Genomic DNA, 57,322 nt, shown 5'->3' with positions numbered 1-57,322 from the left:
GCTGATGGAAATGCGTGAGCGGGCAGATGACTCACTGGAGTTCATCGAGCACGTGAAGGTGGACCTGTTCCCGGACGAGATTTACGTGTTTACGCCCAAGGGCCGGATTCTGGAGCTGCCCAGCGGCGCCACCCCCGTCGATTTTGCCTACGCTATCCACACGGACATCGGCAATGCCTCGGTGGCCTGCCGCATCAACCGGAAACTGGGCTCACTGAGCCAGCCGCTGCAGAGTGGGCAGACGGTGGAGATCATCACCGCCCCGGGGGCCCGCCCGAACCCCGCCTGGCTCAGCTTTGTCGTCACCGGCAAGGCCCGCAGCAGTATCCGACACGTGCTCAAGACCCAGAAGCGGGTGGAGTCCCTGGAGCTGGGGCAGAGTCTGCTCAAGCGGTCCCTCAAGGGCTTTGGTGTGAAACTCTCGGAAGTCAGCGATGCCCAGAAGCAGGCGGTGGTCAGCCACAACCAGGTGAACACCTTTGACGATCTGGTCAGCGATATTGGCCTTGGCAACCGCATGGCCTACCTGGTGGCCAGACAACTGGTGGCAGGCGCGGACAGCGAACCGCTGGCGGAGACCCGCAGCGCCGAGCGTGCACCGGTGACCATTCGCGGCACCGAAGGTCTGCTGGTTCGCTTCGCGAGTTGCTGCAAGCCGATTCCGGGCGACCCGGTGGTGGGGGTGATGGACTCCGGCAACGGGCTGGTGATTCATTCCGACACCTGTTCCCGCCTGCCCGACGACGATGAGGGCCGTGCCCGGCTGACCCACCTGAAATGGGCCAAGGACATCACCGATGAGTTTTCGGTGGAGCTGAGGGTCGAACTGGAGCGCCAGCGCGGCGTGATTGCCGAGGTGGCGAACGCGGTGGCCATGGCCGACGGCAACATCGAGCGAATCAACGTCGAGGACCAGAACGCCCGTTTCGGACTAGTCAGCCTGGTGGTGCACGTGCACGGACGCAAGCACCTGGCACGGGTGATGCGCCGCATCCGCAACATCCGGGCGGTCAATCACATCAGCCGGGTGCGCCACTGAGGCGACCAAACAGCGGTTGACACTGCCGGCGTGCAGGGGCGAGCATTGGCGTTTTGGAAGAGAGGAACTCTGCAATCATGACCAACAAGTCTGTCATCCAGACCGAAAACGCTCCCCAGGCCATCGGTACCTACTCCCAGGCCGTGAAGGCGGGCGACACGGTGTACCTGTCCGGCCAGATCCCCCTGGTTCCGGAGACCATGGAAGTGGTGGCTGGCGACTTCGCGGCCAAGACGCGTCAGGTGTTTGAAAACCTCAAGGCCGTGTGCGAGGCCGCCGGAGGCGAGCTCAAGGACATCGTCAAGCTGAACATCTACATGACCGATCTGGCCAACTTCGCCACGGTCAACGAGATCATGGCCACCTACTTTCAGGAGCCATACCCGGCGCGGGCCGCCGTGGGTGTGGCGGCCCTGCCCAAGGGCGTTCCCATCGAAATGGAAGCGGTGATGGTGCTCAGCTGAGTGCTGAGATCATTTCCCGATAGCCGGCCCGGAAATTCGGGTAATTAAATACGAACCCGGTATCCCGCAGGCGCTGATTGCTGCAGCGCTTGCTGCCGGCCCGGCCGCCGGTATGGGCATCCTCAGCCGGCGGCGCACACGGCACTTCCCCCCGAACCCAGTCCACCACCACATCCAGGCGAACCGGCTCGTTGTCGCTGGCCACGTACACCGGTGCCAGCGTCTGGCCGCCGAGTGCCAGCGTGGCCAGATGCTCAACCACCCGGGCCGCGTCCACCTCATGAATCCGATTGCTGTAGGGGGCGGGCGCGGTGGGCGCGAGTCGCCCCGCCATCACTTCCTCAAGGAACCGGCCGCGGGTTGGCCCATAGATGCCGCTGAAACGCACCACTGTTGCCGGATGTCCGCTGCCCAGTGCCAGCCGTTCTCCCTCCAGCACGCAGCGACCACTAAAGCGGCGGGGCTCTGTGGGGCTGTCTTCGTTAACCTCGCTGTCGTCATCCTGGGCGTAGACGCTGGTGCTACTGATGAAGAACAGCCGGTGTAGGGGCCCGTTTCCCGAGTGTTTGAGGGCGCTCAACAGGTTGGCCAGCCCGTCCACGTAGGCCGCGCGATAGCCGGCGTCGTCGTATCTGGACGGCGTGAGGCAGTAGATAACCACGTCCAGATGCGACGGCAGCGCGCCAGCGAGGGTGTCCTGCCGGGTCAGATCGGCGCCGATGCCGGTGACACCGTCGGGCACCTGGCCGGGATTGCGGCGCAGGCCAAACACATCGGCTCGGCTCAGCAGTCGGGTGGCGATGGCGCCGCCCAGCTTGCCGCAGCCGGCCACGAGGATGCGTGGTCGAGGGGATGAGTCGGTGATTGCCATAGACAAATTCAATCCTTATGCTTTAACTCATAAACAGATGATCGCCCGATCCGCTCAGATACCGGAGCCGTACCATGACGCTAACCGAGCTACGCTACGTCGTCACCCTTGCCCGAGAGCGGCACTTCGGCCGCGCGGCGGAGCGATGTCACGTGAGCCAGCCGACCCTGAGTGTGGCAGTTAAAAAGCTGGAAGATGAGCTGGGTATTCCGCTGTTCGAGCGCTCCAAGAGCAGCATTCGAGTCACCGAAGTGGGCCAGCGCATCATCGAGCAGGCCCAGCGGGTGCTGGATCAGGTCAACGTCATCAAGGACATGGCCCTCGACGGCAAGAACCAGCTCAACTCACCGCTAAAAGTGGGTGCCATCTACACCATCGGCCCCTACCTGTTTCCGCATCTGCTGCCGGAACTGCGCCGGGCGGCGCCCGAGATGCCACTGTACATTGAGGAAAACTACACCGCCAGCCTGCGTCAGAAGCTGCGTCATTCCGAGCTCGACGCCATCATCATTGCCCTGCCGTTCGAGGAGCCCGAGGTGCTGACGCTGCCCCTTTACGACGAGCCGTTCGTGGTGTTGCTGCCCGGGGATCATCCACTTGCCGCTGAAAAGCAACTCACCGCCGAGCAACTGGCCAAGGAGCAACTGCTTCTGCTCGGCCCTGGGCACTGCTTCCGGGACCAGGTGCTGGAATCCTGCCCGCCACTGGTGGAGGCGGTCACCCGACGCGTTGATACCGGCTCCCCGGCGCTGGTGACGGAAGGCAGTTCCCTTGAAACCATCCGGCACATGGTCGCCTCAGGGCTTGGTATCACCGTGCTGCCGTTGTCGGCGGCTACGGCCATGCAGTATCAGGAGGGCATCCTGGCGGTGCGGCCCTTTGCGCCGCCGGTGCCGTTCCGGACGGTGGCGCTGGCCTGGCGGGTGACCTTCCCCCGGCCGAAGGCGATTGACGTGTTGTCGCTGGCGGCCAGCCAGTGCCGTGTGATCGAAAAGGCCAAAACCGAGTCTCCGGCCGCCGTTGACGGCTGAGCACGCCATGGTCGCCCTCGACGATATTCCGGTCACCCGCCTGAAGGGCGTGGGCGACGCCCTGGCCGGTCGCCTGGCGAAACTCGGAATTGAATCCCTCCAGGATCTGTTGTTCCACCTGCCGCACCGGTATGAGGACCGGACCCGGATCATCCCCATGGGGCGGTTGCGCATCGGCGATGTGGCTGTCGCCGAGGGCGAGGTGGTCAAGGCCGACCTGGTCATGGGGCGGCGCCGCAGCCTGCAGGTGACGCTTCGGGATGCCAGCGGCTTTCTGGTGCTGCGGTTTTTTCACTTCAACGCCGCCCAGAAAAATCAGTTAGCCGAAGGCCGGCGGGTGCGTTGCTTCGGCGAGGTCCGCCCGGGCCGCGCCGGTTTCGAGTTCTACCACCCTGAATATCAGGTGGACCCGCCCCCCATGCCGTCCGGGGAGCAGGCCACCCTCACGCCCATCTACCCCCTGACCGAAGGCATCCAGCAGCCCCGGGTGCGCAGCCTGTGCCAGCAGGCCCTGGGGTATCTTGACCGATACCCGATTCACGACTGGTTGCCGCCTGAGCTGTTGGCGGATTACCAACTGCCGGGCATTACCGAAGCGGTCCGGCTCGTGCACTTGCCCCCCGCCGACGCGCCGGTGCACCTGTTGATGGAAGGCAGGCATCCGGCCCAACAGCGCCTGGTGATGGAAGAACTGCTGGCCCACCAGCTGAGCCTGCTGGAGGTGCGGGAGCGCATTCAGTCACGGGCCGCGCTGCCCCTGTTGCCGGGTGGCGACCTGGCCGAGCGGTTTCTCGATGGCCTGCCTTTCGCCCTGACCGGTGCCCAGAAACACGTGCTGGCGGACATTCGGCAGGATTTGAGTCAGCCCCTGCCGATGCTCCGGTTGGTTCAGGGTGACGTCGGCTCCGGTAAGACCGTGGTGGCGGCCCTGGCGGCGCTGCAGGCCATCAACGCCGGTGCCCAGGTGGCCTTGATGGCGCCCACGGAAATCCTGGCGGAGCAGCATTATGAAAATTTCAGGGGCTGGCTGGAGCCCCTGGGCATACGGCTTGCGTGGTTGTCTGGCAAGATTAAGGGCAAAGCGCGCCAGGAAGCGCTGGCGGCCATTGGCGAGGGCGCCGCGTCGGTGGTCATCGGTACCCATGCGCTGTTCCAGGACGACGTGCGTTTTGATCGCCTGGCGCTGGTGATCGTGGACGAACAGCACCGGTTTGGTGTGCACCAACGCCTGGCCCTTCGCGAAAAAGGCGTGGACGGTGCGCTTGCCCCCCATCAGTTGATCATGACCGCAACGCCGATTCCCCGGACCCTGGCCATGAGCGCCTACGCGGATTTGGATACCTCGGTGATCGACGAGTTGCCACCCGGTCGTAAACCCATCGAGACCATCGTGATTCCCGACAGCCGCCGGGACGACGTGATCGATCGGGTTCGGCAGGCTTGCTCGGCCGGCCGTCAGGCCTATTGGGTGTGTACGCTCATCGAGGAATCCGAAGCGTTGCAGTGCCAGGCGGCGGAGGTGACGGCAGCCGAGCTGGCAGAGCGACTGCCAGGCCTGAGCGTGGGGCTGGTGCACGGGCGCCTGAAGCCCCGGGAAAAAGCGGAGATCATGGCGCGCTTCAAGGCCGGTGAGCTGGACCTGCTGGTGGCGACCACGGTGATCGAAGTGGGGGTAGACGTGCCCAATGCCTCGCTGATTATCATTGAAAACCCGGAGCGATTGGGTCTGGCCCAGCTGCATCAGCTTCGGGGTCGGGTTGGACGGGGGGAGCAGGCCAGCTACTGCGTGCTGATGTACCATCCGCCGCTGTCCGCCAACGGCAAGGCACGATTGCAGGCGCTGCGGGACAGCCAGGACGGTTTTGTGATCGCCGAAAAAGATCTGGAGATCCGCGGCCCGGGTGAGGTGCTCGGCACGCGTCAGACCGGTATGATGCAGTTTCGACTGGCGGATTTTGAGCGGGACAAGGGCTGGATAGAGCCGGTCCGGGAAATGGCCCCCACACTGATGGGCGACAGCCGCCGGGTCCGCGGGCTAATCATCCGCTGGCTGGGCGAAAACATTCGTTACGGTGACGTTTGAACGGAGAGTCCTATGGAATTACCAGTCTCGGTCCAGCAGGCACTCGGCGCTTCCGCGTCGGACGTGTCACTGCGGCGGGTCAGCCAGGCCGATCCGGACACAGTGGTCCGGATGGTGCTGCTGAACGATGAACAGGGGCCGGTGCAGGCGGTCGTCCGTCAGGGTGATCTGATCGACCTGGAACGGCTGAACAAGGCCCTGGGACGAGACCTGCGGCTCATGAAACGCCGGGAGCAGGTGAAGGTCCGGGAACGGGCCGGTCTGGCGGAACTGCCGGCGCTGCCCTCCCTGACCGGCTGGCCTACGGTGGTGGACCAGGCGGTGATCGGCCTGCCGTCGGTCTCTCTGGCGCTGGCGGACCAGGACGTTGCCCTGGTCATGCCGGCCTCCGATTTTCAGGGCCTCACCGCCAATGCCCAGCGGCTGGCCTTCACCACGGCCACGGCCAGCATCCGGGTGAACCTGGACGATGCGGGTAAGGACCGGGATCAACTGCATGTGGCCATCCAGAAATTTACCGGGCTGCGCATCCAGCAGCGCCTTGAGGACACCCTGGAGCTGCCGCCGCTGCCGGAGACCGCCCAGCGCATCATCCACCTGCGGGTGAACCCGAATGCGGTCATGGGGGATCTGGTGGACATCGTCGAGAGCGATCCGAGCCTGGCGGCCCAGGTGGTGAGTTGGGCGTCGTCGTCCTTTTACGCGGCGGCAGGGCAGGTGCGCTCGGTGCACGATGCCGTGTCCCGGGTGCTTGGCTTTGATCTGGTGATGAACCTGGCCATGGGCCTGGCCCTCGGTCGTGCCCTCAAGCAGCCTCAGGATCACCCCGACGGGTACGTGGATTACTGGCAGCAAGCCATCTGGCAAGCCCAGTCCGCAGGCATTCTGGCCAGCATGATGCCCCGCGGGCAGCGCCCGATGTTCGGGTTGGCGTACCTCGCTGGGTTGCTGCACAACTTCGGGTACCTGCTGCTGGCCCAGGTATTTCCGCCCCATTTCCGGCTGGTTTGCCGGTCTCTGGAAGTGAACCCGCACATCGATTCGTCCGTGATCGAGCACCACCTTCTGGGGGTGACCCGGGAGCAGATGGCCGCTCAATTGATGGACAACTGGAGTATGCCGTCGGAAGTGGTACAGGCGATCCGGTACCAAAAGAACGCGGGTTATGAGGGCCCGGAGTCGGTTTACGCCCGGCTGCTATGGCTCGGCCGCCAGTTGCTGACGGCCCGAGGTATCGCTCTTGGCGCGGGCGAGCCGGTCAGCGACGACATGTATCAGAGCCTGGGACTTGAGCGGGAGCGGGTCGAGGCCCAGTTTGATGAGCTGGTGGAAAGCCGGGACAGCGTCATGGCCATGGCGGGCATGATGAATCAGTGACCCTCCGGCTGACTCTGCGCGGGCCGGAGCGCAAAAAAGCCGGCCTCAAGAGGCCGGCAGTGTCACCCGCATAGCGCAGAGTCGTCCAAACGTATCAGGAGAAACAACGGGGAAGCGCGGCGCAGACATCGCGTTTCCCTATCGATAAAGTTAGACCAGCCGGGGGAAAAGGAAAGGCCGTTAACAAAACGTTACAAATATACGGTCTGACCACCCATCCCAACCGTTGACTCTGCGACGATGCCCCCGACCGCGCACGGGCGGTGCCGTCATCCTCCAGCGGGCGCCCGGACATCCTCTGGCTCAAACTGATAATGGCGAATGGCCGTCGCCGCCCGGCGTATTTCGTCTGCGTGCGTTTTTTCGACGTCAAACCGTTCCTCATCCAGCTTTTCAATAAACCGTCGCTCGGTGGCCTGCCGGGCCTCGTGTGTCGGCATGTGGGCGAGTTTGTCGTGGACGGTCTGAAAGATCCGGAATGGCGTCTGGTCCAGCAGGTGCGGGGCCACGTGATCCAGCAGCCCTTTTATGCGCAGGCAGGCCTCCGAGTACTCAATCTGGTCTTCTTCCACCGCCAGGGCCAGCACCCGGATGCTGTCAATCATCCCTTGCCGCCGCTGGCTGCGGAATGCAGCGGCTTTGAGGTCCCGTCGACGGCCCTCCCCAATCACAACCAGCTGTTTACGAATAAATATCGCCAGACAGGCGATGGTTGCCAGCCCGGTGATAATCAGAACCCACTGTAGCCACGGCGGCATGGGTGGTCTCCTCGCAGTTTTGCGTTTGCCGGGCCTACGCGGCACCGGCTTTGATGGGGCGAACGGTGACCCACTGCCCGTTCAGCACCGAGGTACCGGACACGGCATCCGTCTGGTCGTCCGCCAGTACGTCGTTGATGGACGCCCCAGGGTGTGCCTGCGCCACCGATTGGCCGATGCCGCTTCGGTTGTGTCCCCAGCCGTGGGGCACCGACACCACGCCGGGCATCACAGTGTCGGAAATTTCCACCGGAAGCACAATGCGCCCGCTGCCCCCTTCGATCTCCGCCGGCTCGCCAGCGCTGAGTTTCAGTCGCCCGGCGTCGTTCGGGTGGACCAGTAGGGTGCAGCGATCCTTGCCCTTCACCAGCCGGTGGCTGTTGTGCATCCAGGAGTTGTTGCTGCGCACGTGGCGCCGTCCGATCAGTTGCAGCGCATCCGGCTGATTCGCGTCGAGGCGAGCCTGTAGCCGGCCGAGGTCTTGCAGGAACCGCCGGGGTGCCATCTGGATACGACCGTCCCGGGTAAACAGACGGTTCGGCAGGGTGGGGGCCAGCGGCCCCAGGTCGACGCCGTGGGGGTGGTCCTTCAGGGCTTTCAGCGACAGCCCTTTGGGCAGATCGTTCCACGCCCGGTTGACCGGGCTGAGCCCCGCCAGGCCTCGCAGCGGGTGGCGTTTGGGCAACAGGTCCAGAATCAGATCCACCGCCGGTTGCAGCACCGCTCGGGCCGGGCCGGTGTCGGCGCCGTAGGGGCCGGTGCGCAGCAGCAGGTCCAGGATCGGGTCCGGGCCGGCTTGTTTGAACGCGCGCCAGCCAAGCTCCGCCCGCAGGGGCAGGCGGCCACCGGTTTTTAGCTTCTCCAGGCGGTGGGCCAGTTCCAGCAGGATCTGCCAGTCGTGCCGGGCGCCCGGGTCTTTCGGGAACAAGGGTTCGCAGTATCGGGCGACGTTGCGCACGGCAAACAGGCTGAAGATCAGATCGTAATGGCTGCGTTCCAGTGCTGCGGTGGGTGGCAGGATCACGTCTGCGTGGCGGGTGGTCTCGTTGAGGTAATAGTCCACCGACACCATGAAATCCAAGCCGTCCAGGGCCTGGTCGAGGCGCTGGCCGTTGGGGCTGGACAGCACCGGGTTACCGGCCACCGTCACAAAGGCCCGGATCTGCCCCTCGCCCGGCGTCAGCATCTCATCCGCCATGGTGCTGGCGGGGTATTCGCCGGCGAATTCCGGCAGGTCCCGGACCCGGCTGCGGCGTTTGTCAAAGTGACCGCTCTGGCCGGACAGGGCGCCAATCGCCACCAGATCGATGGCCGGCTGGGTAAACAGCACGCCGCCGACGGTATCGAGTTTCCCGGTCAGGATGTTCAGGCAGTACGCCAGCCAGGTGGCCAGGGTACCGAACGCCTGGGTGCTGGTGCCCATGCGGGAATACACCGCCGCCCGTTTGGTGCGGGCGAGAGTGCGAGCCAGTTCGCGGATGTCCTCGGCGGCGATGCCCGTGGTCTCGCTAACCCGCTCCGGTGAGTAGGGCAGGGCCGCGACCTGCAGCAGGTCCACATCCTTGAGCAGACGCTGGGCGGGACCGGCGTCCACCAGCTGCTCGGCAAACAGGGTGTGCACCATCGCCATCAGCAGCAGGGCGTCGGTACCGGGGCGGATAAAATGGAACTCGTCCGCCACCTGGCCGGTCTCGGTGCGCCGCGGATCAATCACCACCAGGCGGCCGCCGCGTTGTTTCATGGCCTTCAGCCGGCCGCGCACGTCCGGCACGGTCATCAGGCTGCCGTTGGAGGCCATCGGGTTGGCGCCGATGCACAGCAGCAGGTCGGTGTGGTCGATGTCCGGGATCGGAAACAGGATCTGGTGCCCGAACATTTCCAGGCTGGTGAGCATGTGGGGCAACTGATCGTTGGAGGTGGCCGAAAACCGGTTCTGGCTGCCAATCGCGCGAAGGAACGGCATGGTGGCTACCAGCGAGCCGTGGTTGTGCACGTTGGGGTTGCCCAGATACACGCCAATGCTGTTGCGACCGTGTTCCGAGCGCACCTGATGCAGCTTCCGGCTGACCAGCTCGAACGCCTCATCCCAGTCCATCTCCTGCCAGCCGTCGGCGGTTTTGCGCATGGGCCGCTTCAGCCGCTCCGGGTCTTCGTGCAGGTCCTGCAGGGCCGTCGCTTTCGGGCAGATGTGGCCCTGGCTCAGCGGGTCGTCCTCATCGCCCCGGATGGACGCAATGCGCCCGTTCTCGACGGTGATGGCGACGCCGCACATGGCCTCGCAGAGGTGGCAGGTTCGAAAATGGGTGCCGTTATCCATGGGATCTCCCGGGCAGACAGACAGGGGTGAACAGGTTATTGGGTTGCATTGTGCAACCAGATTATCAGCTTGGGGGCGGGAAGGGAAAACCGGTGGGTGACGTGGCCCGCAAAAACACGGGCCAGCCCGAAGGCTGGCCCGAAAGGTGCCGCTTACTGCTCGGCGGGGAGTTCCTTGATGGGGTTAGAGATGAAGTTGAGGTACAGGCCCTGCTCGGGAATGATCAGGGGGATGAAGACCGCGCCGTCTTCGCCAGAAGATGGCGGATCGACCAGCGCGGCACAGGCGTCTGTGTTGCCGCCGAGCAGACCGAGGAAGCAGAGCCCGATGTCCACCGCCGTCGATGTCACATCGTTCTGCGTCGTGACGAGCACGTTGATCTCCGGGTCTGGATGGGCCGGATCATCACTCGGCAGGTTCCGCTGCTCAATCTGCATGCGCCCGTCATCGAAGAACACAATCGGTCCCTGCAGGTTCAGCTGGAACGGGTAACTGTAGAGGTTGTGCCGCAGCGTACCGCCCAGCGGCAGTGCGAGATTCGGCGCATCCAGCATCAGCTCTGCGGTTGTCTTGAAGATGGGCTTGCCGTCGTCACCCTCGATAATGATGCCGGGGATCAGCCCACTGCGGGCGCAGTTGCTGGTGCAGCTGGGATCGTCCTTGGCGTAACGCATGCGCAGGATCTGTGGGCCCGTGGTTTGAGGGTCGCCCGGCGGCAAAAGGGCGTCTGTGGCGGCGTTGTTGTCGTCCACATAGACATCAATGGACGTCGTCGCCAGCAGCGTCGGGTACAGCAGCACTCGCACGCCGGTCTTGCCGGTTTCCGGATCGGTGGCGGGTCCGACGACCTCGGTGTTCAGGCCGTAGGTCTGGTAGATGAATTTCTTCTCCGGACAATCCTGCCCGATGTCGCAGCCAACCTGAGCAGAGCTGGTGGAGCTGTTACCCAGAATGTTGGGATGACGGTTCGGGTTAATGGCCAGCTTGGCCGCGTTGGCGGTTGGTTTGAAACCGCCCATGCCGTCTGCGTCGTGTTTGAACGGTTCCAGGCAGTCGGTTGCCCCCGCACTCGAGCAATCGATGACGTAGTTGGCATTCGTGTCCCGAATCGGCAGGTTCCGCAGCGGGGTGAACACCGAGGTATCTGCGGGCGCACCGTTGAAGTAGATGGTCAGGTCCGGCCCGCCCACGTCTTCCGGATCCACCAGGAGGTCGGTCTGCAGCGGCAGATCGTTGCTGCCGCAGATCACCGAGGGCGAGGCCGCGGCGCAGTCGCCGGTGGTCGAGGACTTCAGTGTATACCGGTAGGTCACACCGTCTTCCCACGGCTGGTCGGGGAAGAAGCGAATCCGCTCCTGGTTTTTCTGCAGGCGGCCTGCTACCGGGGTGCCGCTGCCGACCGGCACGCTCGGGTCGTTCGCTTTCTCGACCACAAAGGTGCTGCTGTTGACGGAATCCACGTTCATGGGTTGGGAGAACAACACCACGATCGGCCGGTCCGCCGGAAGTGAGGTCACGGGCAGCTGGTCGGGGCCCTGGCCATCCGGGTAGGTGCCACCGGATTCGGAGATGGCGTCGTTACAATAGCCGTGTGATCCGCCCGGGATATCCAGGTCGTGCGTCACGCACGGATAACCCGGATACGTGGTCAGCGCCAGCGGTGAGCGGGCGGGCGGGCTGTCGCTGCCGCTGGTCGGGTCCAGCTTGAACTGGAGCGTCTGGCTCGATACCCCATTCCCCGCCGGATCGGCCAGGGCGCTGGTGATGGACAGTGCGTAGTCAACGCCGTGCTTCAGGCCGCCCACCGGGTTGATCACCACGGTGGTACCGTCCACGTAAGCCTTGAGCGTGCCGCCGCCGATGGTCAGCGGGGTGCTGCCCTCGTTCAGGATCAGGCCATCCGCCAGCGTCTCCGCATCGATCGGCTCATCGAAGTTCAGGACCACCGGGTCCCCCGGGCGCTGCATGGACTGGCGGGTGCTGGGAAACGCATCGGCCGGGCCGGGCATCCAGCTCACCAGGCTGGGGCCGGTGGTGTCCAGAGGACGTTGGGCGTCGGCGTCCAGCGCGGAATCGACGTCGGTGCGGGCTTCCAGGTGGAAGGCGATGGTGGAATCGGTCACTTCCTGGCCCAGCAGGTTCGGCTCAACAATGCCAATGGCGTCGATGGTCAGGATGCCGTTTTTCACCATGGCGATGCCGTCCAGTTCCACGCCCATCAGGTTCTGGGACAGGGAGGCGTTGGGCTGCGCTTCGGCGGTATTCATGGAGACGTCCATGAACAGCTTGACGTTCCGAGGCGCGTTCAGGTCATCGGTGTACGGGTTTGGCAGCAGGTAACCGCTCGCGTCCGTCAGCAGGGTGACCTTGATGTTGCCGGTTTGCTGGATCTGCCCGGTGGCCGGATTGATCACCGGCACGCTGCCGTTGATCTTCACATCCAGGCTGCTGCTGTTGAGGATGCTGTTCTTCGGCACCCGCAGGGGCAGGGCTTCATCCGCTTTGAAGGAGGGGGCGTAGCCTAGCTCGGCGTACAGGCTGCCGCTCTGCTGGGACGGGCCGGCGGTGCCCTGGAGAACGGAATTGAGAGTGACTGCGTTGATGGTCTGGCCGTTCAGGATCGAGGTCGCACCATCGTCAATCACGTCCTGGCGAACCACCACGGTGGGCCCGGTTTCCCGCACGGTGAACGGCTGGGTCAGGGTCAGGGTCTGGTCCGGATGGGTCAGGCTGGGCAGGTTACGGATTTTGAGGGTGTAGGTCTGTCCGGCTTGAAGCTGGTCATCCTTTGATCCGCATTCCGTTGGATCCTCGGTCAGACAGGGGTCGACGCTGATTCGCCGCTGGTCGACCAGCACGGTGGCGGGCACCGGATTTCCGTTGGCGTCGGACAGCTCAATGGTGCCACCCATGTCGTGCCAGCGGGGATTGACCGGCTGGGTCAGCAGAAGGCGGAAGGTGGAGAAGTCCATTGCCTGCAGCAGCCCATCCGGCGACGGCACCATGTCCGCTACTGAGAAGGTCTCGGAGAGGTCATCGAGCCCGGCAATGCCGCTGTAGGCGCCGCGGGTGGTGAACTGAATGCCATCGTCTCCGGTGGCGTTCGGCGTGGGAATGGCGCCGGCGCCCTGAGCCCGGAGGGGCTCATTAAAGGTGACGCTGTACTCGGTGCCGGTGGCCAGAGGCTGCTGTGGATGCAGCTTCAGGCTGCGGCCGCCATCCACCAGGGTGGCGTTGAAGGCCACCGGATTACCGGCTCCGCGCACCTGAATCCGGTCTTCCAGGGTGGTTTCATCGTCGGCCACCGGCGCCGACAGCCGGATCACGATGTCGGATTTGGGGCTGACACCGGTCTGGCCGTCGGCCGGGTAGGAGTAAACCACTGAGCCTGCCGGGGTGGTTGCGTTCATGGTCTGCTTGTCGCCACCACAGGCTGCCAGCAGCAGGGCCGGCACCAGGACGAGGGGTTTGAGCTGGGTCATGACGGAGCCTCCGATCAGAACTTCAGGGTGATCGAGCCGGTGAAGACCTGGACATCGCCGTCGGCGGTGACCGGGGTTTCATTGCCGTTGTAGTCCACCAGGGTGAAGTCGCGCTCCTGCAACTGCTGATACTGGTAGCCGAGGTCCATGCGGATCGGGTAGGCCAGCAGCCGGGTACGGTTGTAAGTCGCGCTGACGCCCACGCCGACAATGATCTTGTCGGTATCGAGGTAGTTGATCTCCGGGTTCCGGGTGGACGCCAGCGGAGATTCCTCATAGGCCACGCCACCGCGGATGGCGAAGGTCTCGTTGAAGCGGTATTCAGCGCCCACGCGGGGAATCAGGATGTCATCGAACTTGATCCGATCCGAAGGCGGCACGGATTGCTGATCCTTGATGCTGTCGTTCGAGAACTGATGGGACAGCTCCGACCAGTTCTGCTGCTCGAGGCTGCCGCCGAATCGCCAGCCGTCGCCTTTGTACTGAACGCCCAGGCCATAGGTTTCCGGCTGAAAGGAATCGATGGTGGCCACCGTCAGGCTCAGGCCCGGGTCGGGAATGGTCTGGGTTACGATGATGTTGGAGTTGACGCTGGTTTTTGCCGAGGACTTGGTGCGATAGATCAGCGCGGTTTCCCAGCCGTCAAGGAAGCACCCGTCGTCCGGGCAGAAGGTCTCGCCCAGGTCTACGGTGGTGCCAAAAATGCTCTTGAGGGAAGGTTTCGCATTCACGGACAGCCGCTCACGGCTGGTTTCCCCGCCGAGGGTGGACACCGCATCCAGCTGGGCCGTCGCATCCAGCGTCACCCGGAAAGACAGGCCGGCCGAAATGCCGCGCCAGATCGGCGTTGCCCCGCCAATGTTCAGGAACAGTGGCTCCCGGCCATACTCCAGGAACTGGCCGGTGTCCGACGTCTGCGAGTTGAAGGCGAGCAGTTCCTTGCCGTATTTCTCCACGCCGGCGATAAAGCCCAGGTAAATCGGATGCTTGTAGCGGGTAATCGAGCCGAGGTTGGTCTTCATGCCGATGAGCACATGCTGGCTCGGGGAGTTGGCGACGATATCGCCGTCGGCATTGGGGTTGGCGCTGCGCAGTTCCTGCTCGGCGTGCAGAACGCCTGTGGTCAGTTCGCCGCGGCTGTCCTTGGTCAGGGAGGCCGGGTTGTAGTAGGTGGCGGAGACCTGGTCGTTAAACATGGAGAGGGATTGCGCCGTGGCGACGTCCACGGGCATCACGCCGTAGGTCGTGCCGATGTTGCCCATGCTGGCGAGGGCGGGCAGTGCGGTGCCGGTGGAAAGGGCTGCAATGGTCAGGGACATCGCCCGTACTGAAAACCGGGAGGTGGTTGCCATGGGAACACTCCGTTCTGTCATTGTTGTTGTGCCAGGCGCCCTCCGAAAATCGAGCTGGCGCCAGTCATTTCACGGCCAGTGTATGCGGCTTGTCTTTTCGGGACTTTGGCTTTTTTGACACGGATCCGTGTCGGTAAAACCACGTAGCCGTTAACGTCAAGCAAATACAGGGAAAAGGCTCGTGCCAGGAGGGCCAGCTTTGTGTTTTTTTGTTGCGATTTTCGAGGGGTAAGGCAGCAAAAAGGCCCCCGAAGGGGCCTTGAAGGAGGACAAGGAGTCGCCGGTAGTGCAGTGCCGGGCTGTAAAGAAACCTGACGTCAGGCTTTGGCCATCCGGCGCCGAATGGCGGCCAGGCCAAGCAGGCCGATGCCGAACAGCCCGAGGGTGGACGGCTCGGACACGGTGACCGGCTCGCATTCGAGACTGACGCAGTAGCCCGCGTCGTGCGAGAACGGCGCGAAGTCGGTGATCTTGGTTTTGGCCTTTTTGTCTGTACCGGATTCGCCGTAGGTGTACAGATCGAAATGCAGCCCATATCCGGTTTCAAGCGCGCTCGCGTCGATCTGAAACGTCTTCTTGAACAGCTCGTCGCCTGCGGGGCCGGCAGAGCCATCGGCGGTGTTGTAGGAATCGACGGTCGGCAAACCAGCCCACTGGAAGGCGATCTGATAGTAGAACGTCTCGTAGATACCGTGGCTCGCCAGTTCGCCCCCGTTATCCACGGACTCAATCGGCGGCTTACCGTACTCCGAGGCGCCAACGAGGCTCGACAGGCTGGTGCCATTCACCAAGACGCTTCCAAAGTTGGCCGGGTCGCCGGTGTTCTGGCTGGCTGGCAACAGCGCGATGGAGAGGTAGTAGTTGACGCCGGTGTTGACCACGCCGGTGTCGCCCAGCGCCCAGAGGTTGAACACCGGATCGTTGGTCACCGTGCTCTCTTCCGAGCCCCCCACATAGGTTCCGCCATCAATATCCAGCTGTAACGACGGCACCGCGTAGGCGGCACTGGTGCCGAGGACTCCGAAAATTAACGCCGCTAACCGTTGCATCTTCATAGCGACAACCTCGCTTCTATCCCTGTGAAATGCGCCCGAGACCCATGTTCATGGCGCGTAGCCAATCTGCTGCAAAAGCGTTGCCAGAAGAGGAATGCGCAAGCGGATCATGACGTTATGCCGGCGGTTGGCGTGAGTTGCCGAAGGGACTGTAAAATTTGTGGACGGGTATGCAGGCGCGGGATGTAAAGCGGCAGAGTGGTGGGCCCAGCAGGACTTGAACCTGCGACCAAGGGATTATGAGTCCCCTGCTCTAACCAACTGAGCTATAGGCCCGTAACGAAAAAGCGGGCGCCATTATACCCGCGAGGGTAGGCGCCCGCTACCGGAGATGGGGCCGTATCAGGAGCCCTGATCGTCGATGAAGCCGCGCAGGTGATCGGAGCGAGACGGGTGGCGCAGTTTGCGCAGGGCCTTGGCTTCGATCTGACGGATCCGCTCCCGGGTCACGTCGAACTGCTTGCCGACTTCTTCCAGGGTGTGGTCGGTGTTCATCTCGATGCCAAAGCGCATGCGCAGCACCTTGGACTCCCGGGCCGTGAGGCCGGCGAGGACGGCACGGGTGGCTTCCCGAAGGCCTTCGGCGGTGGCGGAATCCACCGGCGACAGGGCCTGGATGTCCTCGATGAAATCCCCCAGATGGCTGTCTTCGTCATCGCCGATCGGGGTTTCCATGGAGATCGGTTCCTTGGCGATCTTCAGCACCTTGCGGATCTTGTCCTCGGGCATATCCATGCGCTCGCCCAGCTCTTCGGGGGTGGGCTCGCGGCCCATCTCCTGCAGCATCTGGCGGGAGATGCGGTTGAGCTTGTTGATGGTCTCGATCATGTGCACCGGAATCCGGATGGTGCGGGCCTGGTCCGCGATGGAGCGGGTGATGGCCTGCCGGATCCACCAGGTGGCGTAGGTGGAGAACTTGTAGCCGCGGCGATATTCAAACTTGTCCACCGCCTTCATCAGGCCGATGTTGCCCTCCTGGATCAGGTCCAGGAACTGCAGGCCGCGGTTGGTGTACTTCTTGGCGATGGAAATCACCAGGCGCAGGTTGGCCTCCACCATTTCCTTCTTGGCGCGGCGGGCCTTGGCCTCGCCGATGGACACCCGGCGGTTGATTTCCTTGATGTCAGCGACGTCGAGGTCCACTTCCACCTGCACGTTGTGGATGCGCTTCTGCAGCCGCACGATCTCGTCCAGGCGCTCGCCGATGGCGGCGGCGTAGGGCTTCTTGCTCTTGGCCAGCTTGCCTGCCCAGTCGAGGTTCACTTCGTTGCCCGGGAAAGTCTTGATGAAGTCTTTGCGGGGCATTTTGCAGTCGCGCACGCAGATCTGCATGATCGCGCGCTCGTTCTCGCGGACCAGATCGTTGGTGGAACGCACCACGTTGACCAGCTCGTCAAACGCCTTGTTAGCCAGCTTGAACGGGGCAAACACCTGGCCCAGCTCGTTCAGGGCGGCCTGGGTTTTCTTGTCGGACCGGCCATGCTTGTCCAGGGCAGCGTCGGCGGCGGCCAGTTTGTCCTTCAGCAGCTCGAACCGCAGCCGGGTCTCTTCAGGATCCGGGCCATTGTCGTTGTCGTCGTCGCTGGAGGAGTTGTCGTCGTCATCGTCGTCCGAGCCGTCAGAGTCGCTGTCGTCCGAGCGGGTGTCTTCCACAGGGCTCTCTTCGCCCATGAACGGTTCGGCGTCGTCGGGGTCGAGGAAGCCGGTAACGATGTCGCTGATGCGGCCTTCATTCTCGATGATGCGATCGTAGGCCTGGATCACGGTGCCGGCGGTGCCCGGGAAGTGGGCGACCGCGGCCATGACATCCCGGATGCCTTCCTCGATGCGCTTGGCGATGACAATCTCGCCCTCGCGTGTGAGCAGCTCAACCGTGCCCATTTCCCGCATGTACATGCGGACCGGGTCGGTGGTGCGGCCGGCGTCGGTTTCCACGGCGGCGAGCGCGGCGGCGGCTTCGGCAGCGGCGGCTTCGTCGGCGGTGGAATCCCCTTCGGTCATCAGCAGGGTATCGGCGTCCGGTGTTTCCTCACAGACCTGGATACCCATGTCGTTAATCATGCGGATGATGTCTTCGACCTGGTCCGGGTCGGCGATGTCTTCCGGGAGGTGGTCATTGACCTCCGCGTAAGTCAGGTAACCTTGCTCTTTGCCTCGTGCAATGAGGTCTTTCAAACGTGATTTCTGCGAATTGCCTGACATAGACACCCTGTGAACTCGCTCATGAACGTAAAAAAGTTAAACAGCCATTATAGCTGTCGCCTAACGGCACTGCCAGCAAGTGGTTAGATTGTGGCCAGTCCCGTAAGTTTCAAGTGCGGCTATTCCTGAGCCCCGCCGCTGAGCTCTTTGAGCTCGTTCCGTTCCTCCGGCGTCAGCGACGGCAGATTGCGGATCAGCGTGGCCAGCCGCTGCTGGCGCGCGGTCTCCTCATTCGGGCTGATCAGCTCCCGGGCCTGGGCCAGGGTGCTCTCCCGTGAGGGCACATGTTCGATGCCGTCGAACAGGTGATGGAAACGGCTGCGGGCGCTGGCGTCGGTGGCCAGTGCGGCCAGCAGCTGGCGGCGGTCGCCGATGGCATTTTCCAGAATCCAGCCGGCCAACGCCCGGGCCTGGGGCATCTGCCGGGACTGCTGGCTCAGCGCCATGACCTCGGTCGCCATTTCGGGGGCTTCGACCAGGGCCAGGCACAGCGTGCTGTCCTTGCTGAGGCGCACGTCAATCCGCTCCTCGGTAATCCGATCCCGCCGGCCATCCCGGCGCCAGCCGTTGTTCTTCCCGGTTTGCTGTCCCTGCCAGGGTTGCCGGCCGCCGCACAAGCGCAGCATTTCATGCCACATGGCATCCCGCAGGGTGCATCGGGGCATCCGGTTGAGCAGGGGCTCCGCTCGGGCCCGGAGCTCGCCGCGATGCTCCGGCAACTGCAGGTCCAGCCCTTCGCTTTGCCGGTCAAACAGGAACCGGGACAGTGGCCGGGCACCCTGGATACGCGCCTCGAACGCCTCTCGGCCCTCCTTGCGGACCAAAGTGTCCGGATCTTCGCCGTCCGGCATCATCAAAAACTGGATGTGCAGGCCGTCGGCCATCAGTTCCAGCGCGTTCTCCATGGCCCGGTCGGCGGCGCGGAAGCCGGCGGTATCGCCGTCAAAGCAGAACACCAGATGGCGTACCTGTTTGAAAAGCGCCTGCAGGTTGTCCTGATTGGTGGCCGTGCCCAGGGTGGCCACCGCGTAATCAATGCCATTCTGGGCCAGGGCGATCACGTCCATGTAGCCTTCCACCACCAGCAGTTTGTCCAACTGGCGGATGGCCTGGCGGGCCTCGAACAGGCCGTAGACCTCCCGACTCTTGTGGAACACGTCCGACTCGGGCGAGTTGATGTACTTGGCCTTGTCGTCACCCAGGGTGCGGCCGCCGAACGCGACCGTCCTGCCCCGGGTGTTGCGGATCGGGAACATGATCCGGTTGCGGAACAGGTCCCGGGGGCGGCCGTATTTGTTCGATACGGTGCCGGTTTCCAGAAGCGGGCCCTGCAGGTCCCTCGCCGCTGCATCAAACAGGGCCGTGCCGGTGCCCGGCGCGTAGCCAAGCTGGTAGCGCTTAATGATGGCCTGATCCAGCCCCCGCTGGCTCAGGTAATCCCGGGCGTAGGCGCCAGCCTGGCCGGTCAGAGCGCCCTGATAGAACCGGCTGGCAAAGTCCAGGGCGTCGGTCAGCGTCCGGGCTTGTTGCTGCTCCCGCTTCGCGCTCTGGTCATAGGGCACTTCCATGCCCGCCCGCTTGGCCAATTCTTCAACCGCCTCGGTAAAGCCCAGGCCTTCCAGTTCGCGGACAAAGCTGATGGCGTCGCCGTGGGCGCCACAGCCAAAGCAGTGGTAGAAGCCCTTGTCCGGGCGCACGTTGAACGAGGGGGTTCTCTCGTCGTGGAACGGGCAGCAGGCCTTGTAGTTGGCGCCGGCCTTTTTCAGGGTCACCCGGGAACCAATCAGCTCCGCCAGATCGATCCGGTCGAGCAGGTCTTCCACAAAGCGTTGCGGGATCAGTCCACTCATGGGTGCTCCAGATCGGCCGGATTGCCGGGTCGTACGTCTCTGGGTGGGTTCAGGGCCAAAGCCAAAAATGCCGCCGAAGCCAGGCCTCGGCGGCATTTTGAGGGGCGCTGCTGTCGCGTAATGCTGAGCAGGCCATCCGTACTGTGCAGTCGGCGTCGCCTGGCCGCCACTGTGGCGGCGCTCAGGATCGATTAATACAGACGCTCGAACTTGCGCTGTTCCCGCTGAAGCTTCTTGAGATGACGCTTGACGGCGGCTGCGGCCTTGCGCTTGCGAACGGACGTCGGCTTCTCGTAGTGTTCACGACGACGTACTTCGGACAGGATGCCCGCCTTCTCGCAGGAGCGCTTAAAGCGACGCAGGGCTACGTCAAACGGTTCATTCTCTTTCACTTTGACAGCTGGCATTCGAAAATCACCTACCTGTTAGATTCGGTTTCAGTTTGCGCCACGCGGCTTGGCCGGCGCGGCCCGCGACCTGGTCCGATTGGCTAAAACTCGACCAGCGCCTGATTTAGGGCGGCAATGATAGCCCCAGGGTGGTGGAAAGGTCAATGATTGTTCACGCGATCTGCTCCGGGTTTCGGGTTTCTGCTAAAATGCCCGCCGTTTCCCCGGCCGCAAACCCCGGCACCTTTTTACCAGGCCCCACACAGGCCTCTTCACAGGACTCCGATCTATGCTCATTCTCGGTATTGAAACCTCCTGCGACGAAACCGGCGTGGCGCTGTTCGACACGGGCGAGGGGTTGCTGGCCCACGCCCTATACAGCCAGGTGGCCATGCACGCGGATTACGGCGGCGTGGTGCCAGAGTTGGCTTCCCGGGATCACGTCCGCAAGCTGCTGCCCCTGTGCGACGACGTGCTGGCCAAAGCCAGCCGTACACGCCAGGACATCGACGGCATCGCCTACACCGCCGGCCCTGGCCTGGTGGGCGCTCTGATGGTGGGTGGGTCCGTGGCCCACGCCCTGGGCTACGCGCTGGGCGTGCCGGTGCTGGGGGTGCATCATATGGAAGGGCACTTGCTCGCACCGATGTTGGAGGAGCGTCCACCCGCATTCCCCTTTATTGCGCTGCTGGTGTCCGGCGGCCATACCCAGTTGGTGAAGGTGGACGGCATCGGCGAGTATCAGTTGCTGGGGGAGTCAGTGGATGACGCCGCTGGCGAGGCGTTTGACAAGACCGCCAAAATGCTCGGGCTGGATTACCCAGGCGGTCCCCAGGTGGCCAAGCTGGCGGAGCAGGGGACGCCCGGCCGGTTCCGATTCCCCCGGCCGATGACCGATCGCCCCGGCCTCGATTTCAGCTTCAGTGGTCTCAAGACCTATACCCTGAACACCGTCAACGATGCCCGCGAGGCGGGTGAACTCGATGATCAGACGCGCGCGGACATCGCCAACGCCTTTGAGGCGGCGGTGGTGGACACGCTGGTGATCAAGTGCCGGCGGGCGCTGGAGGAAACCGGGGTGCGCCGCCTGGTGATGGCCGGTGGCGTCAGCGCGAACCGGCGATTGCGGGCGGCCCTGGAAACCATGGTGGCCAAGCATCGGGCCGAGGTGTTCTACGCCCGCCCCGAGTTCTGCACGGACAACGGCGCCATGATCGCCTACGCCGGCGCCCAGCGCCTGATGGCGGGCCAGCGGGACGGCGATCGTATCCTGGCCGTGCCGCGCTGGCCCATGGACACGCTGCCGCCGATGAATGAGCCCCGGAGAGAGGGGCTCGTTTCCCAAAAATAAAGAGAAGGGCTCGTTTCCCCGGAATAAAAAGCGATCGCCGGCCGCATGGGCCAGGGTCAAAGACCGTGCTCGCGGCCCTGGGCCAAGCGAATCAGGTTACTGCGATGACGGACGACAATCAGCAGTGCCAGCAGGCCGAACAGGGGCAGGGTGTCCGGCTCGATCAGGGCGCTGAGCACCGGGCCGGTGAGAATGGCAACGAGGGAAGCCAGCGCGGAGATGCGCCAACGCCAGATGACTGCGCCCCAGATGGCTGCCATCAGAAGCGTGGTGATTGGAGCCAGAGCCAGGCCAGTGCCGAGAGCGGTGGCGACGCCTTTGCCGCCCCGGAACCGGTAGAATGCCGGCACCATGTGTCCGGTGACGGCGCACAGCCCCACCACTGCCTGGGCCATGACGGACAGGCCGGCGAGGCTGGCCAGCCACACCGGGAGCCACCCTTTGAGGGCGTCCAGCACCAGGGTCAGTGCCGCCGGCGCCCAGCCGCCGGTTCGGTAGACGTTGGTTGCGCCGGGGTTGCCGGAGCCCAGGGCACGCGGATCCGGCAGGCGCCAGAGGCGGCAGACGGGCAAAGCAAACAGGACCGAGCCGAGCAGATAGGCCGCCAGGCAGAGCAGGACCGTGGCCAGCGGGGCGTAGGCCGAATCAAACGGGGCTTCCATGGTGTCGGTCTTGTGCCTTGTGTGCGAAAATGCGCGCGCCTGAGGCGCCGTACGCGCATTCACAGTAGCCCGTGGGTGTGCGCTTTTCAATCAGTAAGGCAGGACGAGCGGAGATTTCCTTGGCAGACCGTGTATTGATCGACAGCCTGGTGGTGGAAACCGTGGTGGGCGTTTACGACTGGGAACGCGCTGTTACCCAGCGGCTGGAGATTGATCTGGACATGGCCTGGGACAACCGCGTGCCAGGCCAGTCTGATGATGTTGCCGACGCCCTGGATTACGCCGCCGTCAGCGATCGGGTCAGCCAGTGGCTGATCGATCTGCAACCACAGCTGTTGGAGCGGGCGGCGGAAGTGGTGGCCCAGCGGCTGATGGCGGAATTCGGGGTGGCGTCCCTGGTCGTGACCATTCGCAAGCCCGGCGCTGTCCCGGCGGCCCGGTCCGTCGGGGTCCGTATCGAACGCAGCCGTAATCAGAAGGGAGAGCAAGCCTGATGGCCCAAAGCGTCCGCGTGTACCTGAGCATTGGCAGCAACATCGACCGGAAGCGGCATGTGTCCGGCGCTCTGGACGCCCTGGCAGACGCCTTCGGTGAATTGGAGATTTCCCCGGTGTACGAGAGCGAGGCCGTCGGTTTTGATGGCTCGCCGTTTTACAATCTGGTGGTTGGCATCGAGACGGATCTGGCGGTGGGCGAATTGTCCCGGCGATTCAAACAGCTCGAGGCCGAGCACGGCCGGCGGAGGGACGTGCCTAAATTCAGCGCCCGAACCCTGGACGTGGACATTCTGACCTACGGTGATGCGGTGGGTGAAATCGACGGTGTGGAGCTGCCCCGGGGCGAGATTCTGAAAAACGCCTTCGTGCTGCGCCCACTGGCGGATGTGGCCCCGGACCGGCGCCACCCCCGCTGCCGCCAAACCTACGAGGCCCTCTGGCAGGCGCACCGCTCCGGCCAGAAGCTCTGGCCGGTGGACTTCCACTGGCGCGGTCGGCAGATTTCAGCGGCCGTGGGCTGACCGAAACCGCCGAATCAGGGCATCAGTGGAGCTGTCTCCGGCGGTTTCCGGCGCCCCATTCCCGGTCAGTTTGGGCAGGATGCCTTTGCCCAATTGCTTGCCCAGTTCCACCCCCCACTGATCGAACGAATCCACATCCCAAATCACGCCCTGGACGAAGGTCCGGTGTTCGTATAGCGCAATGATCGCCCCTACGGTGTGCGGGGTGACCTGCTCCATGATCAGTGTGTTGCTCGGCTTGTTGCCGGGAATCACCTTGTGGGGTGCCAGGCGCTCGATGTCATCCTCGCTCAGGCCTTCCGCGGCAAGTTCGGCCCGCGCTTCGTCCAGGGTCTTGCCCGCCATCATGGCCCGGGACTGGCTCAGGCAGTTGGCGAACAGGTCAGCGTGGTGGCTGGCCACCGGGTTGTGGCTCACCAGCGGTATGATGAAATCGGCCGGAATCAGCCGCGTGCCCTGGTGGATCAGCTGGTGGTAGGCGTGCTGGCCATTCGAGCCGACACCACCCCAGAGCACCGGCCCGGTCTGCGTTGCCACCGGCTCGCCCTGTTCCGTGACGCTCTTGCCGTTGCTTTCCATGTCCAACTGCTGGAGGTGGTCCGGCAGGCTGCGAAGGTAGTGATCGTAGGGCAGGATGGCGTGGGTCTCGGCGCCCCAGACGTTGTTGTACCAAACGCTGAGCAGGCCCATGACCACGGGCAGGTTTTGCCCCAGCGGCGCCTTACGGAAGTGCTCGTCCATGGCGTGGGCGCCGGCCAGTAGGGCCCGGAAGTGGTGCATGCCGACAGTCAAGGCGATGGGCAGGCCGATGGCCGACCATAACGAATAGCGGCCGCCCACCCAGTCCCACATCGGGAATACGTTATTCGGTTGGATGCCGAAGGCCTCCGCTTCCGGCACGTTGGCCGTGACCGCCATGAAGTGCCGGGCTACGTGGTCGGTGTCGCCAGCGGCGTTCAGGAACCAGTCCCGGGCGACCTTGCTGTTCTCCAGGGTCTCCTGGGTAAGGAACGACTTGGACTGCACCAGGAACAGGGTCGTCTCCGGGTTCAGGCCCCGCAGGGTTTCGCAGATGTCGGTGCCGTCGATATTGGCGACAAAATGGCAACGAACCTTGCCCTGATCAAACGGCTGCAAGGCTTCGCACACCAGTTTTGGGCCGAGGTAGGAGCCGCCGATGCCAATGCTGACCACATCGGTGAAGCGCTGGCCGGTGTAACCGGTCCGGTGGCCGTCGAGCACGCTGCTGACAAACGCCTCCATGTGGGCGAGTGTGGCGTGCACTTCTGCCACCACGTCAACGCCGTCCACCCGGATGTCAGTGCCGCCGGGGTGGCGCAGCGCCGTGTGCAAAGCTGGGCGGCCCTCGGTAACGTTGACTTTGCGGCCGGCCAGCAGCGCTTCCCGGCGGGATTCCAGCCGGCAATGGCGGGCCAGATCGAGCAGCGCCTCGAGGGTGTCGTCGGTGAGCAGGTTCTTGGAGAAATCGAGTCCGAGGCCTGCGCCCTCGATGTAGTACCGCTGACTGCGCTCCGGGTCCCGGTCGAACAGCTCCCGCAGGCGGGTCTTGGACAGCGCGTCCCGCTGCTGTGCCAGGCGAGCCCAGGGGGAGCTGTCGGGGAGGGCGTTGGGGTGCTCGGTCATCTTGGCGTCCTTATCCGTCGGGGTGGTCATGCGCGGGGCGCGGCGGCGTTGCCGGTGGTCCGGGCCCGCCTCAGCGGGACACGGACAGGTTGTCGATCAGCCGGGTGGTGCCGAGAAAGGCGGCCACCAGCACGGTCAGTTCCGTGTCCGCCGGGTTGGCGGGCTTGAGCGTCAGGCTGTTGACGATGTTGACGTAATCCGGCCGCAGCCCTGCCTCGCTAAGGCGCTTCACAGCTTCCTGCTCAAGGGCCTGAAAGTCTGTACGACCATCGGCGAGGTGGCTCGCCACCTGCTGCAGGGTCTGGTAGACCACCGGCGCGGTGGCTCGCTCCTCTGCCGAGAGGTACCCGTTCCGGGAGCTCTTGGCCAGGCCGTCCGGTTCGCGCACGGTGGGGCCGCCGACGATCTCGATGGGCAGCATCAGATCGTGGGTCATCTTGCGGATGACCGCCAACTGCTGGAAGTCCTTCTCCCCGAAGATGGCCAGATCTGGCTGCACCATGTTGAACAGCATGTTGACCACGGTGGCCACCCCTTCAAAGTGGCCCGGCCGGCTGGCGCCGCAGTGGCCCTCGCTCACGTCCGGAACGATCACCCGGGTGTGGCGGGCCAGGCCTTCGGGGTAGATTTCTTCCGCCGACGGCGCAAACACCAGGGTGTTGCCGGCCTCGGCCAGCTTGTCCTGGTCCTCCACGAGCGTGCGGGGGTAGGTGTCCAGGTCCTCGGTGGCCCCGAACTGCATCGGGTTCACGAAGATGCTGGTGACCACAATGTCGGCGGATTCCACCGCTTTTCGCACCAGGGAAATATGGCCCTCGTGCAGGTTGCCCATGGTCGGGACCAGGCCGATGGTTTTGCCCTGGCGTCGGTAGCCGCGCAGGATCGTTCGCAGTTCCTTGAGGGTATGGACGGTTCTCATGCCTTGAACGTGTGCTCCTCAGCGGGGAAGGTTCGATCGCGCACCTGCTTGACGTAGGCGGCGACCGCGTTCTGGACGGAATCGGTCTCCGCCAGGAAATTTTTGACGAAGCGGGGCTTTCGACCGCAGGTGAGCCCGAGCATGTCGTGCACCACCAGCACCTGGCCGTCGGTGTCGGAACCGGCGCCAATGCCAATCACCGGGGCCTTCACCGCCTGGGTGATGCGGGCCGCCAGCGGGGCTGGCACGCATTCCAGCAGGATCACATCGGCACCCGCTTCTTCCAGGGCGCAGGCGTGTTCAATCATCCGCTCGGCGGCGTGCTCGTCCCGACCCTGCACCTTGTAGCCGCCAAACTTGTTGACGAACTGCGGCGTCAGCCCCAGGTGCGCACACACCGGCACGCCCCGGTCGCTCAGGGCGCGGATGGTGTCGGCCATCCAGTCGGTGCCTTCAATCTTGACCATGTGGGCGCCGGCGCGCATCAGCCGGGCCGCGTTGGTGAGGGCGTCCTCGACGGTGCCATACGTCATGAAGGGCATGTCGGCCATCACCAGCGCCCCGCGGTTACCCCGGGCCACGCAGCGGGTGTGATACTCCAGTTCGTTCATGGTCACCGGCAGGGTGCTGTCGTTGCCCTGAAGCACCATGCCCAGGGAATCGCCGATCAGGATCACGTCCACACCCGCTTCGCTGACAATCTGCGCGAAGGTGGCATCGTAGGACGTCAGGGCGGCGAAGGCCTCGCCGTTGCGCTTGTATTCCCGAAGGGTATTGATGGTCACAGCCATAGGATCGTTACCTTATCGGTCGGTGGACGCGGGGCATAGCCCCGGGCGTCCGGAGACGTTGCGGGATCAGGTGCCAAGGGTAATCCCGGGGTAGGTCAGAGGCAATAGTATCACGGCGGCCGGCCCGAGGCGCCGGTGAGGGGCGTCGCGGAGAGGAAGGCGTGTGGTAGAGGTCGGCGTGGATCAGCCGCTGGTACCGGGTGTTTGTGGCAGCGGAGGCAGAAGGCGCAACCGGTTGTCTGGGCAGTTGGCTCGCAACGCGGCAAGGGCGCGGCCGTCCGGCAGGGTCAGTTCGGGGGCGAGGTCCAGCAGCGGCTGCAGAACAAAGTCCCGGTTGGCCAGCTCCGGGTGGGGAACGGTCAGCCGATCGCTGTCAATGCGCTCACGGCCATAGAGTAACAAATCCAGGTCCAGCGTCCGCGGGCCCCAGTGGCGCAGGCGCTGGCGGCCGTGGGCCTGCTCGATGGCTTGTAACTGGTCCAGCAGGGCCTCCGGCGCAAGGCGGGTGCGCAGCCAGGCGGCACCGTTGACGAAGTCTGGCTGGTCCTGGGGGCCAACCGGCCGGCTGGCATAAAACGGCGACTGGGCAACGAATTCGGTATCGGGAAGAGCCGCCAGCTCGCTGATGGCGCGAGCGAGCTGGGCGGTCGGGTCTTCCAGGTTGCTGCCCAGCCCGACAAACGCGTCCACGCTCACGAATCGGCGGGGCGCTTGGCGGGCCGGCGCTTGCGGCGGCGCTTCTTGGCGGGGCCTTCGCTGCTGCTGAGCTGTGTCAGCATCTGTTCCTGACGGCGCTCGTCAACGGCCTGAAAATCGGTCCACCATTGCCCAAGGCCCGGTTCAATCTCACCGCTGTTCTCCCGAACGAGCAGGAAATCGTAGGCGGCCCGGAACCGGGGGTGAGACAGCGTGGCAAATGCCCGCTTGCCTTGCCGGCGGGGCAGGCGCATCTGCAGCTCCCAGATTTCCTTCATGGGGCCGGAGAAGCGCTTTGGAATCGCGGTAGCCTGGATCTGCCGGCCAATCACTTTCTCAATGGCGCCATGCAGCGCCGGCTGCACCGGGTCACCGTTGTCCTGGCGGCGCCGCCACTCCGCTTGGAGCGCCGGCCACAGCAGGGCTGCGAACAGGAAGTACGGTGTCACCGATTTGCCCTGGGCAATGCGGGCATCGGTGTTGCGCAGCGCCTGCCGGATCAACTCATCCGGCTCGCCGTTATCCAGCGCGCGGACCGTCTCGGGGAATAGGGGGGCCAGCAGGTTGTAGTGCCGGAGCAGGTCATAGGTCTTTTCCCCGAACCCGGCGGAAAACAGTTTCAGGACCTCGTCAAACAGGCGCGCTGGCGGAATGTGGGTCAGCAGGGGAGCCAGTTCGCGAATCGGCGCCTCGGTGTCCGGTTCGATATCGAAATCGAGTTTGGCGGCAAACCGCACGGCCCGGAGCATGCGCACGGGGTCTTCCCGGTAGCGGGTGTCCGGATCGCCGATCAGGCGGATCTGACGGTTGTTCAAGTCTTCCACGCCGCCGGTGTAGTCAATCACGGTGAAATCGCGAATGCAGTAATACAGGGCGTTGATGGTGAAGTCCCGGCGAATCGCGTCCTCTTCCTGATTGCCGTAGACGTTGTCCCTCAGGAGCAGACCGTGTTCGTTAGTCCGGCGTTCGTCGTCGGAGGGGTCGCCGTCGTCGTCGCTGGCGTTACCCCGGAAGGTGGTCACTTCGATGACCTCGCGCCCGAACACCACGTGCACGATGCGGAACCGGCGGCCAATCAGCCGGGAGTTGCGGAACAGATCGTGCACCTCTTCCGGGGTGGCATCGGTGGCGATGTCAAAGTCCTTGGGTTGGGTGCCCAACAGGATATCCCGAACGCCGCCACCCACCAGGTAGGCTTCATAGCCGGCTTTGTTCAGCCGGTGCAGAACCTTCTTGGCGGGTTCGCTGATCATGGAACGCGAGACATTGTGCTGGTCGCGGGGAATCTCCCGCCGCTGAACCGCGCGGGGTTTCTTGCGCCCGCCGGGGATCAGGGCGCGGATGGTGTCGACAAATCGGTTAGCCATTGAAATCCATCGTTGCGATGAGAAAAAACCGAGAGTGTAACGGTTTGGGCAGGTTTTGCACACGCCAGATAATCAAAAGGCGGATCCGTTTTCACGAATCCGCCCTGAAAGCGTTGACGATCTGCATTGTTTTTGTTGTTGCCGGGATTGTTCTACGTTTTTGTACCCCACTGTTCGTTCCCAAGATGAGAACTCCGAGGAGTGCAAACGGAAAGCTTTGAATACGCAGAGCGGTCAGGAGCATCGGAGAGCGCGTTGCAGATGTGTCGTCGTCTGGGGGCGATTCTTTTTACATCTACTGCTCACACGTGCCGGGGAACCACTAAAAAGCAGAGTACCCAAAACACTCAGTTCGCTCACGTTCTGTTCTTGTATTTGTTGACGAACGTTTTCTCTGCAGCTTTTTGTTTTTGTTTTGACGCTGCTCTTGCCACTGTTGTTTTTGTTGTTGTGCGCCCAATAGAGTGCAGAGCCCGTGCCAGTTTTTAAAAGTTCTTTATAAACAGCAGGTTAATATTTTTTGGCCGGTAAGTGTTACCCCGTACTCCTGTGAAGTGTTACTTACATCACGTTAACGATTCGGTAAGTGTTACCTTGAGGAACACGGGGTAACAGGTCTCAGCCTCCGGGCTTACGGCGGGGAATGCCCAGCCGTTGGCGGCGTTCCCACAGGGACTTGCGGCTGATGCCCAGTTTCTGGGCCAGCTCGGTCTCGCTCATGCGATCCTGGTTCTCCAGAACAAAATGCTGGAAGTAATCTTCCAGGGACAGGTCGCTGGCGGCATCGACCTCCCGGGTGGCCGGCTCGTTGTCGCCCTCCACCAGCGTGCGGGGAATGTGCTCGTCGCCGCCGTCGCTGTCCAGGTCCAGCAGGGCCGGGGTGATCACGTCGCCGTCACACAGGATGGTGGCGCGCTCAATCGCGTTCTCCAGCTCCCGCACGTTGCCCGGCCACCGATGCCGCTCCAGAACCCGCATGGACTCCGGGCTGAGTTGCAGGTTGGGCTTGCCCATGCGATCGCTCTGGCGGCGCAGGAACCGGCGGGCGAGGCCCAGGATGTCGTCCTGGCGCTCCCGCAGGGGCGGAATGCGTATCTGCATCACGTTCAGGCGGTAATAGAGGTCTTCCCGGAATTCCCCGGTGTGGGTCATGGCCTTCAGGTTGCGGTGGGTGGCCGCGATCATGCGCACATCCACCTTGCGACTTTGTGTGGAGCCGACCTTACGGATCTCGCTTTCCTGCAGTACCCGGAGCAGACGGGCCTGGGCCTCCGCCGGCAGTTCGCCGATTTCGTCGAGAAACAGGCTGCCGCCGTCCGCCGCTTCGATCAGGCCGGTGCGCGCCGAGACGGCGCCGGTAAAGGCGCCTTTTTCGTGGCCGAACAGCTCCGATTCAATCAGGCTTTCCGGGATGGCCGCGCAGTTGACGGAAATCAGCGGCTTTGAGGCCCGCGGGCTAAGCAGATGGAGCGCCCGGGCGGCCAACTCCTTGCCGGTGCCGGATTCGCCCTGTATCAGCACCGTGGTTTCGGTGGGCGCCACCTTGCGGATCAGAGTAAACACCTTCTGCATGGGGGCACACTGGCCGAACAGGATCTGGCTGGGGTCGGAGGTCTCGGTGCTGCTGGTCTCACCGTTGCCGCGTTCGGTCTGGCTGGCCGGTTGGCGGGCCAGGATGTTCTCGACCGCCGCCAGCATTTCGTCGTGGTCGAACGGCTTGGCAATGTACTCGACGGCGCCCAGCTTCATGGAGTCCACCGCCGAACGCAGGCTGGCGTAGCTGGTCATGATCAGCACCGGGGTATTCGGCGCCCGGGTGATCATCTCGGTGCCGGCCGCGCCGGGCAGGCGCAGGTCTGAGATGATCAGGTCAAACTGGTCCGGGTCGTGGGCCTCGGCCTCTTCCACCGAGCGCGCATCCGTAACGTCATAGCCGGCATGCTGCAGCAGCTTGCGGACGGCCGAGCGGATGATGTCTTCGTCTTCAACGATCAGAATGCGGGGCATGGCTGTTTCAGGACCTTTCGTTCTGGCTGGCGTTGTCGTTTCCGGAGGAAACACCGCCGGAGTGAGGGTCGCCGGACTCTGGCTGGTAGGCGGGCAGCCTCAGGCGCACCAGGGTGCCTATACCGGCGGCCGCGTCAGCGGGACTTTCCACCTGAAGGTTGCCGTAATGCTCTTCCACGATGCTGTACACCAGCGACAGGCCCAGGCCGGTGCCTTTGTCCGGTGCTTTGGTGGTGTAGAACGGTTCAAAGATGTGGTCCAACTGGTCGGCGGGAATGCCGGATCCCTCATCAACGACCTCGATGATAGCGGAGTAGCCGTCGTCGTTTCCACCGACCGTCACCGTGCCGCCATGGGGCGACGCGTCCCTGGCGTTGGCCAGCAGGTTGACGAACACCTGCACCAGGCGCTGTTCGTCGCCCAATACCTGTAGGTCGGCGGGCACGTCGTTGCGATAGCGAATGCCCATGCCTTTATCGCTCAGGGACAGCAGGTTGATCGATTCGTCGACGCAGCGATGAATGTGCACCGGTTCGTAGTGGTTGGCCTGGGCGTGGTTACCGGAACGGGCAAAGTTCATCAAGGTCTGGAGGATGGTTGAGATTCGCCGGGTCTGCTGCTGGATCTGTTCGGCGGTTTCCAGGATGTCCGGGTTGTCGGTTTCCAGTTTCAGGTTCTGGGCCAGGGAGGAAATGCCGGTAACCGGGTTACCAATCTCGTGGGCAACGCCGGCGGCCAGGCGTCCAACCGAGGCTAGCCGCTCGCTGTGCATCAGTTCGTCTTCCAGCAGGCGGGTTTCGGTCTGGTCTTCCACCAGAATGATACTGCCGCCCTCGGCGTGGTCCGGGCCGCTCAGGGTGGCTTTATGCAGGTTCAGCCAGTGGGGTTTGCCTCGCAGGTCCAGCCGGTGTTTGTAACGGTGCAGGTCTTCGCCCCGGTTGAAGTCGTCCAGAAGGCTTTGCCAGTGCTCCGGCAGCGCCATCAGTCGGGCGCCCACCACGTCGTCGGCGGTGATGCCGGTGAGCGCCTCCATGGCGTGGTTCCACATCAGGATTTCGCCGTCATCACCCACCGAGCAGGCGGGAATGGGCAGGTTCTGCAGGGTCTGCCGGTAGTGTCGGCGCAGGTTGTCCAGCTCGCCGGCCAGGCCCGTCAGCCGATTCTGGTAGTCGCCCAGGGCCCGCTCCACGTAGCGGATGTCCTGGGCGCCGCTGTCCCGGGCAATGGGCTTGAAACCCAGATGGCGCTTGACCATGTCCCGGGCCACCGACGGACCGAGCAGGCCCGAAAGATTGGCTTCAATTTGATCCCGTAGCCGGCGCAATTGGTAGGGACGATATTCCACTGGCGGGAGCTTGAGACGGCTGAGAGCCCGTTCGACTTCCCGCTGGGCAACGTCTGGCCCAAGAGGCTCGGATAACTGCCGGACAAAATCCGACGACGATGAGGCCAGCAGCTCCCGGCGCTGCGGCCGGGAGAGTGCCCCCATGGAGCAGGCCTGGGCGGCGCTGGTCTCTTCCGGGGAGCTGGCGCTGAGGATGGAGACCAGGCCGAACACGGTGATGTTGGCGGTCAGGCTGGCGAAGGTGAAGATGTGCCAGTTGGTCTGGTCCGGGATCAGCGGGAAATCGAGCCAGGCCAGAGGATTGAGGGTGTGGCTGAAGGGCAGCACCAGCGTCACCAGCCAAATGGCCAGGCCGGTCAGCAGGCCGGCGATCAGCCCGCGCCGGTTGCCCTCTGGCCAGTAGATCACCCCCAGGGCGCCGGGCAGCAGCTGGAGCATGCCGGACAGCGAAATGGCGCCCAGGATGGCGAGGTCCAGGTTCTGGCCCACGGTTTCGTGGAACAGCAGGGCAAAGAACAGGATGACCGCGATCAGCAGGCGTTTGACCCACTGCAGCCATTGGTAGATGTCGGCCTGGTCTTTTGGTGTTTTCAGGGGCAACACAACGTGGTTGAGCACCATGCCCGCCAGCGCCAGGGTGCTCACGATCATCAGCCCGCTGGCGGCGGACAACCCGGCGATGTACATGAGGATGGTCAGCCAGGGGCTCTGCAGGGACTGGGCGATGCCGAGGGTGTAGAAGTTTGGATCGGTCGCCACGCCGAGGGCCTGGCCGCCCCAGAGAATCACCGGCACCGGCAGTGCCAGCAGCAGCAGGTACAGCGGTAGGCCCCAACTGGCCCGAGCCAGTGCCCGGGGCGCCGGGTTTTCACTGAAGGTCATGTGATACATGTGGGGCAGCACAATCACGCCGGCGAAGGACATCAGCATGAGCGCCCGCCAACTGCCGTCGTCGATGGCCAGGGTCAGGGTGCCGCTGATGGCTTTGTTGCCGTCGATCCAGGTGTCGAGGCCGTTCAGGCCGCCAAAAACCTGGGACAGCACCACTGCGCCGATGGCCAGCAGCGCGCCGAGTTTGACCAGTGAATCGAACGCGATGGCGAGAACCAGGCCCTGATGATTTTGCGAGCCCTGATCGCGCCGGGCGCCGAAGAGAATGGCGAACAGCAGCACGATCAGGCAGAACAGCAGGCTCATGGCCTTGGGCGAGGCGGTTGGCGCGAGCAGGCTGGCGGAGCGGGCCACCGCCTGTATTTGCATGCTCAGCAGGGCCAGCAGGGCAACGGCGGAACACAGGGTCGCCAGCGTGCCCGCCCACTGGCTGCGGTAGCGGTAGGCGAACAGGTCGGCCAGCGACGTCAACTGGTAGGCCCGGCCGATGCGAAGGATGGGGTTTAGCAGCACCGGGGCAAGCAGAAAGGCGCCGCTGATGCCAAGGTAATAGGCGAGGAAGCCGTAACCGGTGTCCGAGGCCATGCCGATGGCCGCGTAGACCGCCCAGATGCCGGCGTACACCCCGAGGCTGAGGATATAGACCACGGGATGACGCACCCAGCGCTTGGGCAGCAGGCCCCGCTCGGTAATCCAGGCAACGCCGAACAGCAGCAGAAGGTAGCCCAGGCTGATCAGTACCAGCCCGGGTGCGCTAAAACTCATTGGGGTCCCGTCGCCATTCCAGCCACACACCCACCGCGATCAGCCCGGCCCAGATCAGGTAGGGGCTATACCAGACGTTGCCTGGCGCCGTCCACCAGTCGAGGATATTGGGGGAAAAGATGTAGATGGCCAGCACCAGCAGGAAAACCAGGCGATAGATGTACATCGGGTGTCGGGTCCGCGGGGATTCAGCCCCACGTTATACCACGTCGCTCAGCGGCCTGTCAGTTCAATGGCGCCCCGCTGCCAGTGCGCCTCACCCCAGGCCAGCACCTGCTCCACCGGAGCGCTGCGCAGGGTCTCCGGCGGGCGCTGGCCGAGGGCGGCGAGCGCGTCCACGAGATTGGCGGCCGCCCGGCGATCGTTCAGTGCCGGCGCGTGGGTCTGCTTGCTCAGTTTCTGGCCCTGTTCGTTCAGGATGATGGGGATGTGGAGCCACCGGGGCGGCTGGCCGCCCAGGGCCTGGTAAATCTGGAGCTGCTGGGCGGTCATCTCAAGAAGATCCGAACCGCGGACGACGTCGGTAATGGCCTGGTCAATGTCGTCCACCACCACCGCCAACTGGTAGGCAAAGAAGCCTTCCTTGCGCTGCAACACCGGGTCGTCCAGCTCGGCGCGGACCATCTGCTCCTGGGGGCCCAGCAACTGGTCGGTCCACCGGCAGCGATCGTCGTTCAGGCGAAACCGGATGGCGTGAGGGTGATGGTCCCGGCGATGGACGGAGGATCCGGCTGCGAGGTCCCGGCAATGGGCGGGGTGGCGACCACCGTGCTCGGCCAGTGCCTTTCGGGAGCAGGCACAGGTATAGGCCCGCCGGTTGGTCAGCAGTGTCCCGATGACGGCGCGGTAGGCCTCGTGACGTTGGGACTGAAAACGCACCGGCTCGTCCGAGTGCAGGCCGTGGGCGTCCAGACTAGCGAGAATGCGGTCGGTGGCGTCCGGGGGTTCCCGAAGCGGATCGAGGTCTTCAATGCGCACCAGCCACTGGCCATCGTGCACCCGCGCTTCCAGATAGCTGGCCAGAGCGGTCACCAGGGAGCCGAAATGCAGGGGGCCGGTGGGCGAGGGCGCGAATCGCCCGCGGTAACAGGGAGAGATCATGGACGCTAGCGGGGCAGCCCGGGCAGGCTGCCCCCATGGCGGTGCGCGCTCAGATGCCGGTCTGACGCTCGCGGATTTCCGCCAGAGTCTTGCAGTCGATGCACAGGGTGGCGGTGGGGCGTGCCTCGAGGCGACGGATACCAATCTCCACGCCGCACTGGTCGCAGAAGCCGTAGTCGTCCTTGTCGATGCGATCGATGGTCTGATCGATCTTCTTGATCAGTTTGCGCTCGCGGTCCCGGGTGCGCAGCTCCAGGCTGAATTCCTCTTCCTGGGTGGCGCGGTCGCTCGGGTCGGCGTAGTTGGCCGCATCTTCCTGCATGTGGTGCATGGTGCGGTCCACTTCTTCCATCAGTTCCTGTTTCCATTGCAGCAGCAGGTTCTTGAAGTGCTGCAGCATGTCAGGACTCATGTATTCTTCGCCTTTCTTCACCTCGTACGGGGTGAAGTTGGTGAAGCGTTCGCGTGGTTGTTCAGCAGTCGTTGCCATGGAACCCAGCCTCTTGTCGATACTTCTTGCACGTCCGTTGCTTGCCCGGCCTGCCCGGATGGCGGTCCGGTCGTCCTGAAGCGAGAATTTGCGGAAAATAGCAGATAAGTTTCAGGGGTGCCAGCCTTGTGACACCTACTTTGCGGAGAGAGTTCATGAAGTTTGCCACAACCTTGACCGAGGGCAGGTTGCTGCGCCGGTACAAACGGTTTCTCGCGGACGTCCGGCTGCCCGATGGCACCGAGGTGACCGCACACTGCCCGAACACCGGCTCCATGCTCGGCTGCCAGCCGGACAACGGGCGGGTATGGTTGACCCGAAGCGACAATCCCAGACGCAAGCTGGCGTTCACCTGGGAGTTGGTGGAAACCGCGCCGGGCCACCTCGCGTGCGTGAACACGGCCCGACCCAACGGCCAGGCCCGGGCGGCTATCGAGGCGGGCCGGATTGCCGAGCTACGGGGGTATCCGGACTGCCGCGCCGAGGTGCGCTATGGGGTGGAAAACAGCCGCATTGATCTGCTGCTGAGCGGCCACGATCGGAAACCGGACGCTTGGGTGGAGGTGAAGAACGTGACGCTGTGCGAGAACGGCGAGGGGTTTTTCCCGGATGCGGTGACGGTTCGCGGCCAGAAGCACCTGCGGGAGTTGATGGCGCAGGTGCAGGCAGGCCAGCGGGCAGTGCTGCTGTTTGCGGTGAATCACACGGGCATCGGACGAATTCGGCCGGCGGACCAGATTGACCCGGCCTACGGCGCCTTGCTCCGCGAAGCCGCCGCAGCCGGGGTGGAGGTGTTGGCCTATCGGGCCGACCTGGTCGGCCCGGACGGCAATCCCAGCGGGCGCCTCTGTCTGACCGAGGCGGTTCCGGTGGAGCTTGGCCCTCAGTGAACGCCGGGCATCAGGTGCTGGCGGATACGGTCGGCGACCGCTTCGGCCACGTGTGGCTCGTCGGTGTGAAGGTGTACCGTGTGCGCTTTTTCCTCTGCGCTCAAAGGCTCAAACCAGGTCCGCTGCGCTTCCAACAGCGTCTCGGTCGCTTCTGAGGCGTCGCCCTCGCGGGCTCGGATCCAGTCCCGGCGGGTGGCTTCAGGCGCCTCACAGTGAATGAGCAGGAACGGCACGCCCTCTTCTTCCGCCACGCCGGCAAACAGGGTGCGCTCCCAGTGCTTCAGGCAGGCGGCATCAATGATCACCGACAGGCCGGCGTCCAGCAGTTGCCGGCTCAGGTCCGCCAGGTGCCGGTAGGTGCGCTCGTTCGCCTCTGGGGTGTAAAGGCCTTCGCCGGTGCCGGAACGGCTGCTGTCGAGGGGCGCGAGACCATGCAGGCGCTTGCGCTCCACGTCTGACCGCAACCGCACCAGGTCGAGTTCGGCGGCCATGGCGGCACTCACGCAGCTTTTGCCGCTGGCGGACAGGCCGGTGGTGGCCAGCAGATACCGATTGGGGATGGCGCTGTAGGATTCCGCCAGGTCCGCGTAGAGGCGGTAGCGGTCAAGCAGGCCCGCTCTTTCGGCCTCGCTCAGTTCGGGATTGCCCATGGTGAACAGGGCGATCTTGGCCCGCACCAGCGCCCGGTAGGATTTGTACAGCGGCAGCAGTGGCAGCGCGCCGTAGTCGCCCCGGTATTCCAGGTAGGTGTTCAGTACCCGGTTGGCGAGCGCCGTTTCCTCGCGGGATTCCAGGTCCATCAGCAGGAACGCCAGATCATTGATCACGTCGATCCAGCGGAACGGCTCGTTGAACTCGATGCAGTCGAACACCGTGACCTCGCCGTTGAACAACGTCATGTTGGCCAGGTGCAGGTCGCCGTGGCATTCGCGTACAAAGCCGTCGGCGCGGCGCTGGGCAATCAGCGGCTGGTAGCGTTCAAAGGTGGTGCGGGTCCAGTCTTCCAGGGCGTCCAGCTGTGCCAGCAAGGCGGGTTCATCAATGAGCGGGCGGATCTGGTCCACGTTTTCCTGCATGGCGGCGTATACCGCGTCCGGTGTGCCCAGGGGCTGGTCGCCGGTAATACCGCGCAGGCTGTCGTGGAAGGCCGCGGTCTGGCGGGCCACGCTGTCGAGCAGCTCGGGGGTGAGCGCCCCGCGCTCCTGGAGCCGGTCAAAGAGATCATCCTGGCGGAACTGGCGCATCCGGATGGCGTACTCGAAGGGCTCGCCATCGCCTCCCAGCTGCGGATGTTCGGGCGTTCCGGTAATGGGCAGCACGTCCAGGTAGAGCGGCGCCGCGAGCCGCCGGTTCAGGCGCAGCTCTTCCTCACAGAAGTGTTTGCGACGCTCCAGGGTAGAAAAGTCCAGAAAGCCGAAATCCATCGGCTTCTTGATCTTGTAGGCGTAGTCCCCGGTGAGGATGACCTGGGAAATGTGAGTCTCGATCAGCCGAAACTCTTGAACCGGATGGTCGTACAGCGCCGGATTCTGCAGTGCCCGAACCAGCGCGTTGCCGGAAGTGTCGCCCACGTGTTGCTCCTTGAGTTCTCTGAACCTGTTGATTTTTGTCGGCCTATCATAACGGGCACATTACAGAAATAACACACGGGCCCTGATGTCGGCGCGGACTCGTTCGGTATAATCCCGCCATGGCAAAATCAAAGACTCCCCGTCGTTCATCGTCCTCTTCCACCAAGCGCGCCCGCCCGCCTCGCCGCTCCCGGTTCTGGCGGTTGTTCTGGCGCGTGTCCCTGATTGGCCTGGTGCTTCTGGCCGGCTGGACCGTTTACCTGGATGCCGTGGTCACCTCCCGCTTCGAAGGGCGCCGCTTCGAAGTGCCCTCGAGAGTTTACGCCCGCCCGCTGGAACTCTATGACGGCGCCGGCATCAGTGCCGACGCATTGCAGCGGGAACTGGAGCTGTCCGGGTTCCGGCGCGGCGACGGTGTGCGGCCTGGCAGTTTTCAGCGCCAGGGCGGACGGTTTCTGATCAGCACTCGCGGTTTTCGCTTTCCGGACAGCGAAGAGCCCCGCCGCCGGCTGGCGCTGACCGTAACGGATGATCAGGTGACCCAGTTCCGGATTGTCGCCGGCGAGGCCTCGCCCATCGTCCGCCTGGAACCGGCGCAGATCGGTGGGATCTACCCGGCACACAAGGAAGACCGCATCCTGGTGCAGCTCTCAGAGGTGCCCAAGCTGTTGCCCGCCACTCTGATTGCCGTGGAAGATCACAATTTTTACGACCACTTCGGTATTGCTCCCCTGTCCATTGCCCGGGCCATGCTGGCCAACCTGAAGGCGGGCAGCATTGTTCAGGGAGGCAGCACCCTGACCCAGCAACTGGTCAAGAATTTCTTCCTGACCCGGGATCAGACCCTCGTACGCAAGGCCAACGAGGCGATCATGTCGGTGCTGCTGGACTGGCACTATGAAAAAAACGACATCCTCGAGACCTACCTGAACGAGGTGTATCTGGGGCAGGCTGGCCGTCGCAGCATCAACGGCTTCGGTCTGGCCAGCCAGTTCTATTTTGGTGAGTCCCTGGCGAACCTGAAGCCCCATCAGATTGCGTTGCTGGTCGGGATGGTCAAGGGCCCCAGCTACTACAACCCGCGCCGGAATCCGGAGCGGGCCCTGAGCCGGCGTAACCTGGTACTCAATGAAATGGCCGATGCTGGCCTGATTACGGACGATCAGGCCGCCCGGGAACGAGGCCTGCCGCTGGATGTGAGCGCCAAGCCGTCGTACTCGGAAAACCGTTACCCTGCCTACATTGATCTGGTGCGGCGCCACCTGGCCCGCGACTACCGGGATGAAGACCTGCAATCGGAAGGGCTGCGCATTTTCACCGCCCTGAACCCGACCATCCAATACGCCGCCGATCACTCGGTACGCCAGACCCTACCGCAACTGGGTGGCGCCAAGCTGGCTCAGTCCCTGGAGGCGGCCATGGTGGTCACCGCCAAGGACACCGGTGAAGTGCTGGCCCTGGTGGGCGGCAAGGATCCGGATTTTGCCGGCTTCAACCGGGCCCTGGACGCCAATCGCCAGATTGGCTCGCTGATCAAGCCGTTTATCTACCTCACCGCGCTGGCCCAGCCGGACCGGTACACGCTGATCAGCCCGGTGAAAGACGAAGGCTTCGTGCTGGAATTCAAGAACGGCCAACGCTGGCAACCCAAGGACTACGACGGCGAGGAGCGGGGCGACGTCCCCCTGCACGAGGCCCTGGCCCACTCCTACAACCTGCCCGCGGTGAGGGTGGGTCTGGACGTGGGCGTGGATAACGTCATCAACACGCTGCAGGCCTTCGGAGTGACCAAAGACGTGTCCCGCTATCCGTCGATGCTGCTGGGCGCCGTGTCCCTGTCGCCGGTGACCGTGGCTCAGATGTATCAAGGCCTGGCAACGTCCGGCTTCAACACGCCCCTGCGCACCATCCGGGACGTCACCGACGCCCATGGCAAGACTCTGACGCGCTACCCGCTGGCGGTGGATCAGGTGGCGGACCCCTCGGCGGTGCACCTGGTGCAGTACGCCATGCAGGAAGTGATGCAGGAAGGCACCGGACGCTGGGCCTACCGCACGGTGCCGGACGCGCTACGGCTCGCCGGCAAGACCGGCACCACCGACGATGGCCGGGACGCCTGGTTTGCCGGGTTCAGCGGTGATCTGCTGGCGGTCACCTGGGTCGGGCGGGACGACAACGGCCCGACCACGCTCACTGGCGCCACCGGCGCGCTGCCGATCTGGTCCCGGTTCATGGCCCAGGTGCCGCAGCACGCGTTCGCACCGGTGGTGCCGGACGGCGTAAACTATCGCTGGGTCAATGACCAGCGCCAGGCCCTGACCGACGAGTATTGCGATCAGGCCCGGCTGGTGCCCTTCATCACCGGCAGTGAGCCGAATCAAACCGTGTCCTGCGGTGGTTCGCTGCAAAAACGACTTCAGGGTTGGTTCAAAGGATTCTTTCAATGACGATGCGTCAGATCGGCGTGACTGGCCGAATCAGTGTGTTCAGTGCGGTGTTGCTGGTGGCCGGTTGCGCCAGCGGGCCGGGTTCCATTTACGTGCCGGTGGGTGGCGGCCAGGATGCACCACCGCCGCCCCGCACCGTGGACGAGGGCACATCGTCCGGCCAGACCGTCTGGCGCAAGAGTGAGCAGTCCGAGCCGTCTCAGGGCGCGGATACCGGGAGGGCTGCCTCGTCGGGTGGCGATGACGCCTCTCCGAGTTATCGGGAATCGGGCGATCGCCTGTCACCGGCGGCACTGAGCCTGGTCCGCAGCGCGGATCAGAAGCTCGCCAGCGGCGACACCCAGGGCGCCATCGGGCTGCTGGAGCGGGCCCAGCGCATTGCGCCGGGCTCGGCGGAAGTGTATTTCAAGCTGTCCGAAGCGTACGTCTCCGCCGGCCAACTCGGCACCGCCGAGCAGTTCACGCTCAAGGGGCTGTCCCTGGCCGGCAATGACACGCGCCTGCAGCGGTCCGGTTGGCTGCTGCTGGCGGACATCCGCCGGGCCCGGGGCAACGTGGCCGGGGCGGACCAGGCCGAAGCGCGCGCGTCCTCGCTGTAATAACCACTCCCGGGACGGCGCCGGCCCGCCCACAAAAAAGCCCCGCCGGGGCGGGGCCAAGGGCGCCGAGGCTGTTACAGCGGCCGGCGCCCGGGGGTTGGTGCTCTCGTTCGGCGGGGGTTGTCAGGGCACGAGGGGGATCGGCGCCGCCTCGGTGTTCTCACCTGCGTTGACGGTCACGTTCTGCGTGCCGTCAAACTCCACCCCGGTCTCCGTGGTTTCATTGTCATCCAGCTGGCAGGTGTAGCTCACGGTGTAATCGCCGGCGGTCAGGAAGGCGGCGGAATACGTGTAAATGCCGTCGTTGTCCTCATCTTCCACCGGCGCGACCACCAGCGGGTTGGTGTCAGAGTTGATGTTGAGGTCGGTAGGTTCGACGTCCGCACCCTGGTAGATGTAGACGGCGCCGTAATAGCCCGTCGTGCTCGGGTCAGCGCAGTCTGCCAAGCCCGCATCGTTCATACGGGTTGTACTGATCGTGGCGTAATCCACTTGGCCTGAGAGGCTGCCGGTGTTGTCGGTGCTCACCAGCCGCAGAACCGGCTTCAGCAGGTAATCGCCAATCGACTTGCCCTGCGGGTTCACAATGGACTTGCGGGCGTCAAAATCGATGGTGAAATCGGTGGACTGGTCCGCCGCGACGGTGAAGCCGCCCTTGAGTTTCAGGCCGCTCTGTTCGCCGGAGGGTACCGCCAGCGTTTTCTGCACGTCCGGCTCACCGCTTACCACCACGTAGGAGGCGCTGGTGTCGATCATCAGCCGCGCTTCCGTGTAGTTCCCTGCCGGAACCTCCTCATCGGTGATCAGCGGCTCGGTCACGCCGCCCTGCAGCGTCAGCAGGTCCAGGGTTTTCGGGGTGTCGAAGGTAAAATCGACCCAGTCACCATCGGCGGGCTTCAGCCGCAGGCCGGTGAACGCAATGGTCACGCTGGAAAATTCCATGGTGGGCGCGTCGGTCATGTTGAACGACACCGACCCGGTGCTGCCGCTGCCGGAGCCGCCTCCGCCCCCGCAGGCCGCCAGGCTGGCGGCCAGGGCGGTGATCGCAAAAGCGTGCGTTGAGCGTTTCATACAACCTCCTATCTGAACGGGAATCGTCCTACCTGACACGCCCCGTTTACCGGGCGGGTTCCCGGGGGCTGCATTAACCTTTGCTCATGTGCAATCAACCAGGCGCATCGGCGAGCCGTCTTGGCGACGTTGCACGCTGCAACGGCGGGCCGCCTGGGATACACTGGCCCATTCACGACAAACGCGTTCGGGTAGCTACCGGTTTGCCGATATTCTCCTTTAGACAGAACTCAACGACGCGCTTTGACGCGATCATCCGGCCCCACCTGGAGCCGATGTACCGGTTTGCGTTCCGGTTGACCGGAAACCAGGCCGATGCGGAGGACCTGGTGCAGGATGTGGTCATCAAGCTGTTTCCGAAACTTGACGAGCTCGCCCGGGTCGAACAGCTCAGGCCCTGGTTGAATCGGGTGTTGTACCGGCAGTTTGTCGATGGCGTCCGCCGGCAGCATCGCCGGGGCACCCGGACGTTCTCCGAGCTGGATGAACAGGCCTCGTCCCTCTGGCCGGACAGCATTGCCGACGCCAACCCAGGGCCTCAGGACCAGGTGGGTAACGGCCGTCTGGGCTCGGCCCTGGACCGGGCGATGGCGGAGCTGTCGCCGGACCAGCGAACCCTTGTGCTCCTGCACGATGTGGACGGCTGGCGGCAGGAAGACATTGCGGCGGTGCTGGATGTGCCGATCGGAACGATCAAATCACGCCTGCATCGCACGCGAGCCGCGCTGCGGGAAAAACTCACGGCGCTGCGGGAACCGGACGCCCCGCTTCCGCGTGTGAGTGAATGAGGTGAGACACATGAACTGCGACGCGATCAAACCACAACTGGCGGACTACGCCCGTGGCGCTTGTGACGAGGCGAGCCAGCAGGCCGTCGAACGGCACCTGCTCGGGTGTGAGGCCTGTGCTGAACGAGTCCGGCAGGAGGAGGCCCTCCATGCGCGCCTGCTCCAGGATTTTGCGATTCCGGCGCCGTCTGAAGGATTTGAGCGCCGCGTGTTGTCCGCCGCGACCGGCGGTTCCCGATCCGTAGTCCGGGTGACTTACTGGGGTGCAGGCGTCGCGGCGGCCGCGCTGCTGGCGCTGGGTATGGGGCTTGGGTCGATGCTCGACGCCCCCTCGCAAGGAGGTGTCGAGCCAACGGCCCAGACCGCGTCCGTGGAGACCATCCGGCCAGAGCGCCGTACCGTCCGGTTGGCCTTTGACGCCGCGCGGGCATTGGCGGACGTTCAGTTAACCCTGCAGTTGCCTCCGAACGTCGAGGTTGAGCATTGGCCGGGGCAACATCGGCTGAGCTGGCGGATCTCGTTGGACAAGGGCGAAAACGTCCTTAACCTGCCGCTGAACGTGTTGTTTCCAGGCGACGGGGAACTGGTCGCCCGCCTGGACGCCGGCGATCAGCAGAAAAGCTTCCGGGTACCGCTGGTGTTTCCCGGCGACAGTGACGAGGGGAGGGTACCGGGGTCATGACGTCTCGTATTCTGTTTTTGATGGCCGGTTGGTTAGCGGCCGCGGGCGTTCAGGCCGCGGGTGATCTGGATGTGACCATGCGGATGGTCACCGAGGATCATGACCTGACCGGTAGCGTGGTTCGGCAGATTGAATTGCCACGGCCCGCCGATGGTCGGCCGTCGGTCGCCGGCGATGCCTCTCCCGGCCGTTCGGAGGCGGCAGACACCCGCCCTGGACGACCCGAGGGCGGCCGCCCGGAGTCGGTGGGTCGGCCGGCGATGGGCGCGCCGGAGCGTCCGGTCACCCCTGATGCCCGCCCGGCTCTGGATCTCCCGGACCGTCCGTCCCTGCCGGACCTCCCGGACGCCGCCCGTGGGCAGCGGCCGGACGGTGTTGGCCGTCTGCGGGACGCCCTGCCTGCCAGGCCGGGAACCGACCGGTAAAGTCCTGCTTTCCCCTTGCGTTACAGGGTATTTCAACGGATCCTCTAGCGGCATTGAACCGTTCTTCGTTCACTGACGCCAGGAGCGCCGTTTGCCCTATCGCCGTTGGATGCCCACGAGGCCCGGATGGGTCCTTCTCCTGCTTTTTGCCGTTTCCGGTGGCGCGCTTGCGGCCGAGCCGATGACCGCTGCTGACTGGTTTCAGCGGGGCGTCACCCTGTTCCAGGCCGGTCGCCTTGAGGCCGCACGGGACGCGCTGGAGCAGGCGCGAACCCTGGGCGGGGAGAGTCGATCCCTGATCTACAACCTGGGGGTGGTTCACTATCGGCTGGGCGAGTACAACGACGCCTCCCGGGCGTTCCGGCAGTTACTCGGCACCGCAGACCGGGACCTGGCGCGGTACAACCTTGGGCTGGTGGCACTGGCGGACGGGCGCCAGAAACAGGCCCGGCACTGGTTTGCGCTGGTGCGACGAGAGGCCGGAGACGACACCCTTCGGGCGTTGGCGGCACGGCAACTGGACCGTCAGTCAACCGCCTCTGGGTCCGAATGGCAGGCCTACGTGTCGGTCGGCGGAGGCTACGACAGCAACATCGAAGCCCTGCCAGAGGCCGGCGCATCCAGCGACGGCGGGCTGTTCCTGGATGCTGTCCTGGTGTCCGATCTGACCGTACCGGGCGGGGGCCAGCAAACCTGGTCGTTACAGGCAACCTACCTTGGGCGGGACTACGCCGGCTGGCACAGTTACGATTCGGATCTGATTCAGCTGGATGGCCTGTGGCACCGGGACGCAGGTGTCGCACGTGCTGGCGTGGGGCTTCGGGCGAGCCAGTCCTGGTTTGGGCATCGCGCCTTTGAAACCCGTTATGGACCGGTACTTGAGCTTCGGTCCCCGGCCTGCGGTTATCAGGGGTTCGATCAGTGTGGGCTCACCCTGTCGGCGGTGGCGGTTGACGCCGGCTCCACCTATTCCGCCTACAGCGGCGACCAGGTGCGCCTGGACGCGAACGCCGCGGGTCGATCCGGGCCCTGGGCCTACCGGGTAGCCTATCGTTGGTCCCGGGATGATCGGGACGGTGTCCAGGTTGGCCCCCAGTTTGTGTCAGTGTCGCCGACCGTCAATGCGGTTCGCGGAATGGTGAGCCGGTCGGTCTCGGGTCAGGTGGTGGTCGGCGTATCCGGCGGCTTTCAGTGGAGCCGGTTCCCTGATGACAACCGGGTGTATCAGGGAACCACACTGGTCCACGAACACCGGGAGGACCACCGGCCCGAGCTGGGCCTCTTTGGCGAGCGGTTCCTCGGACCGGGCTGGCGGTTGAGGGCCGAGTGGCAGTTCCAGGACACGAGCAGCACGCTTGACCGCTACGCTTACCAGCGCCACACCGTATTGCTGACTCTGGAAGGCCGCCTCTGAGTTCGTGTCGGTCAGGGCCCTTCGCTGCGACGCTCAGAGCGTCGCAAAGACCTTCCGTGCGGCGTCGATGGTGTACTGGATGTCCTCTTCGGTGAGGGCGTCGCTGGTGAAGCCGGCCTCGAACGCCGACGGCGCCAGATAGACCCCTTCCTTCAGCATGCCTTGGAAGAACCGTTTGAAGCGCTCCACGTCGCAAGCCATGACCTGGTCAAAGCGGGTCACGGACGGCTCTGAGGTAAAGAACAGGCCGAACATGGCGCCGGCGCCTTGCACCGCCAGGGGGATTCCGGCGTCGTCCGCCGCTGCCTTCAGACCGCCTATCAGCGTTTGGGTTTTCGCCGCCAGGCGATCATGGAAGCCGGGTTCGGAGATCAGGTTCAACGTTGTGAGGCCGGCGGTCATGGCCAGCGGATTGCCGCTCAGGGTGCCGGCCTGGTAAACCGGCCCAAGCGGAGCGATGTGTTCCATGATCGACCGCTTGCCACCAAAGGCCCCCACCGGCAGGCCGCCGCCAATGACCTTGCCCAGCGCGGTCAGGTCAGGCGTCACGCCATAGAGTTCCTGGGCGCCGCCCAGGGACACCCGGAAGCCGGTCATCACCTCATCGAAGATCAGCACAGTGCCGTGGGCGTCGCAGACCTCCCGCAGGGTCTCCAGGAAGCCGGGCACCGGCGGAATGCAGTTCATGTTGCCTGCCACCGGCTCAACGATAATGGCAGCAACCTGGTCTCCCATTGCCTCGAACAGCTGGCGCACGCCGTCGATGTCGTTGTAGGACAGGGTCAGGGTGTGTTCTGCCAGACTGGCGGGAATGCCCGGCGAGTTGGGCACACCCAGGGTCAACGCGCCGGAACCGGCCTTCACCAGCAGCGAATCGACGTGGCCATGGTAGCAGCCCTCAAACTTCACGATCTTGTCCCGCCCGGTGTAGCCACGCGCCAGGCGAATGGCGCTCATGGTGGCTTCGGTGCCTGAGTTCACCATACGCACCAGCTCGATTGATGGCACAAGCTCGCACACCTTGCGGGCCATCTCGGTTTCGATGGCGGTCGGCGCGCCATAGCCCACGCCCAGATCCACCTGAGTGTGCAGCGCCTGCTGTATGCGCGGGTCCGAGTGGCCCAAAATCATCGGGCCCCAGGAGCCGATGTAGTCGATGTAGCGACGGTCGTCTTCGTCGTACAGGTAGGCGCCTTTGGCCCGTTTGAAGAAGATCGGTGTGCCGCCGACGCCTTTGAAGGCGCGGACCGGGGAATTGACGCCGCCGGGAATGTATTTCTGGGCCTGCTCAAACAGGGATTCAGAATGGCTCATGGGTAACTCCTGTTAACGGGAGGCTGAGAAAAGAGGATGGTGCCGGGCAAACAGGCGGCTGAAGGCGCGGGCCCGCTGTTCAATTTCATCAGGGCGGCCACCGAAGAGGCCGCCCACCACCGCCAGCAGATCGGCGCCAGCCTGGATCAGCGGTGCGCCGTTGTCGATGGTGATGCCACCAATGGCGCACACCGGCAGGCCGAGCGGGCGGGCGTTGGACAGCACCGAAAGGTCCGCCTCCGGCGCATCGGGTTTGGTGCCGGAGGTATAGAACCGGCCAAAGGCGACGTAATCCGCGCCGTTGCCCCGCGCGGCTTCGGCGAGTGCCAGGCGGCCGTGGCAGGTGACGCCGATGACGGCGTGCTCGCCCAGTCGCTGCCTTGCAGCCGCCGCAGACTCGTCGTCCTGCCCCACGTGAACGCCGTCGGCGTTGACCCGCCGGGCCAGCTCTGGATCGTCGTTGATCAGAAACAGGGCCCCGCCGGCCCGGCACACGGCGGACAGATCTCGAGCCTGCCGGAGCTTTTCCGGCGCAGGTGCCTGCTTCTCCCGGTACTGGACCATTACGGCGCCGCCGCCCACCGCCGCCTCGACCGCCGTCACCAACTGATCCGGCGGGCACAGGCGGCTGTCGGTGATGGCGTACAGCCCCGGCGTCAGTTTTCCCACCGGATTCCCCGGTCGGGTACCGGCTGGCCACCGCCGACGGTCAACGCGTGGCTGATGGCGCGATGTACGAAGTTCTGGGCCTGGGCGATGGCCGTGCGGGCCGACAGGCCGTTGGCCCGGCCGGCGCTGATGGCCGCGGCCAGGGTGCAGCCGGTGCCGTGGTATTCCCCGCCAATGCGTTCGATCTCCCAGGTCATCGGTTCGGTATCGGCGTGGTACAGGGTGTTGATGATGAATTCGCCGGTGCCGTGGCCGCCGGTGGCCAGTACCGAACGGCAGCCGCCGGCCAGCAGCCGGTGGGCCGATTCCGCGGGATCGTCACTGCCCCCGAGCAGGGCCAGTTCGACCCCGTTGGGGGTGATCATTTCGGCCCGGGGGAACAGGGCTTGCTTCATGGCATCAATCAGGGCGTCGTCGGCCAGGTCGCCGCCGCCGGCGGCCTTGATCACCGGGTCGGTGATCAGGGGAATGTCCGGGTGCCGGTCAAGGAACTCGCACAGTACGGCAATGACCTCGGCGTTGCCCAGGGCGCCGGTCTTGATGGCGTGAATGGGCGCATCGCCGGCCACGCAGTCGAGCTGGCGGCGGATCAGGTCCGCGTCCACCGGTTGGGCATCGTACACGTTGCGGGTGTCCTGCACGGTCAGGCAGGTGAGAACCGGCAGCGGGTGACAGCCCAGGGCCGTCACCGCTTGGATATCGGCCTGGATGCCGGCGCCGCCGGAGGGGTCAAGGCCGGAGAGAATCAGAACCTGTGGGCGCGTGTAGGAAGTAATGGCGCAGCTCCTCAGAAGGGTTTGACAACCACCAGGATGACCACTGCAATCAGGATCACCACCGGGATTTCGTTGAACCAGCGATAGAACACGTGGCTGCGGGTATTACGGTCGTCCCGGAAGACCCGAACCAGGTGGCCACAGTAAAAATGGTAGGCAACCAGGATGGCCACCAGCAAGAGCTTGGCGTGCATCCATCCCTGGCTGAAATACCCGGACGGGCTGTAGCTGATCAGCCAGAAGCCAAAAATCAGAGTGAGCACCATGGAGGGCGTGCTGATGCCCCGGTACAGCTTGCGCTCCATGATCTTGAAACGCTCTCGGCCTTCGGTGTCCTCACAGGCGGCGTGGTACACGAACAGGCGCGGCAGATAGAAGATGCCGGCGAACCAGCACACCACAAAAATGATGTGAAACGCTTTGACCCACAGCATGGCTTAGCTCCGTCGGTATTGGTAATAACTTTCGATATCGGATTTGAGTACTACGCCGTAGACCCGCTGGATCATTGGCGCCACATGACGCTGGACATAAAGTGCTTCGGCATTGCTGGATTCGAAGGCGTTCAGCGCCTCCTCAAGCGTTGCCTGGTACTGCACCGGCGCGAGGTCCCGCCGGTTGGCGGGAATCTGGATGAGATCGATTTCCTCCGGCGCCGGTTCCCCCTCCTTGGTGGCCGTTTCGGAATCTTCCAGGTAGCGCGCCAGATCCACGGCCGGTAACAAGGCGGTGGGGCCATTACTGCCGTCCACAAGCAGCCATTTGGGGCCGGAACTTAATACGTTCCTGGCTTCGCCGGGGGTCAGCAGGCGTTCGGTTCTCAGGATGTTCTTATCCATGATGGCCCCCACGGAAACCCGACGAAGTGCCTGGATCACCGGGGAGTTCTGATAGCTCAACCCCTGGTTTTTGAGGATGGTCAGGAACAGGGAGCGTTTGCCGAACACCTCGCTGGTCAGCAGCGTTGCGGTCGTGATGATCAGCATGGCCGGCAGGATGATGTTCGGGTTCCGGGTTAACTCGAGTACCGTGATGAGCGCTGTCAGAGGCGCCTGAAGAACGGCTCCCATCATGGCGCCCATACCCAGCAGGGCGTACAGCCCGACCGACGAGGCGTAGTCGGGTGAGAGTTGGGCGCCCACCAGCCCCATGGCGCCGCCCAGGGTGGCGCCCATGAACAGGGTTGGGCCAATGACGCCGCTGGGCATGCCCAGGCCGATGGTGATCGAGGTGATCAGAAGCTTGGAAATCCCCACGCTGATCAACACCCAGAATCCCAGGTCGCCGATGATGGCGGCACTGACGGTATCGTAGCCGATGCCCATGGTCTGGGGCACCAGCAGGGCAAACGGGACCATCAGCAGCCCGCACACGCCAATGCGCAGCAGCACCGGCCGGTGGCTGTGCCGCCCAGCCAGATCGACCAACTGGATAAACAGCGCAGCGGCGACCCCAATCACCACCGCGATCAATAGAATCCAGGGCACTTCCCCGAGCGAATTCAGTACCAGCGGCGGCACGGTAAACGCAGGTTCCGGTCCGTAGGCCGCCTGGGTGACAATGGCAGCGCTGACGGCGGCCAGAATAATGGGGGTAAAGCCGGCGATGGTGTATTCCATCATCACCACCTCCATCGCGAACAGCACGCCGGAAATCGGGGTGTTGAACGAGGCGGAAATGGCGGCGGCGCAGCCGCAGGCCACCAGCGTACGGATACTGTTGTTGGGCAGCCTCAGCCACTGACCGAGCAGGCTTGAGAACGCTGCCCCGAGGTGCACGGCGGGGCCTTCCCGTCCGGCGGACTGGCCGGTGATGACGGTGCCAACACCGGTGACAAACTGAACCAGTGCGCCTTTCAGGGACAGGTAGCCCTGGTGGTAGTTCAACCGTTCCATCACGTGAACGACCCCGACCTTACGATCGTGGATGGCCAGTCGATGCAGCAGCAGGCCCAGTACCCCGGCGCCAAGCAGCGGCAGCAGGCCCCGGGTCAGCAGGTCCAACTGCTCGAAGTTCTCGGAGTTGCGCCCGGGCAGGAACTGCTCAAGGGGCCATTCGATGGCCAGTCGGAACAGCAGGATGACGGCGCCGGTGACAATGCCGGACAACAAGCCCATGGCCGCCAGTTTGGGCAGCGCATCCACGCCGGTCAGCCGGCGGCGGAGGCCGGGAAGATAGCGCGCGGAAAGCGTTTGCCAGAGTGTCTGCATGAAACGGTGGTCCGTGGTCTGCGCGGCGGCGTTGGCGCCGAAGACGCGATGGATAGCTGCCTGCATTGTAATGTGCCGACGCCGCGCTGCAATAAGTCATTGGTTTATCATGGTAGACTATGGGTGTGAATTCCGTTCTTTCGTCCTTGACTGGAGACCGTTGTGATTAAAGTTGGCATTGTCGGCGGCACCGGCTATACCGGCGTCGAATTGCTCAGGTTACTGGCTGTTCATCCCGAAGTCAGCGTTGAGTGCATCACCTCTCGCTCCGAGGCCGGCATGCCCGTGGCGGACCTGTATCCGAACCTTCGAGGGCACTTTGATCTGGCCTTCACCGATCCGGATCCGGCGGAGTTGAAACGTTGCGATCTGGTGTTCTTCGCCACACCGCACGGGGTTGCCATGCGGATGGTTCCGGAGCTGCTGGACGCGGGTGTTCGGGTGGTGGACCTGTCCGCCGATTTTCGTCTGAAGGATCTCGACGTGTGGGCGCGCTGGTACGGCATGCCCCACGAAAGCGCCGAGTGGGCGGCCAAGGCGGTCTACGGGCTCCCGGAGGTGTTCCGGGAAGACATCCGCACCGCCCGCCTCGTGGCCAACCCGGGCTGCTACCCCACCGCCGTTCAACTCGGCTTTCTGCCGCTGCTGGAGCAGGGTCTGGTGGACCCGGGCCGGCTGATCGCTGACGCCAAGTCCGGGGCCAGCGGCGCCGGCCGGCAGGGCAGCATTGGTATGCTGCATGGCGAGATCGGCGAGAGTTTTAAAGCCTACGGAGCCTCCGGCCACCGGCATCTGCCGGAGATCCGCCAGGGTCTCACCCAGGCCGCCGGCGGGCCGGTGAACGTGACGTTCGTACCGCACCTGGTGCCCATGATCCGGGGCATTGAGGCTACCCTTTACGCCGAGGTCGCCGCGTCGTTTGATCTGAACGAGCTGCAGGCCCTGTACGAGGCGCGCTACCACGATGAGCCTTTCGTAGACGTCATGCCCCTGGGCAGCCACCCGGAAACGCGCAGTGTTCGCGGGGCGAATCAGTGCCGGATGGCGCTGCACCGACAGGAAGACAGCCCGGTGATCATCGTATCCTCGGTCATCGACAATCTGGTGAAAGGCGCCGCTGGCCAGGCCATCCAGAATCTGAACGTCATGTTCGGTCTGGATGAAAGCCTGGGGCTTCAGGCGCCGGCGCTGCTGCCCTGATGGTGGCGGTCATCCTGTTGCGTTGCGGGGCAGGCCATGGCTGAGCCCAGACCACCGTCCCCGGAATACGTGGTTGTCCGGCACCGGCCGGGGCGAGCGTTTCGCAGAGTGATCGCCCTGATCCTGCTGGTGCTTGCGGCCGCTGGGGCAGGCTACTTCGCGGGCCTGGCCCAAGGCGGTTTCCGGTTTTCGGACGTCAAAGATACCAACGCCGACCTGCAGACGGAGCTCTCCAGCCTGCAGCAGGCGCAGCAGCGTGCGCGACAGCAGCTCGCGAACCTGGAACGTGGCAAGATCATGGATCAGCAGGCGCTGAAGGCGGCCCGTGACACGATTGCCGGTCTGGAAGACCAGATGGCGGCGCTGCGCAATGACCTCACGTTTTATCGGAACATCATGGCGCCGTCGGAGGTGAACAAGGGCCTCCAGGTGGACAGCCTGACGCTCAGTCGCGGCGTCGGGCCAGCCTCATGGGATTACCGTCTGGTACTGACCCAGCTGGGGCAGAATCAGAATTACATTGCCGGTGCTGTGGCGGTAAACGTCATCGGCACTCGCAACGGCGATCGGGTGGTCGTTCCCTTGAGCGAGCTGTCCGGTGATCTGGGCCAGGACGGCATTCGTTTTCGTTTCCGGTTCTTCCAGAACATTGAGGGGACGCTGACGGTGCCTAAGGATTTCCGCCCCGCGCGGGTTCAAGTGGTCGCCCAGGCCAGCGGCAGGAAAAGCGCCCAGGCTGAACGAACCTTTGAATGGCAACAATTGACGGAGAAGTGACATGCTGGGCAAGAAGAAACCGAAGCCGCGTCGGGCACCGGGTCAGTTTGATACGCTGATTTCCTCCCGCACCACGATCCAGGGCGACCTGGCGTTTTCCGGCGGCTTGCACATTGACGGCCGGGTTCAGGGGCGCATCTCTGCCGAGGAAGGCGGCGACGCGGTTGTCCGGGTGTCGGAAGTCGGTGAGGTGACGGGTGATATCGTCGCACCCCACGTGATTGTTAATGGCACGGTCAATGGCGATGTCTACGCCTCGGAGCATCTGGAACTGGCGGAAAAAGCGTCGGTGAATGGCAATGTCTACTACGCGTTGATTGAAATGGCGATGGGGGCATCGGTCAACGGCAGTCTGGTTCATCAGAAAGAGCCTCAAGGCTTGTTGACCCGACATTCCGGCCCGACCACTGACGGTTCATCGCTGCCGGGTGCGACCGATGACGGAAAGTCCGAATAGTTGATAGTTCCTGTCGGGGCTACCATAATTGCCGACCGTTCAACCAGATTCTGGAGGCCAATTTGAGTGTCGTTCAGCAGCAAATGGCAAGTCCGCTGTTCTTCAGCGATACCGCCGTTGCGAAGGTCCGGGAGCTGATTGAGGAAGAAGAGAACCCGGCTCTGAAGCTGCGGGTTTTTGTGACCGGGGGCGGATGCTCCGGCTTCCAGTACGGCTTTTCGTTTGACGAGCAGGTGGAAGACGACGATACCGCCATTGAGCGGGAGGGCGTTACGTTGCTGGTGGATTCGATGAGCTATCAGTACCTGGTCGGATCAACCGTGGACTATCAAGAAGGTTTGCAGGGTTCTCAGTTCGTGGTGCAGAACCCGAACGCCACGTCCACCTGCGGGTGTGGCAGTTCCTTTTCGATCTGAGCCGCTGGCCAGACGTTACCCACGCCGGTGTGATTCACCGCCGGCGGCGTCCAAGCAACCCCCGGCTTTTTCAGGCTGGATAGATCGCGCCGAGAATGCGCGGGCCTTTGGCACCGGTCACTTCGGGGAGGTTGCCGGTTTTTCCCTCCAGTGTCTGGCGCGCCAGCCAGGCGAACGCCACCGGCTCCACCCACTGCGGGTTGATGCCCAGGGTTGCGGTATCCCGAACCATCACCGGCGCCAGCCGGGCTGAGAGTTCCTTCATTAATAGCGGATTGCGCGCACCGCCACCGCATACGTAAAGCGTTGCCAACCCCTGTTTCGGCAGTTGACGGAAGACGCTTTCCACCGTCAGTTGCAGCAGGGTCCGCTGGACGTCTTCCGGCGCTGTCTCCGGGCGGTGAGCCAGGTGGGTGTGAATCCAGTCCAGGTTGAACCGTTCTTTACCGGTGCTTTTTGGCCCTCGTCGGCTGAAGTAGGCGTCGGAAAGCATGTCGGCCAGCAGAGCGTCGTCGACGGTGCCTTCTGCCGCCCAGTGACCGTCCGCATCGTAGGGGCGGCCGGTTTGGTCCAGACACCAGGCGTCCATAAGCGCGTTGGCCGGGCCGGTATCAAATCCGGTTGCGGGATCGCTGCCGGCCGGCAACCAGGTCAGGTTGGCAATGCCGCCCAGATTCAGCAGGCAGCGGGATTCGGTGGCGTGCCCGAAAAACGCCTTGTGAAACGCCGGGACCAAAGGCGCCCCCTGGCCACCGGCGGCCATGTCCCGGCGACGAAAATCGGCAACGGTGGTCAGCCCGGTTGCCTCGGCAATCACCGCCGGGTTGCCAATCTGCAGGGTAAACGGTGCCCGTCCGGCAGGTTGGTGGCGCACGGTCTGGCCGTGGCTACCAATCGCGTGGATGTCGCTTCGTGAGACGCCGGACTGGTCGATGACCGCGTTGGCTGCCCGGGCAAACAGTTGTCCGGTCAGGGTATCGAGTTCCCCAAGTTCGTCCGGCGTGGCATGGTTCTGGCTCGCCTGAATCAGCCGATGCCGATGCTGGTCCGGATAGGCCACGGTGGCGCTGCCGTGCAGGGTAAGGCCGCCGTCATGAAACGACACCAGGACGGCGTCGATGCCGTCCATGCTGGTGCCTGACATCAGCCCAATCCACGCTTCCATCCAGTTACTCCTCGTTGGCAAGGGCCAGTTGCTGATGCTGACGATCAAACCGGTCGAGTTGGGCAACCTGTCGCTCGGCGACCTGCCGAAACTGGGCCATCTCTGCCGCGGGTACCGGCTTGGCGTCGGGCAGGGTGACGGTTCGCGAGTTCACCGGTCGGCCGTTCTTGCGATACTCATAGTGAAGATGCGGGCCGGTTACCATGCCCGAGGAGCCCACATAGCCGATGGTCTGTCCCTGTTTCACCCGGGCGCCAGCGCGCACGCCTTTGCCAATCCGGCTCATGTGGGCGTACAGCGTGGTGATGCCGTCTCCGTGCTGGAGGACGACAGCGCGGCCATAGCCGCCTTTCCAACCGGCAGACAGAACGCGGCCGGTACCGGCGGCCTTGATCGGCGTGCCCGGGGCTGCCGCGTAATCGGTACCTTCGTGGGGGCGGACGACGTCCAGGACGGGGTGGCGGCGCTGGAGGTTAAACGGAGAGGAGACGCGGGCGTCAATGGGCGTGCGCAGAATGGCCTTGCGCATACTTTTGCCGGCGGGGGTATAAAAGTCGGTGTTGCCGGCCTGGTCGGTGAAGGAAACCGCTACCCTGGGCTCTCCGCGATTGACAAAGCGTGCCGAGAGCAGGCGGCCGGTGCCGAGCCGCTCGCCGTCCAGATACAGTTCCTCGTAGACCACTTCAAAGCGGTCTCCCTTGCGAACGTCGTACACAAAGTCGATGTCCCATCCGAACAGCTCAATCAGGGACATGGTAAGGCGGTCGTCCAGCCCGGCCTTCAGGGCGGCGCTGTAGAGGGAGCCGTCGATGGTGCCGCTGGCGAACGCCGGACGGGCTTCGGGTTCCCGAACCACTCTGTGGCCTTCAAACTGACCGTCCTTTCCGGCGGTGACGCGCAGGGACTCCAAGCGGTTCCGTTGCAGCTCAACGGCGGCGAGCTGACCGTCGTCGGCGGTGGCAAAGCGGAGCGTCTCACCAGCAAACAGGTTCTGGAGCTTCGCCGCATCGCCTTCGCCGTGAATGACCGTCAGCATGGTGGCGTCATCAAAACCGGCTGCCGAAAACAGCGATGATAGGGTGTCTCCGGATTTGACCGAGAACGACTGCCAGCGAAGCGCCGGTGCAGGCGGCGTGGTTTCGCCAGGCTCGGCAGCGGGTGTCGGGGCGTTGCTGGCGGCGAGGGCGTCCTGCTGCGGTTGTTTGTCTTCCTCAGCGACCTTGCCGCCGTCGGTGTTCTGGGTGGCTATCGGGTAGGTCATCCGCTTGGCTTCAACCGAAGCGCTCGGGCCCATCAGGATAGCGGCCGCTACAACGGCCCCCGACACGCCGGCAAGGGCGATGTGCATTTTGGGAAATGTCTTGAACACGTCTTTCACCCGTTTCGAGTGGAATATCCAGCGCTTGAAACGTCTAGTTAAAGCGATTATTTACGTCAGTTGCTGACAGATTAACCGATAAAACCTGAGCGGGACAGCCGACAACATTACGTTTGCGGAAGGTGGCCCCGGATTTCCAATTCGACCGCTGCTATAATACGCGGCCTTCTTGACCTGGTAATGGAGACTTCCAATTCATGGCATCGATTGACGAAGCGCTGGCCCTCATCAAGCGAGGGGTGGACGAACTGATTCCGGAAGAAGAGCTGATTGCCAAGCTCAAGGAAGGGCGGCCCCTGCGGATCAAGGCCGGCTTCGATCCGACCGCCCCGGATCTCCATCTGGGCCATACGGTGCTGATCAACAAATTGCGCCAGTTCCAGGATCTGGGCCACGAGGTCATTTTTCTGATTGGCGACTTCACCGGCATGATTGGTGATCCAACAGGCAAGAGTGCCACCCGCCCGCCACTGACGGAAGCGCAGGTCCGTGAGAACGCGATCAGTTATAAAGAGCAGGTGTTCAAGATTCTCGATCCGGCGAAAACCCGAGTGGTGTTCAATTCCGAGTGGATGGGCAAGATGTCGGCTGCCGATATGATCCGCCTTGCCGGCCAGTATACGGTGGCGCGCATGTTGGAGCGGGATGACTTCACCAAGCGCTACCGGGCCGAGCAGTCCATCGCCATTCACGAGTTTCTGTACCCGCTGGTGCAAGGCTACGATTCGGTCGCACTGGAGGCGGATGTTGAGCTCGGCGGTACCGACCAGAAATTCAACCTGCTGATGGGTCGGATTCTTCAGAAGCATTACGGCCAGGCCCCCCAGGTGATTCTTACCATGCCGATCCTGGAAGGGCTGGACGGTGTCCAGAAGATGTCCAAGTCCCTGGGCAACTACGTTGGCGTGAACGATGCGCCGGGTGAAATGTACACCAAGCTGCTGTCGGTTCCCGATGAACTGCTGTGGCGGTACTTCGAGCTGCTGAGCTTCCGTCCATTGGCGGAGGTGGCGGAATTCCGCGAAGCGGTCGCGGGTGGTGCCAACCCGCAGGACTATAAGAAGCTGCTGGCGGAAGAGATCATTACCCGGTTCCACGACGAAGAGGCGGCGCGGACCGCTCATCGCTCGGCGGGCAACCGTGTGGCGCTGGGGGAGATTCCTGAGAACGTGCCGGATGTGCCGGTGTCCCTGGATGGGCAGGCGGATCTGCCGATCGCCACGGTGCTGCGCCTGGCAGGGTTGGTCAAAAACGGTGCTGCGGCGCGGGATGTCCTGGCGCGGGGGGCCGTTTATATCGATGGGCAGGCGCTTGAAGGGGATCGCACCTTTAAAGAGGGCGATACCTGCGTGATCCAGGCCGGCAAGAAGAAGATTGCCCGGGTATTGATCACGGCGTAAGCGGATTGTGTGCCTGGCGTACAGGTTGGCAAGTGTTTTGATCTTTTTTGGAATTCGGCGTTGACAGTTTCCCGTGGGGCTGTAGAATGCGCACCACTTCTGAGGGACACAGCGCTGAGGCGGGTGTTTCGGGAAGCTGTTAACTGCCTGAGGCGGTTGGGAAAATTGGGGTTTACGATTTTCCGGGCTGGCGAAAAAAAGGAGTTGACAGGGAGGCGAAACGCGGTAGAATACGCGGCCTCGATTGAGCAGACGCTCAACGCTCTTTAACAAGTGGACCAAGTAATTCGTGTGGGCGCTGGCCGAGGTATGTCGGATACGATATATCAAGGCAGCGACTCGTCGAAATTGAGTTT

General features: G+C 63.8%; 49 protein-coding genes and 1 tRNA gene (1 of these 50 cut by a window edge). 20 read left to right on the top strand and 30 right to left on the bottom strand.

Features of this window, described 5'->3' with window-relative positions; genetic code table 11:
• Positions 1-1,039, top strand: partial view of a RelA/SpoT family protein gene (locus tag V3388_RS09730; protein ID WP_442915647.1) — the end only. It extends 1,040 nt beyond the left edge of the window; the window shows 1,039 of its 2,079 coding nt (coding positions 1,041-2,079); its start codon lies beyond the left edge, outside the window; its stop codon occupies positions 1,037-1,039.
• Between the two features lie 77 nt (positions 1,040-1,116).
• Positions 1,117-1,503 (top strand): RidA family protein, encoded by a 387-nt coding sequence (locus tag V3388_RS09725; protein ID WP_336367356.1) that lies wholly within the window; start codon positions 1,117-1,119, stop codon positions 1,501-1,503.
• On the opposite strand, the gene V3388_RS09720 is transcribed toward V3388_RS09725, so the two are convergent.
• Positions 1,496-2,374 (bottom strand): NAD-dependent epimerase/dehydratase family protein, encoded by an 879-nt coding sequence (locus V3388_RS09720; RefSeq protein ID WP_336367355.1) that lies wholly within the window; start codon positions 2,372-2,374, stop codon positions 1,496-1,498. The two genes, V3388_RS09725 and V3388_RS09720, sit on opposite strands and share 8 nt — an antisense overlap.
• 74 nt (positions 2,375-2,448) lie before the next feature.
• Here V3388_RS09720 and V3388_RS09715 point away from each other — a divergent pair, with 74 nt between their 5' ends.
• The 3 genes from V3388_RS09715 to V3388_RS09705 are packed head-to-tail and all read left to right on the top strand — an operon-like array spanning position 2,449 to position 6,865.
• Positions 2,449-3,405, top strand: coding sequence for a hydrogen peroxide-inducible genes activator (locus tag V3388_RS09715; RefSeq protein WP_336367354.1), 957 nt, complete (start codon positions 2,449-2,451; stop codon positions 3,403-3,405).
• Positions 3,406-3,412: 7 nt separating this feature from the next.
• Positions 3,413-5,488 carry an ATP-dependent DNA helicase RecG gene (gene recG, locus V3388_RS09710; RefSeq protein ID WP_336367353.1) on the top strand — a complete coding sequence of 692 codons (2,076 nt, stop codon included), beginning with the start codon at positions 3,413-3,415 and terminating at the stop codon, positions 5,486-5,488.
• A gap of 12 nt (positions 5,489-5,500) precedes the next feature.
• Positions 5,501-6,865 (top strand): aminoacyl-tRNA deacylase and HDOD domain-containing protein, encoded by a 1,365-nt coding sequence (locus V3388_RS09705; protein ID WP_336367352.1) that lies wholly within the window; start codon positions 5,501-5,503, stop codon positions 6,863-6,865.
• Positions 6,866-7,134: 269 nt separating this feature from the next.
• Here V3388_RS09705 and V3388_RS09700 read toward each other — a convergent pair whose 3' ends face one another.
• The 9 genes from V3388_RS09700 to rpsU all read right to left on the bottom strand — a co-directional run bounded on the left by V3388_RS09700 (position 7,135) and on the right by rpsU (position 20,288).
• Positions 7,135-7,623 (bottom strand): DUF2489 domain-containing protein, encoded by a 489-nt coding sequence (locus tag V3388_RS09700; protein WP_336367351.1) that lies wholly within the window; start codon positions 7,621-7,623, stop codon positions 7,135-7,137.
• A 34-nt stretch (positions 7,624-7,657) separates the two neighbouring features.
• Positions 7,658-9,940: a molybdopterin-dependent oxidoreductase gene (locus tag V3388_RS09695; protein WP_336367350.1), complete on the bottom strand. Its 2,283-nt coding sequence runs from the start codon at positions 9,938-9,940 to the stop codon at positions 7,658-7,660.
• A gap of 152 nt (positions 9,941-10,092) precedes the next feature.
• Positions 10,093-13,422: an Ig-like domain-containing protein gene (locus V3388_RS09690; RefSeq protein WP_336367349.1), complete on the bottom strand. Its 3,330-nt coding sequence runs from the start codon at positions 13,420-13,422 to the stop codon at positions 10,093-10,095.
• 14 nt (positions 13,423-13,436) lie between these two features.
• On the bottom strand, positions 13,437-14,774 hold the full coding sequence (gene aupA / locus V3388_RS09685; RefSeq protein ID WP_336367348.1) for an alkane uptake protein AupA: 1,338 nt from the start codon (positions 14,772-14,774) through the stop codon (positions 13,437-13,439).
• Positions 14,775-15,091: 317 nt separating this feature from the next.
• The gene (locus V3388_RS09680) at positions 15,092-15,823 is read right to left on the bottom strand and encodes a choice-of-anchor N protein (RefSeq protein ID WP_336367347.1); all 732 of its coding nucleotides are present in this window, start codon (positions 15,821-15,823) and stop codon (positions 15,092-15,094) included.
• A 205-nt stretch (positions 15,824-16,028) separates the two neighbouring features.
• A tRNA-Ile gene (locus V3388_RS09675) sits at positions 16,029-16,105 on the bottom strand.
• A 66-nt stretch (positions 16,106-16,171) separates the two neighbouring features.
• Positions 16,172-18,031: an RNA polymerase sigma factor RpoD gene (rpoD, locus tag V3388_RS09670; RefSeq protein ID WP_336367346.1), complete on the bottom strand. Its 1,860-nt coding sequence runs from the start codon at positions 18,029-18,031 to the stop codon at positions 16,172-16,174.
• A 119-nt stretch (positions 18,032-18,150) separates the two neighbouring features.
• Entirely contained in the window at positions 18,151-19,881 is a 1,731-nt protein-coding gene (gene dnaG, locus V3388_RS09665; RefSeq protein WP_336367345.1) for a DNA primase, read from the bottom strand.
• 191 nt (positions 19,882-20,072) lie between these two features.
• Entirely contained in the window at positions 20,073-20,288 is a 216-nt protein-coding gene (gene rpsU, locus V3388_RS09660) for a 30S ribosomal protein S21 (protein WP_336367344.1), read from the bottom strand.
• A gap of 271 nt (positions 20,289-20,559) precedes the next feature.
• Here rpsU and tsaD point away from each other — a divergent pair, with 271 nt between their 5' ends.
• Positions 20,560-21,621: a tRNA (adenosine(37)-N6)-threonylcarbamoyltransferase complex transferase subunit TsaD gene (gene tsaD, locus V3388_RS09655; RefSeq protein WP_336367343.1), complete on the top strand. Its 1,062-nt coding sequence runs from the start codon at positions 20,560-20,562 to the stop codon at positions 21,619-21,621.
• A gap of 56 nt (positions 21,622-21,677) precedes the next feature.
• Here the strand turns inward: tsaD and plsY are convergent, their stop codons facing one another.
• Positions 21,678-22,283 (bottom strand): glycerol-3-phosphate 1-O-acyltransferase PlsY, encoded by a 606-nt coding sequence (plsY, locus tag V3388_RS09650; protein ID WP_336367342.1) that lies wholly within the window; start codon positions 22,281-22,283, stop codon positions 21,678-21,680.
• A 119-nt stretch (positions 22,284-22,402) separates the two neighbouring features.
• Here plsY and folB point away from each other — a divergent pair, with 119 nt between their 5' ends.
• Both folB and folK (V3388_RS09640) read left to right on the top strand, forming a co-directional pair.
• Positions 22,403-22,777: a dihydroneopterin aldolase gene (folB, locus tag V3388_RS09645; RefSeq protein WP_336367341.1), complete on the top strand. Its 375-nt coding sequence runs from the start codon at positions 22,403-22,405 to the stop codon at positions 22,775-22,777.
• Positions 22,777-23,301, top strand: a complete 525-nt coding sequence (gene folK / locus V3388_RS09640; protein ID WP_336367340.1) for a 2-amino-4-hydroxy-6-hydroxymethyldihydropteridine diphosphokinase — start codon at positions 22,777-22,779, stop codon at positions 23,299-23,301. The genes folB and folK (V3388_RS09640) overlap by 1 nt, the downstream gene beginning before the upstream one ends.
• On the opposite strand, the gene pgi is transcribed toward folK (V3388_RS09640), so the two are convergent.
• The 10 genes from pgi to dksA form a co-directional block, all read right to left on the bottom strand.
• Positions 23,284-24,945: a glucose-6-phosphate isomerase gene (gene pgi / locus V3388_RS09635; RefSeq protein WP_442915646.1), complete on the bottom strand. Its 1,662-nt coding sequence runs from the start codon at positions 24,943-24,945 to the stop codon at positions 23,284-23,286. The two genes, folK (V3388_RS09640) and pgi, sit on opposite strands and share 18 nt — an antisense overlap.
• Before the next feature lie 70 nt (positions 24,946-25,015).
• Complete coding sequence (gene panC, locus V3388_RS09630) at positions 25,016-25,864, bottom strand: pantoate--beta-alanine ligase (RefSeq protein WP_336367338.1); 849 nt, start codon at positions 25,862-25,864, stop codon at positions 25,016-25,018.
• Complete coding sequence (gene panB, locus V3388_RS09625) at positions 25,861-26,655, bottom strand: 3-methyl-2-oxobutanoate hydroxymethyltransferase (RefSeq protein ID WP_336367337.1); 795 nt, start codon at positions 26,653-26,655, stop codon at positions 25,861-25,863. Before panB ends, panC begins: the two co-directional genes overlap by 4 nt.
• A gap of 183 nt (positions 26,656-26,838) precedes the next feature.
• Entirely contained in the window at positions 26,839-27,351 is a 513-nt protein-coding gene (gene folK / locus V3388_RS09620; protein ID WP_336367336.1) for a 2-amino-4-hydroxy-6-hydroxymethyldihydropteridine diphosphokinase, read from the bottom strand.
• The gene (pcnB, locus tag V3388_RS09615) at positions 27,348-28,718 is read right to left on the bottom strand and encodes a polynucleotide adenylyltransferase PcnB (RefSeq protein WP_336367335.1); all 1,371 of its coding nucleotides are present in this window, start codon (positions 28,716-28,718) and stop codon (positions 27,348-27,350) included. Before pcnB ends, folK (V3388_RS09620) begins: the two co-directional genes overlap by 4 nt.
• A gap of 618 nt (positions 28,719-29,336) precedes the next feature.
• Positions 29,337-30,725 carry a sigma-54-dependent transcriptional regulator gene (locus V3388_RS09610; RefSeq protein ID WP_336367334.1) on the bottom strand — a complete coding sequence of 463 codons (1,389 nt, stop codon included), beginning with the start codon at positions 30,723-30,725 and terminating at the stop codon, positions 29,337-29,339.
• Positions 30,726-30,732: 7 nt separating this feature from the next.
• Positions 30,733-33,726, bottom strand: coding sequence for an ATP-binding protein (locus V3388_RS09605; RefSeq protein WP_336367333.1), 2,994 nt, complete (start codon positions 33,724-33,726; stop codon positions 30,733-30,735).
• Positions 33,716-33,892: a hypothetical protein gene (locus V3388_RS09600; RefSeq protein WP_336367332.1), complete on the bottom strand. Its 177-nt coding sequence runs from the start codon at positions 33,890-33,892 to the stop codon at positions 33,716-33,718. Before V3388_RS09600 ends, V3388_RS09605 begins: the two co-directional genes overlap by 11 nt.
• Positions 33,893-33,939: 47 nt before the next feature.
• Positions 33,940-34,827 (bottom strand): tRNA glutamyl-Q(34) synthetase GluQRS, encoded by an 888-nt coding sequence (gluQRS, locus tag V3388_RS09595; RefSeq protein ID WP_336367331.1) that lies wholly within the window; start codon positions 34,825-34,827, stop codon positions 33,940-33,942.
• A gap of 49 nt (positions 34,828-34,876) precedes the next feature.
• Positions 34,877-35,317: an RNA polymerase-binding protein DksA gene (dksA, locus tag V3388_RS09590; RefSeq protein WP_336367330.1), complete on the bottom strand. Its 441-nt coding sequence runs from the start codon at positions 35,315-35,317 to the stop codon at positions 34,877-34,879.
• A 155-nt stretch (positions 35,318-35,472) separates the two neighbouring features.
• On the opposite strand from dksA, the gene sfsA reads away from it, so the two are divergent.
• Positions 35,473-36,207: a DNA/RNA nuclease SfsA gene (sfsA, locus tag V3388_RS09585; RefSeq protein ID WP_336367329.1), complete on the top strand. Its 735-nt coding sequence runs from the start codon at positions 35,473-35,475 to the stop codon at positions 36,205-36,207.
• Here the strand turns inward: sfsA and V3388_RS09580 are convergent.
• Positions 36,201-37,778: a bifunctional aminoglycoside phosphotransferase/ATP-binding protein gene (locus V3388_RS09580; RefSeq protein ID WP_336367328.1), complete on the bottom strand. Its 1,578-nt coding sequence runs from the start codon at positions 37,776-37,778 to the stop codon at positions 36,201-36,203. The two genes, sfsA and V3388_RS09580, sit on opposite strands and share 7 nt — an antisense overlap.
• A gap of 119 nt (positions 37,779-37,897) precedes the next feature.
• Between V3388_RS09580 and mrcB the strand changes: the two genes are divergently transcribed.
• Together mrcB and V3388_RS09570 are read left to right on the top strand one after the other, a co-directional pair.
• Positions 37,898-40,225, top strand: coding sequence for a penicillin-binding protein 1B (mrcB, locus tag V3388_RS09575; protein ID WP_336367327.1), 2,328 nt, complete (start codon positions 37,898-37,900; stop codon positions 40,223-40,225).
• Positions 40,222-40,824, top strand: coding sequence for a tetratricopeptide repeat protein (locus V3388_RS09570; protein ID WP_442915634.1), 603 nt, complete (start codon positions 40,222-40,224; stop codon positions 40,822-40,824). The genes mrcB and V3388_RS09570 overlap by 4 nt, the downstream gene beginning before the upstream one ends.
• 123 nt (positions 40,825-40,947) lie before the next feature.
• Here V3388_RS09570 and V3388_RS09565 read toward each other — a convergent pair whose 3' ends face one another.
• On the bottom strand, positions 40,948-41,895 hold the full coding sequence (locus V3388_RS09565) for a DUF4382 domain-containing protein (protein ID WP_336367326.1): 948 nt from the start codon (positions 41,893-41,895) through the stop codon (positions 40,948-40,950).
• Positions 41,896-42,098: 203 nt separating this feature from the next.
• On the opposite strand from V3388_RS09565, the gene V3388_RS09560 reads away from it, so the two are divergent.
• From V3388_RS09560 to V3388_RS09545, 4 genes are all read left to right on the top strand, one after another.
• Complete coding sequence (locus V3388_RS09560; protein ID WP_336367325.1) at positions 42,099-42,683, top strand: RNA polymerase sigma factor; 585 nt, start codon at positions 42,099-42,101, stop codon at positions 42,681-42,683.
• A gap of 10 nt (positions 42,684-42,693) precedes the next feature.
• Complete coding sequence (locus V3388_RS09555) at positions 42,694-43,365, top strand: anti-sigma factor family protein (RefSeq protein ID WP_336367324.1); 672 nt, start codon at positions 42,694-42,696, stop codon at positions 43,363-43,365.
• On the top strand, positions 43,362-43,790 hold the full coding sequence (locus V3388_RS09550) for a hypothetical protein (protein ID WP_336367323.1): 429 nt from the start codon (positions 43,362-43,364) through the stop codon (positions 43,788-43,790). Before V3388_RS09555 ends, V3388_RS09550 begins: the two co-directional genes overlap by 4 nt.
• A 109-nt stretch (positions 43,791-43,899) precedes the next feature.
• Entirely contained in the window at positions 43,900-45,204 is a 1,305-nt protein-coding gene (locus tag V3388_RS09545; protein ID WP_336367921.1) for a tetratricopeptide repeat protein, read from the top strand.
• A 33-nt stretch (positions 45,205-45,237) separates the two neighbouring features.
• On the opposite strand, the gene hemL is transcribed toward V3388_RS09545, so the two are convergent.
• From hemL to V3388_RS09520, 5 genes are all read right to left on the bottom strand, one after another.
• A complete protein-coding gene (gene hemL, locus V3388_RS09540; protein WP_336367322.1) occupies positions 45,238-46,518 on the bottom strand; it encodes a glutamate-1-semialdehyde 2,1-aminomutase in 1,281 nt (426 codons plus the stop codon).
• 12 nt (positions 46,519-46,530) lie between these two features.
• Positions 46,531-47,187 (bottom strand): thiamine phosphate synthase, encoded by a 657-nt coding sequence (gene thiE / locus V3388_RS09535; protein WP_336367321.1) that lies wholly within the window; start codon positions 47,185-47,187, stop codon positions 46,531-46,533.
• On the bottom strand, positions 47,175-47,876 hold the full coding sequence (gene thiD, locus V3388_RS09530; protein ID WP_442915633.1) for a bifunctional hydroxymethylpyrimidine kinase/phosphomethylpyrimidine kinase: 702 nt from the start codon (positions 47,874-47,876) through the stop codon (positions 47,175-47,177). Before thiD ends, thiE begins: the two co-directional genes overlap by 13 nt.
• 98 nt (positions 47,877-47,974) lie before the next feature.
• A complete protein-coding gene (gene hemJ / locus V3388_RS09525) occupies positions 47,975-48,397 on the bottom strand; it encodes a protoporphyrinogen oxidase HemJ (RefSeq protein ID WP_336367320.1) in 423 nt (140 codons plus the stop codon).
• A gap of 3 nt (positions 48,398-48,400) precedes the next feature.
• Positions 48,401-50,173: a chloride channel protein gene (locus V3388_RS09520; protein WP_336367919.1), complete on the bottom strand. Its 1,773-nt coding sequence runs from the start codon at positions 50,171-50,173 to the stop codon at positions 48,401-48,403.
• Positions 50,174-50,335: 162 nt separating this feature from the next.
• Here V3388_RS09520 and argC point away from each other — a divergent pair, with 162 nt between their 5' ends.
• The 4 genes from argC to erpA all read left to right on the top strand — a co-directional run bounded on the left by argC (position 50,336) and on the right by erpA (position 53,023).
• Positions 50,336-51,373, top strand: a complete 1,038-nt coding sequence (gene argC / locus V3388_RS09515; protein WP_336367319.1) for an N-acetyl-gamma-glutamyl-phosphate reductase — start codon at positions 50,336-50,338, stop codon at positions 51,371-51,373.
• A gap of 36 nt (positions 51,374-51,409) precedes the next feature.
• Entirely contained in the window at positions 51,410-52,150 is a 741-nt protein-coding gene (locus V3388_RS09510) for a DUF6776 family protein (protein ID WP_336367318.1), read from the top strand.
• 1 nt (position 52,151) lies between these two features.
• Positions 52,152-52,607: a bactofilin family protein gene (locus tag V3388_RS09505; protein ID WP_336367317.1), complete on the top strand. Its 456-nt coding sequence runs from the start codon at positions 52,152-52,154 to the stop codon at positions 52,605-52,607.
• Between the two features lie 83 nt (positions 52,608-52,690).
• Positions 52,691-53,023: an iron-sulfur cluster insertion protein ErpA gene (gene erpA, locus V3388_RS09500; protein ID WP_336367918.1), complete on the top strand. Its 333-nt coding sequence runs from the start codon at positions 52,691-52,693 to the stop codon at positions 53,021-53,023.
• Positions 53,024-53,093: 70 nt separating this feature from the next.
• Here erpA and V3388_RS09495 read toward each other — a convergent pair whose 3' ends face one another.
• Positions 53,094-54,188, bottom strand: a complete 1,095-nt coding sequence (locus tag V3388_RS09495; RefSeq protein WP_336367316.1) for an anhydro-N-acetylmuramic acid kinase — start codon at positions 54,186-54,188, stop codon at positions 53,094-53,096.
• A 4-nt stretch (positions 54,189-54,192) separates the two neighbouring features.
• Positions 54,193-55,557: an OapA family protein gene (locus V3388_RS09490; protein ID WP_336367315.1), complete on the bottom strand. Its 1,365-nt coding sequence runs from the start codon at positions 55,555-55,557 to the stop codon at positions 54,193-54,195.
• Positions 55,558-55,763: 206 nt separating this feature from the next.
• On the opposite strand from V3388_RS09490, the gene tyrS reads away from it, so the two are divergent.
• Entirely contained in the window at positions 55,764-56,966 is a 1,203-nt protein-coding gene (gene tyrS, locus V3388_RS09485) for a tyrosine--tRNA ligase (protein WP_336367314.1), read from the top strand.
• Positions 56,967-57,322: the final 356 nt, after the last annotated feature.

This window comes from Marinobacter sp. C2H3 (genome assembly GCF_037080155.1).
Lineage (GTDB): Bacteria > Pseudomonadota > Gammaproteobacteria > Pseudomonadales > Oleiphilaceae > Marinobacter.
This window is presented reverse-complemented; position numbering and strand designations above follow the sequence as displayed.

Bases quoted from the DNA above. Each gene is read 5' to 3' on its own strand.
- plsY (WP_336367342.1), bottom strand. From the start codon at position 22,283: ATGGAAGCCCCGTTTGATTCGGCCTACGCCCCGCTGGCCACGGTCCTG.
- pcnB (WP_336367335.1), bottom strand. From the start codon at position 28,718: ATGGCTAACCGATTTGTCGACACCATCCGCGCCCTGATCCCCGGCGGG.
- V3388_RS09550 (WP_336367323.1), top strand. From the start codon at position 43,362: ATGACGTCTCGTATTCTGTTTTTGATGGCCGGTTGGTTAGCGGCCGCG.
- V3388_RS09570 (WP_442915634.1), top strand. From the start codon at position 40,222: ATGACGATGCGTCAGATCGGCGTGACTGGCCGAATCAGTGTGTTCAGT.
- panB (WP_336367337.1), bottom strand. From the start codon at position 26,655: ATGGCTGTGACCATCAATACCCTTCGGGAATACAAGCGCAACGGCGAG.
- V3388_RS09505 (WP_336367317.1), top strand. From the start codon at position 52,152: ATGCTGGGCAAGAAGAAACCGAAGCCGCGTCGGGCACCGGGTCAGTTT.
- dnaG (WP_336367345.1), bottom strand. From the start codon at position 19,881: ATGAGTGGACTGATCCCGCAACGCTTTGTGGAAGACCTGCTCGACCGG.
- panC (WP_336367338.1), bottom strand. From the start codon at position 25,864: ATGAGAACCGTCCATACCCTCAAGGAACTGCGAACGATCCTGCGCGGC.
- V3388_RS09725 (WP_336367356.1), top strand. From the start codon at position 1,117: ATGACCAACAAGTCTGTCATCCAGACCGAAAACGCTCCCCAGGCCATC.
- sfsA (WP_336367329.1), top strand. From the start codon at position 35,473: ATGAAGTTTGCCACAACCTTGACCGAGGGCAGGTTGCTGCGCCGGTAC.
- V3388_RS09700 (WP_336367351.1), bottom strand. From the start codon at position 7,623: ATGCCGCCGTGGCTACAGTGGGTTCTGATTATCACCGGGCTGGCAACC.
- dksA (WP_336367330.1), bottom strand. From the start codon at position 35,317: ATGGCAACGACTGCTGAACAACCACGCGAACGCTTCACCAACTTCACC.
- V3388_RS09495 (WP_336367316.1), bottom strand. From the start codon at position 54,188: ATGGAAGCGTGGATTGGGCTGATGTCAGGCACCAGCATGGACGGCATC.
- folK (WP_336367340.1), top strand. From the start codon at position 22,777: ATGGCCCAAAGCGTCCGCGTGTACCTGAGCATTGGCAGCAACATCGAC.
- tsaD (WP_336367343.1), top strand. From the start codon at position 20,560: ATGCTCATTCTCGGTATTGAAACCTCCTGCGACGAAACCGGCGTGGCG.
- V3388_RS09545 (WP_336367921.1), top strand. From the start codon at position 43,900: ATGCCCACGAGGCCCGGATGGGTCCTTCTCCTGCTTTTTGCCGTTTCC.
- tyrS (WP_336367314.1), top strand. From the start codon at position 55,764: ATGGCATCGATTGACGAAGCGCTGGCCCTCATCAAGCGAGGGGTGGAC.
- V3388_RS09510 (WP_336367318.1), top strand. From the start codon at position 51,410: ATGGCTGAGCCCAGACCACCGTCCCCGGAATACGTGGTTGTCCGGCAC.
- V3388_RS09565 (WP_336367326.1), bottom strand. From the start codon at position 41,895: ATGAAACGCTCAACGCACGCTTTTGCGATCACCGCCCTGGCCGCCAGC.
- mrcB (WP_336367327.1), top strand. From the start codon at position 37,898: ATGGCAAAATCAAAGACTCCCCGTCGTTCATCGTCCTCTTCCACCAAG.
- V3388_RS09705 (WP_336367352.1), top strand. From the start codon at position 5,501: ATGGAATTACCAGTCTCGGTCCAGCAGGCACTCGGCGCTTCCGCGTCG.
- V3388_RS09520 (WP_336367919.1), bottom strand. From the start codon at position 50,173: ATGCAGACACTCTGGCAAACGCTTTCCGCGCGCTATCTTCCCGGCCTC.
- erpA (WP_336367918.1), top strand. From the start codon at position 52,691: ATGGCAAGTCCGCTGTTCTTCAGCGATACCGCCGTTGCGAAGGTCCGG.
- rpsU (WP_336367344.1), bottom strand. From the start codon at position 20,288: ATGCCAGCTGTCAAAGTGAAAGAGAATGAACCGTTTGACGTAGCCCTG.
- V3388_RS09720 (WP_336367355.1), bottom strand. From the start codon at position 2,374: ATGGCAATCACCGACTCATCCCCTCGACCACGCATCCTCGTGGCCGGC.
- pgi (WP_442915646.1), bottom strand. From the start codon at position 24,945: ATGACCGAGCACCCCAACGCCCTCCCCGACAGCTCCCCCTGGGCTCGC.
- gluQRS (WP_336367331.1), bottom strand. From the start codon at position 34,827: ATGATCTCTCCCTGTTACCGCGGGCGATTCGCGCCCTCGCCCACCGGC.
- hemL (WP_336367322.1), bottom strand. From the start codon at position 46,518: ATGAGCCATTCTGAATCCCTGTTTGAGCAGGCCCAGAAATACATTCCC.
- V3388_RS09715 (WP_336367354.1), top strand. From the start codon at position 2,449: ATGACGCTAACCGAGCTACGCTACGTCGTCACCCTTGCCCGAGAGCGG.
- rpoD (WP_336367346.1), bottom strand. From the start codon at position 18,031: ATGTCAGGCAATTCGCAGAAATCACGTTTGAAAGACCTCATTGCACGA.
- V3388_RS09690 (WP_336367349.1), bottom strand. From the start codon at position 13,422: ATGACCCAGCTCAAACCCCTCGTCCTGGTGCCGGCCCTGCTGCTGGCA.
- V3388_RS09680 (WP_336367347.1), bottom strand. From the start codon at position 15,823: ATGCAACGGTTAGCGGCGTTAATTTTCGGAGTCCTCGGCACCAGTGCC.
- V3388_RS09695 (WP_336367350.1), bottom strand. From the start codon at position 9,940: ATGGATAACGGCACCCATTTTCGAACCTGCCACCTCTGCGAGGCCATG.
- V3388_RS09610 (WP_336367334.1), bottom strand. From the start codon at position 30,725: ATGCCCCGCATTCTGATCGTTGAAGACGAAGACATCATCCGCTCGGCC.
- V3388_RS09555 (WP_336367324.1), top strand. From the start codon at position 42,694: ATGAACTGCGACGCGATCAAACCACAACTGGCGGACTACGCCCGTGGC.
- V3388_RS09605 (WP_336367333.1), bottom strand. From the start codon at position 33,726: ATGAGTTTTAGCGCACCCGGGCTGGTACTGATCAGCCTGGGCTACCTT.
- hemJ (WP_336367320.1), bottom strand. From the start codon at position 48,397: ATGCTGTGGGTCAAAGCGTTTCACATCATTTTTGTGGTGTGCTGGTTC.
- recG (WP_336367353.1), top strand. From the start codon at position 3,413: ATGGTCGCCCTCGACGATATTCCGGTCACCCGCCTGAAGGGCGTGGGC.
- aupA (WP_336367348.1), bottom strand. From the start codon at position 14,774: ATGGCAACCACCTCCCGGTTTTCAGTACGGGCGATGTCCCTGACCATT.
- V3388_RS09600 (WP_336367332.1), bottom strand. From the start codon at position 33,892: ATGTACATCTATCGCCTGGTTTTCCTGCTGGTGCTGGCCATCTACATC.